At 60.2% G+C, this 56,887-nt stretch carries 53 protein-coding genes (1 of these 53 cut by a window edge); 23 read left to right on the plus strand and 30 right to left on the minus strand.

Annotated features, from left to right (window positions below):
- Positions 1 to 528 precede the first annotated feature (528 nt).
- The 19 genes from AC1RN6_RS05005 to infA form a co-directional block, all read right to left on the minus strand.
- Entirely contained in the window at positions 529 to 1,143 is a 615-nt protein-coding gene (locus AC1RN6_RS05005; protein ID WP_493003533.1) for a HupE/UreJ family protein, read from the minus strand.
- Positions 1,144 to 1,226: 83 nt separating this feature from the next.
- Positions 1,227 to 1,862 (minus strand): urease accessory protein UreG, encoded by a 636-nt coding sequence (gene ureG / locus AC1RN6_RS05010; RefSeq protein WP_493003535.1) that lies wholly within the window; start codon positions 1,860 to 1,862, stop codon positions 1,227 to 1,229.
- Between the two features lie 97 nt (positions 1,863 to 1,959).
- Positions 1,960 to 2,640 (minus strand): urease accessory protein UreF, encoded by a 681-nt coding sequence (locus AC1RN6_RS05015; RefSeq protein ID WP_493003537.1) that lies wholly within the window; start codon positions 2,638 to 2,640, stop codon positions 1,960 to 1,962.
- Positions 2,641 to 2,655: 15 nt separating this feature from the next.
- Entirely contained in the window at positions 2,656 to 3,168 is a 513-nt protein-coding gene (gene ureE, locus AC1RN6_RS05020; protein WP_493003538.1) for an urease accessory protein UreE, read from the minus strand.
- Positions 3,169 to 3,173: 5 nt separating this feature from the next.
- Positions 3,174 to 4,874, minus strand: coding sequence for an urease subunit alpha (gene ureC / locus AC1RN6_RS05025; RefSeq protein WP_493003539.1), 1,701 nt, complete (start codon positions 4,872 to 4,874; stop codon positions 3,174 to 3,176).
- Positions 4,874 to 5,197 (minus strand): urease subunit beta, encoded by a 324-nt coding sequence (locus AC1RN6_RS05030; protein ID WP_493003541.1) that lies wholly within the window; start codon positions 5,195 to 5,197, stop codon positions 4,874 to 4,876. Before AC1RN6_RS05030 ends, ureC begins: the two co-directional genes overlap by 1 nt.
- A gap of 11 nt (positions 5,198 to 5,208) precedes the next feature.
- Positions 5,209 to 5,511: an urease subunit gamma gene (locus AC1RN6_RS05035; protein WP_034298124.1), complete on the minus strand. Its 303-nt coding sequence runs from the start codon at positions 5,509 to 5,511 to the stop codon at positions 5,209 to 5,211.
- 14 nt (positions 5,512 to 5,525) lie between these two features.
- Entirely contained in the window at positions 5,526 to 6,437 is a 912-nt protein-coding gene (locus AC1RN6_RS05040) for an urease accessory protein UreD (protein WP_493003543.1), read from the minus strand.
- A gap of 134 nt (positions 6,438 to 6,571) precedes the next feature.
- Positions 6,572 to 7,270: an urea ABC transporter ATP-binding subunit UrtE gene (urtE, locus tag AC1RN6_RS05045; RefSeq protein WP_493003544.1), complete on the minus strand. Its 699-nt coding sequence runs from the start codon at positions 7,268 to 7,270 to the stop codon at positions 6,572 to 6,574.
- Positions 7,271 to 7,289: 19 nt separating this feature from the next.
- A complete protein-coding gene (gene urtD / locus AC1RN6_RS05050; RefSeq protein ID WP_493003545.1) occupies positions 7,290 to 8,144 on the minus strand; it encodes an urea ABC transporter ATP-binding protein UrtD in 855 nt (284 codons plus the stop codon).
- On the minus strand, positions 8,141 to 9,265 hold the full coding sequence (gene urtC / locus AC1RN6_RS05055) for an urea ABC transporter permease subunit UrtC (protein WP_493003547.1): 1,125 nt from the start codon (positions 9,263 to 9,265) through the stop codon (positions 8,141 to 8,143). The genes urtD and urtC overlap by 4 nt, the downstream gene beginning before the upstream one ends.
- Positions 9,262 to 10,878, minus strand: coding sequence for an urea ABC transporter permease subunit UrtB (urtB, locus tag AC1RN6_RS05060; RefSeq protein ID WP_493003549.1), 1,617 nt, complete (start codon positions 10,876 to 10,878; stop codon positions 9,262 to 9,264). The genes urtC and urtB overlap by 4 nt, the downstream gene beginning before the upstream one ends.
- A 221-nt stretch (positions 10,879 to 11,099) precedes the next feature.
- Positions 11,100 to 12,353, minus strand: a complete 1,254-nt coding sequence (gene urtA, locus AC1RN6_RS05065; protein WP_007881331.1) for an urea ABC transporter substrate-binding protein — start codon at positions 12,351 to 12,353, stop codon at positions 11,100 to 11,102.
- A gap of 233 nt (positions 12,354 to 12,586) precedes the next feature.
- On the minus strand, positions 12,587 to 13,426 hold the full coding sequence (locus AC1RN6_RS05070; protein WP_493003550.1) for a ferritin-like domain-containing protein: 840 nt from the start codon (positions 13,424 to 13,426) through the stop codon (positions 12,587 to 12,589).
- Between the two features lie 228 nt (positions 13,427 to 13,654).
- On the minus strand, positions 13,655 to 14,524 hold the full coding sequence (dapA, locus tag AC1RN6_RS05075; RefSeq protein ID WP_493003552.1) for a 4-hydroxy-tetrahydrodipicolinate synthase: 870 nt from the start codon (positions 14,522 to 14,524) through the stop codon (positions 13,655 to 13,657).
- A 318-nt stretch (positions 14,525 to 14,842) separates the two neighbouring features.
- On the minus strand, positions 14,843 to 15,496 hold the full coding sequence (locus AC1RN6_RS05080) for an HD domain-containing protein (RefSeq protein ID WP_493003553.1): 654 nt from the start codon (positions 15,494 to 15,496) through the stop codon (positions 14,843 to 14,845).
- Between the two features lie 247 nt (positions 15,497 to 15,743).
- Positions 15,744 to 15,956 carry a cold-shock protein gene (locus tag AC1RN6_RS05085; RefSeq protein ID WP_007881326.1) on the minus strand — a complete coding sequence of 71 codons (213 nt, stop codon included), beginning with the start codon at positions 15,954 to 15,956 and terminating at the stop codon, positions 15,744 to 15,746.
- Positions 15,957 to 16,202: 246 nt separating this feature from the next.
- Complete coding sequence (locus tag AC1RN6_RS05090; protein WP_493003555.1) at positions 16,203 to 16,511, minus strand: hypothetical protein; 309 nt, start codon at positions 16,509 to 16,511, stop codon at positions 16,203 to 16,205.
- A 39-nt stretch (positions 16,512 to 16,550) separates the two neighbouring features.
- Positions 16,551 to 16,814, minus strand: coding sequence for a translation initiation factor IF-1 (infA, locus tag AC1RN6_RS05095; RefSeq protein WP_007881321.1), 264 nt, complete (start codon positions 16,812 to 16,814; stop codon positions 16,551 to 16,553).
- 465 nt (positions 16,815 to 17,279) lie between these two features.
- Between infA and AC1RN6_RS05100 the strand changes: the two genes are divergently transcribed.
- Positions 17,280 to 17,534 carry a DUF1488 family protein gene (locus AC1RN6_RS05100; protein WP_493003557.1) on the plus strand — a complete coding sequence of 85 codons (255 nt, stop codon included), beginning with the start codon at positions 17,280 to 17,282 and terminating at the stop codon, positions 17,532 to 17,534.
- A 256-nt stretch (positions 17,535 to 17,790) separates the two neighbouring features.
- Positions 17,791 to 20,517: a DbpA RNA binding domain-containing protein gene (locus AC1RN6_RS05105; protein WP_493003559.1), complete on the plus strand. Its 2,727-nt coding sequence runs from the start codon at positions 17,791 to 17,793 to the stop codon at positions 20,515 to 20,517.
- Positions 20,518 to 20,737: 220 nt separating this feature from the next.
- Here AC1RN6_RS05105 and AC1RN6_RS05110 read toward each other — a convergent pair whose 3' ends face one another.
- The 3 genes from AC1RN6_RS05110 to AC1RN6_RS05120 form a co-directional block, all read right to left on the minus strand.
- The gene (locus AC1RN6_RS05110) at positions 20,738 to 22,054 is read right to left on the minus strand and encodes an LLM class flavin-dependent oxidoreductase (RefSeq protein WP_493003561.1); all 1,317 of its coding nucleotides are present in this window, start codon (positions 22,052 to 22,054) and stop codon (positions 20,738 to 20,740) included.
- A gap of 9 nt (positions 22,055 to 22,063) precedes the next feature.
- Positions 22,064 to 23,026, minus strand: coding sequence for a sulfonate ABC transporter substrate-binding protein (locus AC1RN6_RS05115; RefSeq protein ID WP_493003563.1), 963 nt, complete (start codon positions 23,024 to 23,026; stop codon positions 22,064 to 22,066).
- A 157-nt stretch (positions 23,027 to 23,183) separates the two neighbouring features.
- Positions 23,184 to 23,606: a hypothetical protein gene (locus AC1RN6_RS05120; RefSeq protein WP_493003564.1), complete on the minus strand. Its 423-nt coding sequence runs from the start codon at positions 23,604 to 23,606 to the stop codon at positions 23,184 to 23,186.
- A 160-nt stretch (positions 23,607 to 23,766) separates the two neighbouring features.
- Here AC1RN6_RS05120 and AC1RN6_RS05125 point away from each other — a divergent pair, with 160 nt between their 5' ends.
- The 4 genes from AC1RN6_RS05125 to AC1RN6_RS05140 all read left to right on the plus strand — a co-directional run bounded on the left by AC1RN6_RS05125 (position 23,767) and on the right by AC1RN6_RS05140 (position 27,564).
- Complete coding sequence (locus tag AC1RN6_RS05125; RefSeq protein WP_493003566.1) at positions 23,767 to 24,108, plus strand: zinc ribbon domain-containing protein YjdM; 342 nt, start codon at positions 23,767 to 23,769, stop codon at positions 24,106 to 24,108.
- A gap of 25 nt (positions 24,109 to 24,133) precedes the next feature.
- Positions 24,134 to 25,186 (plus strand): oxidoreductase, encoded by a 1,053-nt coding sequence (locus AC1RN6_RS05130; protein WP_493003568.1) that lies wholly within the window; start codon positions 24,134 to 24,136, stop codon positions 25,184 to 25,186.
- A gap of 89 nt (positions 25,187 to 25,275) precedes the next feature.
- Positions 25,276 to 25,833, plus strand: a complete 558-nt coding sequence (locus tag AC1RN6_RS05135; RefSeq protein ID WP_493003570.1) for a chlorite dismutase family protein — start codon at positions 25,276 to 25,278, stop codon at positions 25,831 to 25,833.
- Between the two features lie 177 nt (positions 25,834 to 26,010).
- Entirely contained in the window at positions 26,011 to 27,564 is a 1,554-nt protein-coding gene (locus AC1RN6_RS05140) for a methyl-accepting chemotaxis protein (protein WP_493003572.1), read from the plus strand.
- A gap of 103 nt (positions 27,565 to 27,667) precedes the next feature.
- Here AC1RN6_RS05140 and AC1RN6_RS05145 read toward each other — a convergent pair whose 3' ends face one another.
- From AC1RN6_RS05145 to AC1RN6_RS05155, 3 genes are all read right to left on the minus strand, one after another.
- Positions 27,668 to 29,401: a methyl-accepting chemotaxis protein gene (locus AC1RN6_RS05145; RefSeq protein ID WP_493003573.1), complete on the minus strand. Its 1,734-nt coding sequence runs from the start codon at positions 29,399 to 29,401 to the stop codon at positions 27,668 to 27,670.
- A 229-nt stretch (positions 29,402 to 29,630) separates the two neighbouring features.
- A complete protein-coding gene (locus AC1RN6_RS05150; RefSeq protein WP_493003574.1) occupies positions 29,631 to 31,361 on the minus strand; it encodes a sensor domain-containing diguanylate cyclase in 1,731 nt (576 codons plus the stop codon).
- A gap of 68 nt (positions 31,362 to 31,429) precedes the next feature.
- Positions 31,430 to 32,746 (minus strand): ABC transporter substrate-binding protein, encoded by a 1,317-nt coding sequence (locus tag AC1RN6_RS05155; protein ID WP_493003576.1) that lies wholly within the window; start codon positions 32,744 to 32,746, stop codon positions 31,430 to 31,432.
- Positions 32,747 to 33,112: 366 nt separating this feature from the next.
- On the opposite strand from AC1RN6_RS05155, the gene AC1RN6_RS05160 reads away from it, so the two are divergent.
- From AC1RN6_RS05160 to AC1RN6_RS05230, 15 genes are all read left to right on the plus strand, one after another.
- Entirely contained in the window at positions 33,113 to 34,339 is a 1,227-nt protein-coding gene (locus AC1RN6_RS05160; protein ID WP_493003577.1) for a Bcr/CflA family multidrug efflux MFS transporter, read from the plus strand.
- Between the two features lie 376 nt (positions 34,340 to 34,715).
- A complete protein-coding gene (locus AC1RN6_RS05165; RefSeq protein ID WP_493003579.1) occupies positions 34,716 to 35,399 on the plus strand; it encodes a FadR/GntR family transcriptional regulator in 684 nt (227 codons plus the stop codon).
- An 87-nt stretch (positions 35,400 to 35,486) separates the two neighbouring features.
- On the plus strand, positions 35,487 to 37,139 hold the full coding sequence (locus AC1RN6_RS05170; RefSeq protein ID WP_493003580.1) for an ABC transporter substrate-binding protein: 1,653 nt from the start codon (positions 35,487 to 35,489) through the stop codon (positions 37,137 to 37,139).
- Positions 37,140 to 37,226: 87 nt separating this feature from the next.
- On the plus strand, positions 37,227 to 38,180 hold the full coding sequence (locus AC1RN6_RS05175; protein ID WP_493003582.1) for an ABC transporter permease: 954 nt from the start codon (positions 37,227 to 37,229) through the stop codon (positions 38,178 to 38,180).
- A gap of 8 nt (positions 38,181 to 38,188) precedes the next feature.
- The gene (locus AC1RN6_RS05180) at positions 38,189 to 39,088 is read left to right on the plus strand and encodes an ABC transporter permease (RefSeq protein ID WP_493004720.1); all 900 of its coding nucleotides are present in this window, start codon (positions 38,189 to 38,191) and stop codon (positions 39,086 to 39,088) included.
- Complete coding sequence (locus AC1RN6_RS05185) at positions 39,085 to 40,125, plus strand: ABC transporter ATP-binding protein (RefSeq protein WP_493003584.1); 1,041 nt, start codon at positions 39,085 to 39,087, stop codon at positions 40,123 to 40,125. Before AC1RN6_RS05180 ends, AC1RN6_RS05185 begins: the two co-directional genes overlap by 4 nt.
- Positions 40,118 to 41,125 (plus strand): ABC transporter ATP-binding protein, encoded by a 1,008-nt coding sequence (locus AC1RN6_RS05190; protein WP_493003586.1) that lies wholly within the window; start codon positions 40,118 to 40,120, stop codon positions 41,123 to 41,125. Before AC1RN6_RS05185 ends, AC1RN6_RS05190 begins: the two co-directional genes overlap by 8 nt.
- A 72-nt stretch (positions 41,126 to 41,197) precedes the next feature.
- On the plus strand, positions 41,198 to 42,400 hold the full coding sequence (locus AC1RN6_RS05195) for an amidase (RefSeq protein ID WP_493003587.1): 1,203 nt from the start codon (positions 41,198 to 41,200) through the stop codon (positions 42,398 to 42,400).
- Positions 42,387 to 42,920 carry an ureidoglycolate lyase gene (locus tag AC1RN6_RS05200; protein ID WP_493003589.1) on the plus strand — a complete coding sequence of 178 codons (534 nt, stop codon included), beginning with the start codon at positions 42,387 to 42,389 and terminating at the stop codon, positions 42,918 to 42,920. The genes AC1RN6_RS05195 and AC1RN6_RS05200 overlap by 14 nt, the downstream gene beginning before the upstream one ends.
- Positions 42,921 to 43,059: 139 nt before the next feature.
- Entirely contained in the window at positions 43,060 to 43,938 is an 879-nt protein-coding gene (rarD, locus tag AC1RN6_RS05205; protein ID WP_493003591.1) for an EamA family transporter RarD, read from the plus strand.
- Between the two features lie 70 nt (positions 43,939 to 44,008).
- On the plus strand, positions 44,009 to 45,676 hold the full coding sequence (ettA, locus tag AC1RN6_RS05210) for an energy-dependent translational throttle protein EttA (protein WP_493003593.1): 1,668 nt from the start codon (positions 44,009 to 44,011) through the stop codon (positions 45,674 to 45,676).
- 254 nt (positions 45,677 to 45,930) lie between these two features.
- Entirely contained in the window at positions 45,931 to 47,037 is a 1,107-nt protein-coding gene (locus tag AC1RN6_RS05215) for a branched-chain amino acid ABC transporter substrate-binding protein (RefSeq protein ID WP_493003595.1), read from the plus strand.
- Positions 47,038 to 47,164: 127 nt separating this feature from the next.
- Positions 47,165 to 47,443: a hypothetical protein gene (locus tag AC1RN6_RS05220; protein ID WP_493003597.1), complete on the plus strand. Its 279-nt coding sequence runs from the start codon at positions 47,165 to 47,167 to the stop codon at positions 47,441 to 47,443.
- Positions 47,444 to 47,799: 356 nt separating this feature from the next.
- Complete coding sequence (gene panS / locus AC1RN6_RS05225; protein ID WP_493003599.1) at positions 47,800 to 48,720, plus strand: ketopantoate/pantoate/pantothenate transporter PanS; 921 nt, start codon at positions 47,800 to 47,802, stop codon at positions 48,718 to 48,720.
- Between the two features lie 118 nt (positions 48,721 to 48,838).
- Positions 48,839 to 49,429 carry a putative pterin-binding protein gene (locus AC1RN6_RS05230; protein ID WP_493003601.1) on the plus strand — a complete coding sequence of 197 codons (591 nt, stop codon included), beginning with the start codon at positions 48,839 to 48,841 and terminating at the stop codon, positions 49,427 to 49,429.
- 37 nt (positions 49,430 to 49,466) lie between these two features.
- Here AC1RN6_RS05230 and AC1RN6_RS05235 read toward each other — a convergent pair whose 3' ends face one another.
- On the minus strand, positions 49,467 to 50,045 hold the full coding sequence (locus AC1RN6_RS05235) for a DUF4337 domain-containing protein (protein ID WP_493003602.1): 579 nt from the start codon (positions 50,043 to 50,045) through the stop codon (positions 49,467 to 49,469).
- 223 nt (positions 50,046 to 50,268) lie between these two features.
- Between AC1RN6_RS05235 and hisC the strand changes: the two genes are divergently transcribed.
- Positions 50,269 to 51,336: a histidinol-phosphate transaminase gene (hisC, locus tag AC1RN6_RS05240; protein ID WP_493003604.1), complete on the plus strand. Its 1,068-nt coding sequence runs from the start codon at positions 50,269 to 50,271 to the stop codon at positions 51,334 to 51,336.
- 51 nt (positions 51,337 to 51,387) lie between these two features.
- Here the strand turns inward: hisC and AC1RN6_RS05245 are convergent, their stop codons facing one another.
- The 3 genes from AC1RN6_RS05245 to AC1RN6_RS05255 all read right to left on the minus strand — a co-directional run bounded on the left by AC1RN6_RS05245 (position 51,388) and on the right by AC1RN6_RS05255 (position 55,125).
- On the minus strand, positions 51,388 to 53,424 hold the full coding sequence (locus AC1RN6_RS05245; RefSeq protein WP_493004722.1) for a 2Fe-2S iron-sulfur cluster-binding protein: 2,037 nt from the start codon (positions 53,422 to 53,424) through the stop codon (positions 51,388 to 51,390).
- A 56-nt stretch (positions 53,425 to 53,480) separates the two neighbouring features.
- Positions 53,481 to 54,092, minus strand: a complete 612-nt coding sequence (locus AC1RN6_RS05250; RefSeq protein WP_493003606.1) for a glutathione S-transferase family protein — start codon at positions 54,090 to 54,092, stop codon at positions 53,481 to 53,483.
- A 130-nt stretch (positions 54,093 to 54,222) separates the two neighbouring features.
- Entirely contained in the window at positions 54,223 to 55,125 is a 903-nt protein-coding gene (locus AC1RN6_RS05255; protein ID WP_493003608.1) for a LysR family transcriptional regulator, read from the minus strand.
- Positions 55,126 to 55,230: 105 nt separating this feature from the next.
- Between AC1RN6_RS05255 and AC1RN6_RS05260 the strand changes: the two genes are divergently transcribed.
- Positions 55,231 to 55,710: a carboxymuconolactone decarboxylase family protein gene (locus AC1RN6_RS05260; protein ID WP_493003610.1), complete on the plus strand. Its 480-nt coding sequence runs from the start codon at positions 55,231 to 55,233 to the stop codon at positions 55,708 to 55,710.
- On the opposite strand, the gene AC1RN6_RS05265 is transcribed toward AC1RN6_RS05260, so the two are convergent.
- A protein-coding gene (locus tag AC1RN6_RS05265) for a YbfB/YjiJ family MFS transporter (protein WP_493003612.1) crosses the window boundary here: on the minus strand, positions 55,707 to 56,887 show its 3' portion. The gene runs 67 nt beyond the window's last position; 1,181 of the gene's 1,248 nt are visible here — the last part of the coding sequence; the start codon falls outside the window, past its right edge; it ends in the stop codon at positions 55,707 to 55,709. The two genes, AC1RN6_RS05260 and AC1RN6_RS05265, sit on opposite strands and share 4 nt — an antisense overlap.

A 56,887-nucleotide genomic window follows, 5' to 3' on the forward strand; every position in this document is an offset into this window, starting at 1 on the left:
CAGTGTGAAAGTAGGTCATCGTCAGGCTATTAATTAAGCTTAAGCCCCAGATCTCAAGGTCTGGGGCTTTTTGCTGTCCAACGCACCCCTCCATCCCTCCTCATCACCCTCCAGCATTCCCTCCCACATCACCCCGCATTCCCCCGCACTCATCAACGCACTCTTCCTCTTCGCCGCTCTTCTTCGCTTCAAAACAGCCCCACCTCAACGTCAGCCAGAGACACACCCGACTATTCGCCTCAATCCTGCCAGCAGGCGTGAACTTCACATCTGTAGAATGGGAGTACGGCAATGATCGCGCCAGAAGCCGTACTCTCATCAAACACCGATCCGAATCCAGTTCTGAACAACCAATGGCAATCGCAGCATCACTACGCCATGCACTTCCACCGCCGCCATCAATAGCCAACCAGTGTCAGGCGCGACAGACGAACCACACTTCGTTCAGGCAATAAAAAAGCCGCGTCGAAACGCGGCTTTTGATTCAACTTTATCACCGACGCTCATCGGTGACCCAGCTTCAATACATCACACTCCTGCAAGCAAATACGCGCCCACGGCGGCAATACCGATACCACCAATACGCACAACCTTATCTGCCATCTGTTTGCCGGCGAACAAGCCGATACCCAAACCGGCGGCATGCAACAGCGCAGTCGCCAGTACAAAGCCAAGGCCGTACATCGCGGCCGACGAGCCATGCGGCAATTCGCTGCCGTGTGCATAGCCGTGGAATAGCGCGAACAGCGATACCACCACTGTGCTTGCCCACAACGGCATCTTCACGGCGAAGGCGATCAACAGGCCGAGAACCGCGACCGAGGCGGCAATACCGGTTTCCGCCGCAGGAAATTCAAGTCCTGCAAATGCCAGCAACGCGCCGACCACCATCATCAGCGGAAACGCCAGCGGCAACACCCACATTGCGGAACGCTTGTTCTGCGCGGCCCACAGGCCAACTGCCAGCATCGCCAGCAAATGGTCGATCCCAGAGAATGGGTGAGCGAAGCCGGCGCTGAAGCTGCCCGATGCCGTCATCAACGAACCGGGATGGCCTGGATGCGCGAAGGCGCTGCCTGCTGCCAGCGCTGTGATGGTCAATGCGGTAGTGCGCATTGCGGTCTTGGTGGAAAGTCGGAACATGTTTTTTCTCCTTCGTATTAATCTTCGTGGATGCGCACGCGCGCCAAGCTAATCTGAATAACGTAAATCTCAAACAGGCTTCTTCAAGCCCGCTTCTTTTCGTCCAGCAAACCTTGCTTGCGGATATATTCAATCACCGTCTCGACCCCGTCGCCGCTGCGCAGGTTGGTAAACACAAACGGACGTTCGCCGCGCATGCGTTTTGCATCTTGCGCCATGATGTCGAGATTGGCGCCGACATAAGGCGCCAGATCGGTCTTGTTGATGATCAGCAGATCTGAACGCGTAATGCCAGGGCCGCCTTTGCGTGGAATCTTCTCGCCGCCGGCAACGTCGATCACGTAAATCGTCAGATCCGACAATTCCGGGCTGAACGTCGCCGCCAGATTGTCGCCGCCGGATTCTACCAGTATCAGGTCCAGATCCGGGAAATCCGCGCTCATGCGGGCGATCGCTTCCAGGTTGATTGAAGCATCTTCACGGATCGCCGTGTGCGGACAGCCACCGGTCTCGACACCCATCAGGCGCTCTGCCGGCAAGGCATCGGCGCGCAGCAGGATCTCCATGTCCTCCTTGGTGTAGATGTCATTGGTGATGACGGCCATATCGTAATGATCACGCATGCGTTTGCACAGCATTTCGCACAGCGCCGTCTTGCCGGAACCGACCGGGCCGCCGATGCCGACGCGCAAGGGATTTGGGGAGGATGGATTGCTCATGTTTATCTCGGCTTTATATCTGGGTTATATCTGTCAAAAACGAATTCTGTAAAATTCAAATGGTCATGCGATCGCGGACTGCCTCAGTATCGATACATCATGAACGATACAAGCGACTGTACTGCACTTCATGCTGCATCGACAGCAGCGACAAGCCCGGCGACCAGTTCGACAGTTCATCATCTGCCAACTCCTGTGCCGTCTTTGCTGCCGCCTCCAGCTCCGGTTGCAACGACAACAATAAACGTTGACCTGAAACCTGGCCTAACGGCACCGATTTCACGCAGACCAGCACCTGATTCTCCGCCCACGCGAACAGCATGCCCAGCAAGGCTGCGTCATGCGGCACGTTCAGCGCCACAGCCGCACAAGCCAATGCCGTCGGCAGCGGTACTTCGCCTTGTGCCTGCATCAGATCGAGCAAGGATTTATCGCCGATCTTCAGATCGATCGCCAGCTTGCTCAGCGAATAACCCATCTGTATCGTCTCGGCGCGGAACTCGGCGGTATCGCGCGCAGCAATAAAGCGTTCGTTCCACAATGCCACTGCATCCGCATCGCGTCCGGCAAAAGCCTGCAGCAGACGCCACAAAATCGGTGCTTCGAAACGAGCGACCACTTCATGCAGCGAGTCGATGATCCATGCACGCGCACCGGCTTCGTTCTTGACGCTGCCGTTTTCAATGGCGGCTTCCAGCCCCTGCGAATAGCTGTATGCGCCGATCGGCAACGACGGGCTGGTCAGCTGGAGCAGATGGAGCAGGGCTTGTGCTTGCATGGCGTGTTCTGCCAATTAAGCCGATTTATCGCCGGGGCGATGAATCTTCTGACGCACGGGGATCGGCGCCAGCGGATGATGATGGTCGTCACCGTGGTGATGGTGACCGCCGCCATAAGCGCCGGATTCCGGTTCGAAGGCGGCCTCCTCTTCCACCACCAGCGCGCCGAGGCCTTCCAGCATTTCCTTCAGTACCGGATCCTTGCGAATACGCAGGAAGCCTTCGCCGACCTGCGCCTGCGTGTGGCGGTTGCCGAGGTGGAAGGCGCAACGCAGCAACTGATGCGGTGAATTCGCTTCGACACGGTAAGTCGCTTCCTTGGCGGCATTGATCTTCACCACGCGGCCATCGTCGCCGCGCAGCAGATCGCCGTTGCGCAGTACCGTGCCGCGCACAGTGAATACGGCGACTTCCTCGCCGGACGTCATGGTGGCGCGCAAGCGGCTCTTTTCGCGTTGGTCGTAAGGCAGCAGCAATTCGCCGTCGATCTTCTCGGCGTGTTCGATCTTGGTATTCAGAGTCAGCATAATTTTCAGAACAAGAAATAACGTTGCGCCAGCGGCAGGACCTTGGCCGGTTCACACACCAGCAATTCGCCATCGGCCCGCACTTCATAGGTTTCGGAATCGACTTCCATCTTTGGCGTCGCGCCGTTGTGGATCATGTCGCGCTTGCGCAGATTGCGCATGCCCTTTACGGGTACGACCGGTTTATTGAGCTTGAGCATCTCGCCGATGCCGGCATCGAACGCCGACTGCGATACGAAAGTCATCGACGTCTTCAAGCCACCACCGTACGCGCCGAACATCATGCGGTAATGCACCGGTTGCGGTGTCGGGATGGAGGCGTTCGGGTCGCCCATCTGCGCCGCGGCGATCATGCCGCTCTTCAGGATCATCGACGGCTTGACGCCGAAGAAGGCCGGTTTCCACAGCACGATGTCGGCGACCTTGCCGACTTCCAGCGAACCAACCACATGTGAAATGCCATGCGTGATCGCCGGGTTGATGGTGTACTTGGCGATATAGCGCTTGACGCGGAAATTATCGTGACGCGATGGATCCTGCGCCAGCGAACCGCGCTGCGTTTTCATCTTGTGCGCGGTCTGCCAGGTGCGCATGATCACTTCGCCGACGCGGCCCATGGCTTGCGAGTCGGACGACATCATCGAGATCGCGCCGATGTCGTGCAGGATGTCTTCCGCGGCAATCGTCTCGCGACGGATGCGCGACTCCGCGAAGGCGATGTCTTCGGCAATCGCCGGATCCAGGTGATGGCAAACCATCAGCATGTCCAGATGCTCGTCCAGCGTATTGACGGTGTAGGGACGCGTTGGATTCGTCGATGACGGCAGCACATTGCTTTCGCCGACCGCCGCGATGATGTCCGGTGCATGCCCGCCGCCTGCGCCTTCGGTGTGGAAGGTATGGATGGTGCGATCCTTGAAGGCTGCCAGCGTGTGCTCGAGGAAGCCGCCTTCATTGAGTGTATCGCTGTGGATCGCCACCTGGACGTCAAGGCGATCCGCCACCGACAGGCAGTTGTCGATGGCAGCAGGCGTCGAACCCCAGTCCTCGTGCAATTTCAAACCGATGGCGCCGGCATGGATCTGTTCTTCCAATGGCGTCGGCAGACTGACGTTGCCCTTGCCCAGGAAACCCAGATTCATCGGGAAGGCATCCGCCGCCGACAGCATCGAGTGGATATGCCATGGACCGGGCGTGCAGGTGGTCGCTGCGGTGCCGACCGCCGGGCCGGTGCCGCCGCCGATCATGGTGGTGACGCCGCTCATCAGCGCTTCTTCGATCTGCTGCGGGCAGATGAAATGGATGTGTGTGTCGACGCCGCCGGCCGTGACAATCATGCCTTCGCCGGCGATGATTTCGGTCGCGCCGCCGATGGCCATGGTGACATCTGGCTGGATGTCGGGATTGCCGGCTTTGCCGATGCCGGCGATCTTGCCGCCCTTGATGCCGATGTCGGCCTTGACGATGCCCCAGTGATCGACGATCACCGCGTTGGTGATCACGGTGTCCATCACGTCTTTATAGTTGCGCTGCGACTGGCCCATGCCGTCGCGGATCACTTTGCCGCCGCCGAACTTGACCTCTTCGCCGTAGGTCGTGAAATCCTTTTCAACTTCGATGAACAGTTCGGTGTCAGCCAGACGCAAGCGGTCACCGACGGTGGGGCCGAACATTTCGGCATAAGCCTGACGTGAAATCTTGGCCATTATTTGTTTCCCTTCTTGTCGAGTGCGCCCATCACTTTGGCGTTGAAACCATAGACCTTGCGCTCGCCGGCCAGCGCCACCAGTTCCACCGTGCGTTCCTGGCCCGGCTCGAAGCGGACCGCGGTGCCGGCGGCGATGTTGAGGCGCATGCCGTAACTGGTCTGGCGGTCGAATTTCAGCGCCGGATTGGTTTCGAAAAAGTGAAAATGCGATCCGACCTGGATCGGACGGTCGCCGCTATTGGCCACCGTGACAGTCGCTGTAGCACGGCCGACGTTGAGTTCGATGTCGCCCGGCTCAACCAGCATTTCTCCTGGAATCATCTCGACGCTCCTTAAGGAATAGGGTGATGAACCGTGACCAGCTTGCTGCCGTCCGGGAAAGTCGCTTCGACCTGAATATCGGGGATCATCTCCGCCACGCCGTCCATCACATCGGCGCGGGTCAGGATCCTGGTGCCTTCCGACATCAGCTCGGCCACGGTGCGGCCGTCGCGCGCGCCTTCCATGATGGCCGCCGTGATCAGCGCCACCGCTTCCGGATAGTTCAGCTTCAGGCCGCGCGCCTTGCGCCGTTCAGCCACCAGCGCTGCCGTAAAAATCAGCAGCTTGTCTTTTTCCCGTGGGGTCAGTTCCATGTGTTCTCCTTAATCTATGTATTCCAGATGCGCGGGACGATCGCCTCACGCTGCATCAATTCCGGACGGATGCGCTGCCATGCATGCGTCAGCCACTGCCGCGCAATCTGGCTGGAGTTGCCGAGATAACGCAACACCAATACCTGTTTCATCTGCGTCGCACCGCTGCGGCCATTTCCATTTTGCGCCAGCGCGCTGGTCTGCTCGCGCAACTCGCCGAGAAAGGCGGTGTTGAGCGGCAAGCCGACCGCGATCAGGGTCGCGCTTACGGTATAACCGGCCAAGGCCAGCGGACTCGTCATGGACGACGTCCCCGCACGCAAGGCGCCTTGTTCGAACCACACCAGTTTGCCATCGCGGCGGATGCTGGTGCGCTGGCTGACGCGGCCGTTGACGAAGGATTCGCCCGACGCGGTGCGGCCGAAGCACAGGATCTCGCCGCCGATATATGTGGCGTCGGCGACCAGCTCGACCTGATGCTCCATGCGCACGTCGGCGTCGTTGAAGAAGATAGTTTCCTGCGGCAGCCATTCCAGCGCGGCGCCGGCGGTCGCGGTCAGCGATACCTGCTGCTGCGAGACGAAGCCGTTGGCGCGGTACCATTTGCCGGCGCCCGGCGTGGTTAGCAGCGCATGCGCGTTGTCGCCGACATGAGCGTTGATGTTCAGCACGTCGCCGCCCAGGATGCCGCCTGGCGGATGCACGATGACGGCGTGGCAGACGGCAGGATGTTCGGGATAGAGTGGCTTTTGCACGCGCAGCGGGCCGAAATGGCTGCGCTCGATCATGCGCGTGGTGCCCGCATCGTCGGCGAAGCCCAGCGTCAGCCGCGCCTGCTCATGGCGTGGGGATGCCATGGAGGTGGTGACGGCGGCGGCTTGGCCCGACGCCGTGACGGCAGTGGCAGGATCGATGATGCGTTTCATGCAATGTTTGAAAGAGGTCAGGACGGCAACGATGTGCTTTTATAGCAGACCTGATGCTAAAAAGCATCCCGCGCACGCGGCCGGGGTGAACATCCATGTCGGCGGCGGCGGGCTGCGCTTGGGCGTTTGTATTCCTATACCGCCAGATGTTTCTTGACGTCTTCGTTATCCATCTCGGCCTGTACGCCTGAGGCGACCACTTCACCGCGCGACATCACGACAAAGGTGTCGGCCAGTTCGCGCGCAAAATCGAAGTACTGTTCGCACAGCAGAATGCCGATGTCGCCGCGCTGACGCAGCAGGCTGATCACGCGGCCGATGTCCTTGATGATCGATGGCTGGATGCCTTCGGTCGGTTCGTCGAGGATGATCAGCTTCGGCTCGGCCAGCAGTGCGCGGGCAATCGCCAGTTGCTGCTGCTGCCCGCCCGACAGATCGCCGCCGCGACGGTGCAGCATTTCTTTCAGCACCGGGAACAGTTCGTACACCTCGCCCTTGATCGTCGACGCCTTGCGGCCGGACTTGGTCGCCATGCCCATCAGCAGGTTTTCTTCCACGGTCAGGCGTGCAAAGATCTCACGGCCCTGCGGCACATACGCGATGCCGAGCGCTGCGCGTTGATGCGGTTTGAGTCTGGTGATGTCACGGCCTTCCAGGGTGACGTTGCCGGCAGCGACGGGCAGCACGCCCATCAGGCATTTCAGCAGCGTCGTCTTGCCCACGCCGTTGCGGCCGAGCAGCGACAGGCACTTGCCCTTTTCGACATTGATCGACACGCCGCGCAAGGTATGTGCAGCACCGTAGTATTGGTTCAGTTGATTGACTTGCAGCATATTCTTCTCGTCCCTGGCTTCAACGGCCTAAGTACACTTCAATCACGCGATCGTCCGATTGCACCTGCTGCATCGTGCCTTCCGCCAGCACCGAGCCTTCGTGCAGCACGGTCACCTTGCCGCCTTGCGCGATCTCTTCGACGAAGCCCATGTCGTGCTCGACCACCATGATCGAATGCTTACCGCGCAGCTCATTGAGCAATTCAGCAGTGCGTACGGTTTCGGCATCCGACATGCCGGCCACCGGTTCGTCCAGCAGCAATAATTGCGGCTCCTGCATCAGCAGCATGCCGATTTCCAGCCACTGCTTCTGACCGTGCGAGAGCAGGCCGGCGACGCGGTTTTCCTGACCGTTGAGGCGAATCAGTCTGAGGATCTCTTCGATCTTGCCGATCTGTTCCGAGTTCAGGCGCGCGAACAAGGTCGTCTTCACGCGCTTGTCCATCTTCATCGCCATTTCCAGATTTTCAAAGACCGAGTGTTGCTCGAACACCGTCGGCCGCTGGAACTTGCGGCCGATGCCGGCGTGGGCGATCTCGTATTCGGTCATCTTGGTCAGGTCGATGCTCTGGCCGAAGAACGCCGTACCTGCCGTCGGCCGCGTCTTGCCCGTGATGACATCCATCATCGTGGTCTTGCCGGCGCCGTTGGGGCCGATGATGCAGCGCAGTTCACCAACCGAGATATCGAGATTCAGGTTGTTGATCGCCTTGAAACCGTCGAACGAGACCGTGATGTTTTCCAGATACAGGATGGCGCCGTGCGTGGTGTCGACGCCTTCCGGTTTGATGCGGGCGTAGGATGTGCCGTGGTCGGCGTGCTGGCCGTTATCGACGCTGTCTTGCGGCGCGGCGCGATTGTACATTTCGCTCATGCGGCCTCCTTGGATGGATCTGATTTTTCTTGCTTCTTCAGTTTCTTGATCAGTCCCAGAATGCCTTGCGGCAGGAACAGCGTTACGAGGATAAAGATCAGACCCAGCGCATACAGCCACAGATCCGGGAAGGCGGCAGTGAACCAGCTCTTGAGGCCGTTGACGGTGAACGCGCCGATGATCGGGCCGAGCAGCGAACCGCGTCCGCCGACGGCCGCCCAGATCACCATTTCAATCGAGTTGGCCGGCGACATTTCCGACGGGTTGATGATGCCGACCTGCGGTACATACAGCGCACCGGCAATCCCGCACAACACCGCCGACAAAGTCCATACGAACAGCTTGAACCACAGCGGGTTGTAGCCGATGAACATCAGCCGCGATTCGGAATCGCGCACGCCCTGCAGCACGCGGCCCAGTTTAGAGGTCACGATGGCGCGGCACAGCAGCAGCGAGCCGAGCAGGAAGGCCAGCGTCACCAGATACAGCACCGCCTTGGTCGACGGCGCCGTGATGGTGAAGCCGAGGATACGCTTGAAGTCGGTGAAGCCGTTGTTGCCGCCGAAACCGGTATCGTTGCGGAAGAACAGCAGCATGAAGGCGAAGGTCATCGCCTGCGTGATGATCGAGAAGTACACGCCCTTGATGCGCGAACGGAAAGCAAAGTAACCGAACACGAAGGCCAGCACGCCCGGCACCAGCACCACCAGCAGCATGGCGAACCAGAAATGCTCTGTCATCCACCAGTACCAGGGATAAGCCTTCCAGTTGAGGAACACCATGAAGTCCGGCAAGTCGCTTTGATACACGCCATCGTGGCCGATGGCGCGCATCAGGTACATGCCATGCGCATAGCCGCCCAGCGCGAAGAATACGCCGTGGCCGAGCGACAGGATACCGGTGTAGCCCCACACCAGATCCAGCGCCAGCGCCGCCATCGCGTAGCACATGAACTTGCCGATCAGCGCGATGGTATAGCTGGAGATGGACAGCGGATGGCCAGCCGGAAAGATCAGGTTGAGAATCGGCAGCAGACCCAGGATCACGGTAAAGACCACGATGGCAATCCATGCCGGACGCGAAAACAGCGAAGGTTTCAAAGGTAGATTCAGGGTACTCATTCCACGCTCCTGCCTTTCAGTGCAAACAGGCCTTGCGGGCGCTTTTGGATAAACACGATGATGAACACGAGGATGGCGATCTTGGCCAGCACGGCGCCGGCGACCGGTTCCAGGAACTTGTTCACTTCGCCCAGGCCGAACGCGGCGATCACGGTGCCCGCCAGTTGGCCGACGCCGCCCAGCACCACCACCATGAAGGAGTCGACGATATAACCCTGGCCCAGATCGGGGCCGACATTGCCGAGCTGCGACAAGGCCACGCCGCCGAGACCCGCGATGCCGCAGCCGAGGCCGAAGGTCATCATGTCGATCTTGCCGGTCGAGACGCCCACACAATCGGCCATGCGACGGTTCTGTGTCACGGCGCGTACGAACAGGCCCAGACGTGTTTTATTCAGGATCAGCCACACTGCAAACACCACAAACAGCGCGAAGAAAATAATCACGATCCGGTTGTACGACAGCACCAGCGAACCCAGCACCGTGATGCCGCCCGACATCCAGCTCGGGTTGGCGACTTCGACATTCTGCGCGCCGAAGATCGAGCGCACGCCCTGCATCAGCATCAGGCTGATGCCCCAGGTGCACAGCAGGGTTTCCAGCGGACGACCGTAGAGCCAGCGGATCACCAGGCGTTCGAGCGCGATGCCCACTGCCGCAGCAACGATGAAGGCAGCCGGCAGCGCAACAACAAGATAAGCGTCGATCGCACCGGGGAAGAATTTGCGGAACACCAGTTGGCACACGTAAGTCGTGTAGGCGCCGATCATCAGCAGTTCGCCGTGCGCCATGTTGATGATGCCCATCAGGCCGAAGGTGATCGCCAGGCCCAGCGCTGCCAGCAACAGTACGCTGCCCAGCGAGACGCCGTAGAACAGTTTGCCGACGAATTCGGTGATGGACAGGTGGCGGTCCAGCGCCGACAGCGTGCGGACCGCTTCAATGCGCACGCCCTCGTCGGTTTCGACATAGCTGCCGTCAGGATTTTTGGCCAGCATTTGTTCCAGCACCGGTTTCAGATTGGCGTTGGTGGTCTCGGCCAGCGCTTTGACGGCGGCCTTGCGTGCCACCGCGTCAGGCGCATGCAGGTTGGCGGTGGCGACCACTTGCTTCAACACTTCCTGAATCTGCGGATCTTTTTCCGCGGCCAGTGCTTTGCTGATCAGTGGTGTCTGTGCGGCGTCGGCGGTCTTCAGCAGTTCTGTCGCTGCGGTCAAACGTGCGGCGCGGTCCGGCGAGAACAGCTTGAGGCCGGACAGGGCGCCTTCGACCACACCGCGCAGACGGTTGTTGACGGTAATGCCTTCGGCGTCGTCGGGCGCAGGTCCGGTCTTGTCGGTGGCGGGATTAAATGCCTCGGTGTCTTCAATGATCAGCACGTCGCCGGCAGGCGTGGCGTACAGCGCATCGCTGTTGATGGCGTTGAGGATTTTCTGGGCGTCGGCATTGGCCAGCGCAGCAATCTGGGTGACGGCGGCAATCCGCGCGTCAGGGTCGTCGCCGGCCAGCGGCTTGAGCAGCGCCGGATCGATCGCGGCATGCGCGCTGATCGCCTGGGTGCACAGCCAGCCTGTGAGCAAGGCGGACGCAATGATCTTGGGGAGAAGTCTCATGGTTCTTTTCGGTGGCACTGCAAGACGGAAAGAAAGTCGGTCTTACGACGCTTATCTGAGATTCATGCACGCACTTCCAGGAGAAATTTCACTGAGAAATTTCAAGTAAAGAATGCGGCCTTGATTGCACCGGACGGGATGTCGGACGTCCGGTGCAAGGACTTGCAAACCGCTGCATGGAACATGCAGCGGGGACTACTCAAACGTTGCAAGCTGCTGCATTACATCTTTTGCTTGCTTTCGTTGCCCGGGATGTATGGGCTCCATGGCTGTGCACGGATCGTAGTCTTGGTCTTGTTGACCACGTTGAACTGACCGTCGGCCTTGATTTCGCCGATCATCACTGGTTTGTGCAGGTGATGGTTGGTCTTGTCCATTTCCAGCGTGTAGCCGGACGGCGCCTTGAAGGTCTGGCCGCCCATCGCTGCGATCACCTTGTCGGTGTCGGTGGTCTTGGCTTTTTCAACTGCTTGCTTCCACATGTAGATACCGACGTAAGTCGCTTCCATCGGATCGTTGGTCACGACTGTGTCGGCGTTCGGCAGACCCTTGGCCTTGGCGTAAGCTTTCCACTTCTTGATGAAGGCGGTGTTGACCGGATTCTTCACGGATTCGAAGTAGTTCCAGGCAGCCAGGTGGCCGACCAGCGGCTTGGTGTCGACGCCGCGCAATTCTTCTTCACCCACCGAGAACGCCACGACAGGCACGTCGGTCGCCTTCAGGCCGGCATTGCCGAGTTCTTTGTAGAACGGCACGTTGGAGTCGCCGTTGATGGTCGAGATCACCGCTGTCTTGCCGCCTGCTGCAAACTTCTTGATGTTGGCGACGATGGTTTGATAATCGGAGTGGCCGAACGGTGTATAGACTTCGTCGATGTCGGAATCCTTCACGCCCTTGCTATGCAGGAAGGCGCGCAGAATCTTGTTGGTGGTGCGTGGGTACACATAGTCGGTGCCCAGCAGGACGAAACGCTTGGCGCCGCCGCCTTCTTTCGACATCAGGTATTCAGTCGCAGGGATCGCTTGCTGGTTAGGTGCTGCGCCGGTGTAGAACACATTCTTTTCCAGCTCTTCGCCTTCATACTGAACCGGGTAGAACAGCAGGCTGTTCAATTCCTTGAAGACCGGCAGAACCGATTTGCGCGAGACCGAAGTCCAGCAGCCGAACACGACGGAAACCTTGTCTTGCGAGATCAGCTGGCGCGCTTTTTCAGCGAACAGTGGCCAGTTGGATGCAGGGTCAACGATCACAGGCTCAAGCTTCTTGCCCATGACGCCGCCATTGGCGTTGATTTCATCGATTGTCATCAGCGCTACATCTTTGAGCGATGTTTCGGAGATGGCCATGGTGCCCGAGAGCGAGTGCAGGATGCCGACCTTGATGGTGTCCGCGGCGAACGCGGCTGGGAGCCAGGAGGATGCTGCAAGTGCGAACGCGCCGAGTGCTGTTGCTTTTAGGATAGTGCGACGTGACATGAAGTGCTCCTACAGTTAGAAGAATCAATGAGAGTTTGTTGACTGCCTTTCTGCTTTAGCAGATTGCGTGCCAATGACAATTCGTCAATCTCTCTCGATTTTTCCGGCTTTGCAGAAGCGAGCGCGCGCTATCGCACCATTTTAGTGATGGTAAAAATGGTGGCGGTGCGGCGAATCCCGATTTGCCCCAAACAGGAGCAATTTGGTGCAAATCAGTGAAGGGGTGATTGTTTTTAGCGCAAAAATACGTGCTGCATCAGTTGCTGGATCGGATATTGCACCCAGCTCTGCACCCGCGGCGACAGCTCCAGCGGACGCATGATCATCTTCAGCGTCATCTCCGGCGTCAAATTGGTGCGCACGGTAGCGCTCATGCGCGCGCTCAGTTCCTTTAAATAGGCAACGTCGCCGGCCCGCGCCGGATCGTGGAATTTCAGTACATGGCGGATCGCGCAGTCGGCATCTTCATTGCGCATTTCCAGCGTGCGTCGGCTCAGGGTGCCGAGCACGCGCGAGCGGCCGATGCCTTCGCGTTTGCGATATTCGCGGAAATAGCGGTAAAAATGCTTGTAGTGATTGACCTCGTCGTTCGAGATTCGCGAGGCCAGATCGCGTAGCACCGGTTCCTTTACGCTGCGCGACAGTGCCCGGTAATACGTCGCGGTGCCGGTCTCGACCACGCAGCGCGCCGCCATTTCCAGCGCCTTGGTCGGTTCCAGCAGTTCGACCTTGCAGTAGGTCGCGTACTCCTTGAGGAAACTGTCGTAAGCGCGTTGCCAGGGAAATTCAGGCCAGACATGCTCGACATACGCCCGCAGCGCCCGGCCATGCTGCAGCTCTTCCACCTCCCACTGTTCGCGCAGCCAGGCCGCGACTTCGGCGTTGTCGCTGAAGAAATCCAGCAGGTTATCGGTATACAGATCGGAGCCGCTTTCGACGAAGGAGGCGCAGGCCACCAGATAGAACGTGTTTTCGTCGCTACGTACACGCCGCAGATCGATGCGGGAAAAATCCAGGTCGGCGATGCTCCAGTGCGGCTGGTGCCGATCTTGTTGCTGTTCCTGACTTGCCACGATACCTCCTCGACAATGCTGACATGGAAATAAGACGAGGAGAAAACTGCTTGGTTCGCAAAGAAACATTAGCCTTTTGTAACAAAGGCGGATTTATCGTGCGTCATATTTCCAATCAGGCAATACCGACAGTAGGTCGGAACGCGAGCGATGACGGCTGCCTCGTTTTCAGCAAGCCGCCGTTTCGCCCGCTCCCTGTCTGCGGTTTTTCAGTTTGTCGCCCGGCGCTTACAGGCAACCAAGCCGCAGCAATTCGCGTTGCAGTTTTTCTTGCAACGCCGTAGAACCGGGCTGCATCGGCGCGCGCAATTCGTCGCGCACCATGCCCATCAATGCGAGCGCGGTCTTGATCGGCGCAGGATTGGGTTCGGCAAACAGCAGACGAATCAGCGGCAGCAAATCGTAGAAGACGGCACGAGCCTCCTCGATGCGTTGCGCGCGCACCAGCTGCGCCACGCGTACAAACAGGTCCGGACGCAGATGTGCCGCCGCCGTGATGGCGCCGCTGCCGCCCAGGCAGAGCGTGGTGAAGATCTGCTCATCTTCGCCGGCCAAGATGCGCAAGCCGCCATGCGCGATCAGGTCCATCGTCGCACCCAGGCTGCCGCCGCAATCCTTGACGGCGACAATGCGCTCATGCGCGGCGAGCGCAAGTATCGTGGCGCTGTCGATGTTGATGCCGGTGCGATAAGGGATGTTGTAGACGATCACGGGCACGGTGGCGGCGTCCGCCATGGCGAGATAGAAAGCGCGCAGGCCTTCCTGCGAGGGACGAATGTAATACGGCGCCGGGATCAGCAGACCGGCAATCCGGCGCTGCTGGATTTTCTGCATCTTTTCCAGCATGCCCGCCTGGCGGTTGCCGGCCAGCCCCATTACTACCGGGCAGTCGGGCACGGCGGCGATGATGGCGTCCAGTACCGCCAGTTGTTCATCGTCGTCCAGCGCGGCGGCTTCGGCCGTCGAGCCGCAGGCCACCAGTCCGGACACCCCGGCGTCAACCATGCTGCGAGCCAGCGCCTGCAAGGCAGGAAAATCGATGCGACCGTCGTGAAACGGCGTGATCAGAGGGATCCAGATTCCGTCGAAAGAAGTCATTGCTGCTCTCCATTGAAGTACTGCATTACAGACCGTCGAATGTCTGTCGGCAGGTGCAAGGAAGAGGTAGCGAGGGGAACGTGTCCGGTCTGCGTTTGCCATCCTGTCAGCCCACCTGACAGGACAGCGCGCCCCGGTCAGATGAGCGACTGTTTTTTTTGTTTACCGGCGGCCGTACGCACGCGCGTCTGCGCAGCCGCGACATACAGGCTGAGCGACAACAGGCAGGACAGAGTGACCAGGGCAGCGGTAAACATGAAGATCAATACGTGATGTAAAACGATGGATCGATTCTAGCAGCATTCCGGCGAAACGTTTTCAGACCGCGGCACCTTGCCATTCCGCGATAAAGGTTGTGCGGAAATCGCGCAGCCATTGCATGCGCTCTTCGCCGAGGCGGCGACCAGCCAGTGTTTGCATGGAAGCCGGCAGCGTCTCCAGTTTGCAGGCGATGTGGTCTAGTGCATAGCGTTTGTCGTCGAGTGTGCGTTGCGATCCTTGCACATCGTCGGGATGGGCGAGCTGGCTGCCCATGCGGCCGGCGGTATAGAACAAGCGCGCCAGGCCGACTGCGCCGAGCGCATCCAGCCGGTCGGCGTCCTGCACGATCTTCGCCTCGATCGTCTCCGGTGGAATACCGGCGGAAAAGCTGTGCGCTTCGATGGCGTGCGTGACGCCTGCCAGTTTATCCGCAGGGAAATGCATCGCCTCCAGATGGCGGCAGGCCAGTTGTGCCGCCTGCTTTGACGCCGTGTGTCGTTGCGGATCGTTCTTCGGCAGATTCACCAGATCGTGTAAATAGCATGCGGCTTGCACGATCAGCGCATCAGCTTCGGGATGTGTGCGCAGCAAGGTCTGGGCTGTGTGCCACACGCGATGCAAATGATTGATGTCGTGTGCGCCATCGTTGCCGGCAAGTTTGCCGGCCAAAGCGACAAATTGCGCTTGCCAGCCATGCAGAGGGAGATTCATGAACAAGGATTTCGGAATGGCGGAGGAAAAACAGGATGATAGCGGAAGCGCAGCGGCCGGACAGTAGCCGGGAAGAAATGCCGGATGAAAAAAAGCCCGCCGTAGCGAGCTTTCTTTATCTGCGGTTTCCCGCAGGGTGCCGGATCCGATCGGCAATGACCCATGCTATCTGCGTGGTGTCACCGGCGACATATTGAATCCGGACTTGCATGCGCGAAGACCGTAGTCTGCGCGTCAGAACATTCGATTAGATAGGACGAATGTTGGTTGCTTTTTCGCCCTTGGGACCAGTGCCGCGCTCAAACGAAACGCGTTGGTTTTCAGCCAGGCTCTTGAAGCCGGTCGACTGAATGTCCTGGAAATGCGCGAACAGATCGTCGCCGCCTTGATCAGGCGTGATGAAGCCGAAGCCCTTGGAATCGTTGAACCATTTGACTGTACCGGTTTGTGATGTAGACATGTTTTACTTCCTTGAAAAAATGAGGGACGACGCCCGAAGCGCACCCGAGATCAAGCAAGATGTAACCGAAGAGAGTCAAACAGAGATGGCTTGTGAACAAGCGCAAGGGAGAGAGACCAACAATAACGACGACTTGATGTAAGTGCAGAATTCAATATACAGGTAAAACAGAGACTTACCTAAGCATATCGCGATAAATGGAGATTTATTTTCTGGAGGCCGGCTTGCAGGCTCAACCCGGCTGCCTCAGTTATAGCCGTAGGTCGGCGCCGGCGCGCGTTGCTGCAATTGCGCGATGGCGCGCTGCAGACGCTCATCGACGCGTTTGCTGCGCGAGGCATTGTCGGCAGTGGTCAATTCCAGTTCGCGAAAATACACGCGTACCGATTTTGCCTCCGTCACCAGCTCCAGCCGATGTGCATGTTCATGCGTCAGATCGGCGCCGATATCCCACACGCAGTCGGCGATCTGCACGTCGAGTGCCAGCGCAATGTCGAGCGCCCTGGCGGAAATCGCCGCAGCGCCTGCAGAACGTTCGATAATAGTGTCGGACATGGCGCGGTTCCGGTGTGGACGTCGGTTAGCTTGATGCGCTTAGTAGCGGCGACGTTGCTGCCCACCACCGACCGGTCCGCGTTTTTCCAGATGACGGAAAGTGATGCGGCCTTTGCTCAGGTCGTAAGGCGACAGTTCCAGCGTGACTTTATCGCCGGCCAGGATGCGGATATGGTTCTGGCGCATCTTGCCGGAGGTGTAGGCGATCAGTCGATGACCATTTTCCAGGTTGACGCGAAAGCGCGAGTCCGGCAGGACTTCTTCGACGAGGCCGTTCATTTCGAGTAATTCTTCTTTAGCCATGGTGGTTTCCAGGTAAGGCGCTCGACGGGCGAAACAGGCACGCAGCAAAACAAGCTGCACAGCATTCGCCAGAGAACGCAGAAAAAAGAGACCGGTTGCCGCGCGAGCGGACCAGTGCGATTTTGCTTTTCGTTCCGGTGTCCCAACAAGGACACACAAAAAGACTTTTGCGCCAGAAGTACAACGTTGCCGGCGCAGGACGGTTACTACGGGACGGGCCGACTGCTCGGGAACGACAGAAGCACGACCGGAAAGAGTGGAGACAGGCAATATTGCTGGCCGGTCCGGGAAAGGGTGTAACACCCAACTAAGCGCTATTATACCCTGTTGGCGCCGGACCGGTCGGATAAGCCTGTCCCGCGAGCTGAAAAAGGCCCCGGAAAGGCCGCCGTTTGCCGATTTTAATTGCTATTGGCGGCGCTTGCGCGCACTATAACTGGATTCCACGATTGAAAGTGAGCTGTCATGTCTCAAGCGTCAACCGCAGTGAAAATGACCAAAGCAGGTATCGGGTTTTCCGTCTGTGTCGAATTCGTCAATCGAGAGTGCTTCATCTCCAACGAAGCGCTGATCAAGCTGGCTTCGCAGATGTTTACCGCGATCGGCCCGATGCAAACTTTCCGTGAGCTGGAACCCAACATCACCGGCGTCGCGCGCCGCATGGTGCGGGCCGGCGTGCAGGGCACACCGCTGCAACTGACTCCCAATACCTTTCAATAACGTCAACTATTGCCAGCAATCACCGCCCGACGGTCGCCATGATCGTTGCGGCCTGATTGCCGTCCGGCATTATTTGTAGCGGACGGAGCCGTCCGCGGCAGCATTTTCACTCATAAAATCCCTGCCGGCGACGTGTCGGCGGAAGCAGCTTCCCTGTCGGTGTTGCAACTTAACTTCGCTGATTGCGTCACAAGCGAGTAAACTGCGTCACCATCCGGCCGCGCCCTGCGGCCTAAAAGAACCTGTGAGTCTCACCATGTCTGAAGCACCTCTCCCTCAGTTTTCCGATCTCAATCTCAGTGAACCGCTGTTGCGCGTCCTGAAAGAACTCGGTTACGAAACACCTTCGCCGATCCAGGCTGCCACCATCCCCACCTTGCTGAACAATCGCGACGTGCTGGGCCAGGCGCAGACCGGCACCGGCAAAACCGCGGCGTTCGCACTGCCGATTCTCTCGCGCATCGACATCCGCCAGACTGCGCCGCAAGCGCTGGTGCTGGCGCCGACGCGCGAACTGGCGATCCAGGTGGCCGAAGCGTTTCAGCGCTACGCTACGCATATTCCCGGCTTTCACGTCCTGCCGATTTACGGCGGCCAGAGCTACGGTCCGCAGCTGAGCGCCTTGCGCCGCGGCGTGCACGTCGTGGTCGGCACCCCCGGCCGCGTGATTGACCATCTGGACAAGGGTTCGCTCGATCTGTCGCAACTGAAGACCATGGTGCTCGACGAAGCCGACGAAATGCTGCGCATGGGTTTTATCGACGACGTCGAATCGATTCTGCAAAAGACACCGGCCACACGGCAGACCACGCTGTTCTCGGCGACCATGCCGGCTGTCATCAAGCGCATCGCCAAGACCTATCTGCGCGATCCGGCTGAAATCACTGTCGCCGCCAAGACCGGCACCGCCGAAAACATCCGCCAGCGCTACTGGCTGGTCAGCGGCATGCACAAGCTCGACGCGTTGACGCGCATCCTGGAAGTCGAGCCTTTCGACGGTCTCATCATTTTTTCGCGCACCAAGCTCGGCACCGAAGAACTTGCCGGCAAGTTGCAAGCAAGGGGTTTTGCCGCCGCCGCTATTAACGGCGATGTCCAGCAGCAGCAACGCGAACGCACCATCCAGCAATTGAAGGACGGACAGATCGACATTCTGATCGCCACCGACGTTGCCGCGCGCGGCCTCGACGTCGAACGCATCAGCCACGTCATCAACTACGACGTGCCTTACGATCCGGAAAGCTACACCCACCGTATCGGCCGCACCGGCCGTGCCGGACGCAGCGGCGAAGCGATCCTGTTCATCACCCCGCGTGAAAAGAATCTGCTCAAGAGCATCGAGCGCTCGACGCGCCAGCCGATTACGCAAATGACTCTGCCAAGTGTGCAGGCCGTCAATGACGTGCGCGTGGCGCGCTTCAAGGAACAGATCGGCGAAACGCTGGCCGACGGCGGCCTCGATATCTTCCGCTCGCTGATCGAAGACTACGAGCGCGAACAGAACGTCACCGCGGTCGACATCGCGGCAGCACTGGCCAAGATGGCGCGCGGCGACGTGCCGCTACTGCTCGACAAGAACCAGCGCGAACCCGAATTTGTCCGCAACGACGACCGCGCCCCGCGCGAACGTCCGGACCGTTCGCCGCGTGCGGAGCGTGGCGATCGTAATGACCGCAACGACCGCGCCGAGCGCCCAAGCTACGGCACCAAGGAGCGCATCGTCCGCGCCGCCGATCCCGGCATGCAGACCTTCCGCATCGAAGTCGGCCATCAGCACGGCGTCAAGCCCGGCAACATCGTCGGCGCCATCGCCAACGAAGCCGGCATGGATTCCAAGCACATCGGCCGCATTGAAATTTATGACGATTACAGCGTATTGGATCTGCCGGACGACATGCCTCCCGATCTGATCGATCATCTGAAATCGGTGCGCGTCGCCGGTCAGCAATTGCAGATCAGCCGTGACGACGGCAGCGTCGCTGCCGCGCCACGTGCCGCACGAAGCGAGCGTCCGGAACGTGCTGAGCGCACCGAACGCAGCGACCGTCCCGAGCGCGCTGAACGTGCCGAGCGCACAGAGCGTCCGCGTCCGACCAAGGCCGATTTCGCCGCCCACACGACACAGACTTACCGCATCGAAGTCGGTCATGACCATGGCGTCAAGCCAGGCAACATCGTCGGCGCCATCGCCAACGAAGCAGGCATGGACGCCAAGCATATCGGCCGCATCGAAATTTTCGACGACCACAGTGTGCTGGATCTGCCGGGCGACATGCCGGATGACCTGGTGCAGCATCTCAAGAAAGTCTGGGTCGCCGGTCAACAGCTGAAGATCAGCGTGACCGACGAACGCCCGCCGATGTTGCGTGCCGAACGTGGACCGCGCGGGGACCGGGATCAGCGCGACAGCCGTCCTGAACGTAGTGACGATCGCCCTGTGCGCGCAGATCGTGCAGAGCGTACAGATCGCAGCGAGCATGCTGAACGTTCCGAACGTCCCAACCAGGGTCCAGTCGAGGAACCGCGCAAAGGCAAGGGCAAGGAAAAGAGCAAGCCGGAATTCCAGATGCAGACCTTCCGCATCGAAATCGGCCGCGCGCATGCCGCTACGCCTGCCGGCATCGTCAACGCTATCGCCACCGAAGCCGGGCTCGAGGCCAAGCACATCGGTCGCATCGATATCCACGACGATCACAGCACCCTGGACTTGCCGGCCGGCATGCCCAAGCCGCTGCTGCATCAGCTGAAGGCGGTGGAAATTGACGGCCGCAAGATGAACATCAGCATCATCGGCACCGGCACCGAGCATCACGACAAGACCCCGGCGAAGAATTCCACGCCGCCGAAGGTCAACAGCAGTGCGCGCGCCGGCCGTCCGGGCGACAAGCGTTCGGACAAACGCGAAGGACGTGCTGAAACTCGTCCTGACACACGCGTTTCAGGCCACGCCAAACCGCATCGCAAGGGCGGCAAGCCTGAGTAAGCTGCAGTAATCTGTATGGTGAAATGAAAAACGGCGCGAGTGACTTCGCGCCGTTTTTTTATTGATGCGGCCATTCAATCAGCGCTTGCCGTTTATTGCCGTTTGTTGCAGTCGTCCCGGCGAACGCTGGGACCCAGTGTCGTCAAGACGTTCGATACGACGCTGGGTCCTGACTTTCGTCAGGACGACGGCTATCGTGGGTTTGCAAAGTGAGATGCCGTCAGCGCAAATGACTACGCAAGGTGTCGCCCTCGTAGTCCCAGCGGAATAGCCCGCGCCGCTGCAACTCGGGCACCGCCAGGTCGACGAAATCGTCGAAGCCTTCCGGCAGATGCGTCGGCGTGATCACAAAACCATCCGCGCCTTGATGCGCGACGATGTGCTCCATCCAGTCGGCAATATCGGCAGCCGTTCCTGCCACCTGCGGTACCAGCACGCCGCTGGCATAGAGGCGGCCGATGTCGGCCAGCGTCAGGCTGCCGTCACGCGACAATTCCTTCACCAGTTTGAACAGGCCTTGCATGCCCTCGACCTGAATGTCGTCGACCGGCGCATCCAGCGCGTATCTGGAAAAATCCACGTTCATGTGGCTCGACAGAGTCGACAGGCCGACCGCCGGATCAACCATGGCGTTGTGGCGCGCGCGCTGCTCTTCCGCTTGCGCTTTAGTGGCGGCGACAAACGGCATGACCGCGGTCAGCACCTTGATGTCCAGCGGTCGGCGGCCGAACTTTTCCGTACGGCTTTTCAGATCCAGATAGAAGCGCTGCATGCGTGCCAGGTCCGGCTGGATGCCGAACACCACCTCGGCCCAGCGCGCCGCAAAATCCTGCCCGCGATGCGATGAACCGGCCTGGATGATCACGGGGCCCCCCTGCGGCGATGCCGGAATGTTCAGCGGGCCGCGCACGTTGAAATGCGTGCCGTGATGATCGATGGGACTGACTTTGTCGGGATCGGCGTAGCGTCCGCTATCCGCTTCCAGCAGCAGCGCCTCCGGTTGCCAGCTGCGCCACAGCTTGTGTGTGACGTCGAGAAATTCGTCGGCGCGGTCATAGCGTTCGTCATGCCCAAGCGTTTCGCGCAGACCGAAATTGTCAGCTTCGCCCTGGTTGACCGAGGTCACCACGTTCCACGCTGCGCGTCCCGCCGACAGATGGTCGAGTGTGGAAAACTCCCGCGCCAGGCTATAGGGCTGCGAGTAGGTCGTCGAGCGCGTTGCCCCGAGGCCGATGCGCGAGGTAACCGCCGCAATCGCACCCAGCACCGGCAGCGGATCCATGCGCGTCGCATCCTGATCGCCGTAGGCGACGCCGTAGCGATGATCGCCGCCGAAGCGCGTCGACACCGCCAGCCGGTCGGCAAAGAACAGCAGATCGAACTTGCCGCGTTCCAGCGTCTGGGCAATGCGCTTGTAGTAATCGAGAGTGAGGAAGCCGCCTGGCCGGCTCTGCGGATGCCGCCACAGCACCTGGCTGTGAGCGGCGTTGCCGGCAATGAGAAAAGCGGCGAGATGGATCGGCTTCGAGATCGTCATGGCGCAGGCTTACAGCAGCGCTTCGCCGTAGACCTTGTCCTTGACCTGCACCGGATTCTTGATCAGATTCAGTTTGTAGAAGGCTTCGACGATTTGCTGTTGCTCCTGGATGATGCCGGCATCCATCGGCACCGTGGTGTAGTTGCGGCGTTCCGTCGCCAGGCGCAAGACCTTGGGATCGACACCCAGTTGCGGCGCCAGCAGGTCGGCGGTTTCCTGCGGATGCGCCTGGGTCCAGTTGTTGGTTTTCTTCAGTTCGGTGAACAGGATGCGGATGATGTTCTTGTTCTGGTCGACGAACTTCGGCGTGGCCAGATGGAAGGTGCGGTTGTTCGACAGGCCGGTGCCGTCGCGCAGGATGCGCGGCCGCGTCGCCAGTTCCTGACCGGCGAGGAAAGGATCCCACAAACCGGCCGCATCGACATTGCCCGATTGAAAAGCCGCGCGTACATCGGCCGCGTTGGAGACATACACCGGCACGATGTCGTTGTAGCTGAGGCCGGCTTCTTCCAGCGCGCGCACCAGCAGATATTGCACATTCCAGCCGCGGCCCAGCGCGACCTTCTTGCCCTTCAATTCCTTGATTGAGCGGATGGGCGAATCCTGCGCGACGAAGATGCCGATGCCTTTCGGATACGGCTGCTCGGCAGCCAGATAGACGGCGTTCACACCGGAGGCATTGGCGAATACCGAGGGCGTGTCGGCGGCGTGGCCGAAATCGATGGCGTCGGCGTTCAGGGCTTCCGTCAACTGCGGCCCGGCGGCGAATTCGAACCACTTCACTTTCCAGCCCAGCGGCGCCAGCGCTTTCTCCAGATTGCCGGTGCCTTTGAGGATGTTGAGCGTGTTGAATTTCTGATAGCCGATGCGCAGCGTGCGCTCTTCAGCTGCGCTGCTCCATGCGGCTGTCCCCGCCAGTGTCGCCGCAGCCGTGGCCTGCAAAAGCAGGCGGCGCTTGTTCGATGTTGTCATGTCCTGCCCCGTAGAATGTAGTGGGCGTCAAGACTAAACAAATCGATGAGGAATCCGAACGAATGCTTTCGATGATGCTTAGGCGATTTCTGCATATCCTCGAACGAGGACTGTCATCTGGAAATCAGACACGGGTCAGGTGCAGGTCAGACACAGGTCAGGCATCACCCAGCAGGTCGTGCGCATTGAGGATGGTGAAGGCGATTTCGGGATTGTTTTCCAGGCATTTGCGAATCGCCGCGGGGACGGCCTGACGCGTCTTCTTGCACAGGCCGGGGCGGTCTTCCAGCAGGATCATGAAGCCGCGCACCGTGCGCACTTCGCGCGGGCTGGGCGTAATGTGCAGCACCACGCCGAGTTGCTTATACAAGAGATTGCTGACGTGCTGTAAATCTTCGTAGCTATTGATGCGGTCGATGCGCTCGATCAGTCTGCGTTCCTGTTCCTGGGTCAGCGTCAGGATGCGCAGATCGGTGTCGACACCGGCGTGGGCATTGCTGAGCAGGCTTTCGCGATCGCACACGCACGCGCCGGGCGGGCACTCCTTGCGAATGGGGATACCGGAAATCGACTGCAGCATGCCAACTCCTGCCTGAATGTCAACGTTGCACCAAGAACCATCTTGCCGGCTCTAGTATAGCGGGGTTGTATACTGCGTACTTCGCATCCCGCCCGGCATTTTGCATTTCACATTTTGCACTCGGCCGCAGCGCGTTCGCTCCACCATCCAGAAAGCCATCATGAGTACCCTGCCAGCCTGTCCGCAATGCCAATCCGAATTCACCTACGAAGACGGTGCGCTCTACATCTGCCCCGAATGCGCGCATGAATGGTCGTCGCAAGCGTTAGAGGCTGCGGAAGAAACTGCCAAGGTATGGCGCGACGCCGCCGGCAATATTCTGCAGGACGGCGACACCGTTACCGTGATCAAGGATCTCAAGCTCAAGGGCGGCGGCGGTGTCGTCAAGATCGGCACCAAGGTCAAGAACATCCGCCTGGTCGAAGGCGATCACGACATCGATTGCAAGATCGATGGTTTCGGCCAGATGGGCCTGAAGACCGAGTTCGTCAAAAAAGTCTGAAGAATATATAACGAGGAGACCCTCCATGTCCGCAGTATTGAAGCTGGGTTTGATGGGCTACGGCTTTGCCGGTTCGACCTTTCATGCGCCGGTGATCGCGCATAGCGGCCGCACCGAGATTTCCGTGATCGCGACATCGCAGGCCGAACGCGCCCGCGCCGATTATCCCGATGCCGCCGGCGTCGACATTGTGCCGGATTTCGACGCCTTGCTGGCGCGTGCGGATATCAGCTGCATCGTCATCGCCACACCCAACGACACCCACTTCGATCTGGCCCGCCGCGCACTGAACGCCGGCAAGCATGTGGTGGTCGACAAGCCGGTGACCTTGTCCGGCGCCGATGCCAAAGCACTGGCAGCGTTGGCGACGCAGCGCGGCTTGCTGTTTGCGCCCTTCCACAACCGGCGCTGGGATGGCGACTTCATGACCCTGCGCGCCCTGATTGCCGACGGCAAATTGGGACGCGTCACGCATTACGAATCGCATTTCGACCGCTTCCGCCCCGTGATTCCAAAACGCTGGCGTGAAGAAGCGGCGCACGGCGGCGGTCTGCTGTTCGATCTGGGACCGCATCTGATCGATCAGGCGCTGGCCTTGTTCGGTGCGCCAGACGCCATCTCAGCGACGGTGAGGCAGCAACGCGACAACGCGCAGGTGCCGGACTACGTGCATCTGCAATTGCACTACGCCGACAAGGAAGTCATCCTGCACGCGAGTGCACTGACTGCTCTGCCGCCGCCGCGCTTTACCGTGCACGGCACGCGCGGCAGCTATGTCATCAACGGCCTTGACGTGCAGGAGGACCAGCTCAAGGCGGGGCTGCGTCCCGGCGATACGGGCTTCGGCAAGAATCCTGCAGGTCTGCTGCGCGAAGCCGACGGCGAGCACGACGTGCAATCGGCTTACGCCACGCAGGACGGCGACTATGCAGGCTTCTACCGCGCAGTGGCGGAGACGCTGCTCGACGGCAAGCCTTTCCCTGTCGCGGCGCAGGATGCGGTCAATGTCATGCACATCATCGACCTTGCCATCCGCAGCGATGCCGAGGGCCGGCGCTTGTCCTTTGTCTCTGATTGAAATAAGGCGCTGTCCTTGCCTGACTGATGTAAGAAGCGCCGTGATGAGGCGACTAACAACAATTAAAAACATCATCAGCGAGGGTAGGCATGAACGAACGGCTTTGGAGTTTTTCCGGCGGTGATCAAGGGCAGTGGCGGGTGATGGATGTCATCGCTATCGCCGGTGAACCGTTGGCCATGACAACGCAACTCGACATCGCCAATGGCGTGCCAAACCGGCCGGCGGTCTGGACGCTGCAAGGCGTCACGAGCAATGAGCGCTATGTGCAGCAGGTCGAGAAACAGAAGCTCGTTGCCGTTCAGCAAGGTCTGGGTCGTCCGGCATCCACCCACGCGGCGCTGATTCCCATCCGCAAGAGCGCGGCATGGTGGGCGCTAGCACAGGACGAGCGGCGCGACGTCCTCGAAACGCAATCACGCCACATAGAAATCGGCTTGCGCTACCTGCCGCCGATTGCCCGCCGGCTGCATCATTGTCGCGATCTTGCCACTGCACAAGCCTACGATTTTCTGACCTGGTTCGAGTTTGCTCCCGAACATGCCAGCGCCTTTGACGACCTTCTCGCTGCCTTGCGCCGCACGCCCGAGTGGGCTTATGTCGAGCGCGAAACCGAGGTGCGCTTGCAGCGTAATGACGGAAACTGATTTCAGCACAAATCGCAGTGCAAATCATTGACGCTTTATGTTGCGCAGCAACAGTGTAACTTTACCGACAATATATATTCTCCGTATGTTTAAAACGCGGTAATCTGCATTCAAGTCCGGGAGAAAAGGGCGAGGGGAACTACATCAAAACGACAGCAAGCGGGGACGATCGCCATCATGAAACAACTTTCCAACATGCGGATTTCCAGCCGCCTGATTTTCGGTTTTGCCATCGTTCTGATCCTGGCAATCATCTCCACTTCGATGGGGCTGATCAATGCCAGGCGCAACGCAGAATCCACCCGTGCCATGATGGAGCTGCCGCTGGCCAAAGAGCGGTTGGTTGCCGACTGGTTCGTGCTCACCTATTCGGCGATTGTGCGCACCTCCATGATTGCGCGCAGCTCCGATGCCAATCTGTCGGAGACCTTCAAGGAAGCCATTGCCGCCAGCGTCGTCTCGGGCAGCGGTATCATCAAGCAGATCGAGCCGCGCCTGAGTTCGGAAGATGAAAAGGCGCTGTTCAAGGAAATCATCGCCGCGCGCAACAAGTACCAGGCCGCCAAGGAACTGGTCATGAATACACGCAAGACCGGCGACGGTCCTGCGGCCGAGAAAGCCTACAAGGACGTATTCGAGCCGGCGTCCAAGGCCTACTCGGACAAGGTCAACGCCCTCCTGGCGATGCAGCGCAAGGCGATCGACCAGATGGCCGTCGACATCGACCGCACCAATACGCGCGGCATGCAGCTGATGATGGTGCTGGGTGTCTTGCTGGTGATTATCAGCGTGGTGGCGGTGCTGATCATTTCGCGCAGCATCACGACGCCGTTGAAGCGCGCGCTGCAGGTGGCCAAGATGGTGGCGGCGGGCGATCTGACCGCCAGCATCGAGAAGCAGGGCAAGGATGAAATCGCCGAGCTGATGCAAGCACTCGATGAAATGAATGAAGCGCTGCGCAAGATCGTGTCGGAAGTGCAGACCGGCACCGAATCGATTTCTACAGCAGCTAATGAAATCGCTTCCGGCAATTTCGACTTGTCGTCGCGCACCGAGCAGCAGGCGGGTTCGCTTGAAGAAACCGCCGCGTCGATCGAGCAGCTCACGTCCACCGTCAAGCAGAATGCCGAGAACGCACGCCAGGCCAACCAGTTGGCGCAGAACGCCTCCGACGTGGCCGTCAAAGGCAGCGGCGTGGTCTCGCAAGTGGTCGACACCATGGGCGCCATCAACGAATCTTCGAAAAAAATCGTCGACATCATCAGCGTGATTGACGGCATCGCCTTCCAGACCAACATCCTGGCCTTGAACGCTGCAGTAGAGGCGGCCCGTGCCGGCGAACAAGGCCGCGGCTTTGCGGTGGTGGCATCGGAAGTGCGCAGCCTGGCGCAACGCAGCGCGGCCGCAGCCAAGGAAATCAAGACCCTCATCGGCGACTCGGTGGAAAAAGTCGGTTCCGGCAGCCGGTTGGTGGAGCAAGCCGGCGTCACCATGAGCGAGATGGTGGAAAGCGTCAAACGCGTTACGCTCATCATGGGCGAGATCGCCACGGCCAGCCATGAACAAAGCGCCGGTATCGAACAGATCAACCAGGCCGTCACCGAGATGGACAACACCACGCAGCAGAACGCCGCGTTGGTGGAGCAGGCCACCGCCACCTCGGAACTGTTGCAGGCGCAGGCCGGCAAGCTGGCCGAAGCCGGGCGGCAATTCAAGCTCGGGCATGTCTGAGCCGAGCAGGCTTAAATCGGATAATTTAAAAAAACGGGCGCCTTTTTACAGGCGCCCGTTTTTTATTTCAACGGCTGGTTCACATGCAAGATGCAGTTTGCGATCAGAAGGTTTCCCAATCTTCCGAACCGTCGTTGACCGGCTTTCTCACAGGTTGCGGCGCCGGGATCAGACGTGTTGCAGGTTTGTCCGCAGCGCGAGCAATTGCAGCAGGACGCTGTGGCGTGATATTCCTGAGCGGCGTTGCCGCCCCCGGTGCACGTGGCAATGTGTCGGATGTCGCGACGGCAACGCCGTTGGCATCCAGTTTGAATACGCTGACAACCTGCGCCAGACGCGCGGCCTGATCCTGCAAGGAGCCGGCCGCGGCTGCAGCTTGTTCCACCAGCGCTGCATTCTGTTGCGTCACCTGATCCATCTGCGTGATGGCGTGATTGACTTCGCCGATGCCGGTGCTCTGTTCCTGCGTCGCGGCGCTGATCTCGGCCACGATGTCGCTCACGCGCTTGACGCTGCTGACGACGTCGGCCATGGTCTTGCCGGCCTGTTCCACCAGACGCGTACCTGAACCGACCTTGTCGACCGAGTCGCCGATGAGCGTCTTGATTTCCTTGGCGGCGGATGCCGAGCGTTGCGCCAGGCTGCGTACTTCCGAGGCCACTACCGCAAAGCCGCGGCCTTGTTCGCCGGCGCGGGCAGCTTCCACTGCAGCGTTCAGGGCGAGGATGTTGGTCTGGAAGGCGATGCCGTCGATCACGCTGATGATGTCGACGATACGGCGCGAGGATTCGTTGATGGCTTCCATGGTGTCGACCACTTGCCCAACCACGGCGCCGCCTTCGACCGCGACTTTGGAGGCCGACAAGGCCAGCGCATTGGCTTCGCGCGCGTTGTCGGCGTTCTGTTTAACGGTGGAAGTCAGTTGCTCGACAGCGGAGGCGGTTTCTTCCAGCGAACCGGCCTGCTGTTCGGTGCGCGACGACAGGTCGAGGTTGCCGGTAGCGATCTCCGACGAGGCAGTGGCGATGGTGTCGGCGCCCGAGCGCACTTCGCGCACAGTCTTGAGCAGGTTTTGCGTCATGTCATGCAGGCCTTGCAGCAATTGGCCGATTTCATCTTTGCGATCCACGACAACGTGGTTGCTGAGGTCGCCTGCCGCAACGGCGGCAGTCGCTTGTACGGCGCGGTGCAGCGGACGCGTGATGCCTTCGGCCAGACGCCACGAGGTCAGAATGCCCAGCAGCAGCGCCACCACGCCGACGGCGATCAGAATCACTCGACCGGAGCGGTACTGATCGTCAACGATTGCAGCGTTGCGATTGATCACCTCTTTCTGGTGCGCGGCGACCGCGTTGACGCGCGCCGTGTATTCCTTCATCGCCGGAATCAGCTTGCTGTCGAGTTCAGCCAAGGCGCCGGCTTCATCGCCGGTTTCCTTCATCTTGAAGACCTTGTTGCGCAGATCGTTGTAGACCTTGCGTTGCTCCAGCAATGAACTGAACAATTTGCGTCCCTCGTCGGACTTGATCATTTCATCGAGCTGCTTCTGGACCGCGCTGGTGCGGTCCACGGTGCCGGCTACCTGATCCTTGAAGAACTTCTGATGGTCGGGGTTGCTGCTCTTGATCAGCGCCACCGTGCGCACGCCGTTGGCGTCGATGTTGGCGGCCCATTCGGACGCCAGGCGTTCTTTCGTCAGATCCTGGCTGATCATGCTGGCGGTGCGGCTGCCGATGTCCTGCAGGCGCCATACGCCGATCACGGTCATCAACACCAGCAGGGATAACACCAGAGCAAATCCAAGCCCCAGCCGCGAACCAATGCGGATATTTTTCATATTCGTCTCGTCCAGATATTGTTTTGTCGTTCCCGCGCGGGGGATGCGCGGGGCAATCTGCATACTAGTCCAGCATGCCGCATCGCAATCCGGTGAAAAGGCCGGTAAAGCGGGGCTTTATGGCCGATGAATACGACTACATCGCGGGAATGTAGCGTTTTGTTATTGAAAAATTAATGCCTGTGAGAGGCAAGCCTTGCCGAGAGAAACGCCATACCGGGTAGGTGAATCAATCCGCCGCCGGTCCGCCGGCGATGCCGTTGCGGTCGTTGAGCACGACGCGGTTGCGTCCCTGCGATTTGGCCAGGTACATTGCCACGTCGGCCATGCGCAGCAGCGTATCGGTGCTCATGCCCTCGTCGACCAGCACCGCCGTCACACCGATGCTGCAGGTGACGTAGCCGAACGGCGAATCCTCATGCGGGATGCGCAGGTTCTCGATGGCGGCTCGGATGTTTTCTCCCAGCTGCATCGCATGGTCGCTGTCGCTTTCGGCCACGATGATGGAAAACTCTTCGCCGCCGTAGCGTGCCGCCAGATCGGTGGCGCGGCGCGAGCTGGTGCGCAGGATCTGCGCCACGGTACGCAGGCAGGCATCGCCGGCCAGATGGCCGTAGCGATCGTTGTAATTCTTGAAGAAATCCACATCCAGCATCAGCAGCGCCAGCGGCTTTTGCGAGCGCACCGCGCGCCGCAATTCGGTGGCCAGCGCCTCGTCGAAGCGACGGCGGTTGGCGATGCCGGTGAGACTGTCGGTGGCGCTCAGGGCTTCCAGTTTTTGATTGACCAGTTCCAGCTCGCGGGTACGCGCGGCGACCTGTTCTTCCAGATGTTCGTTGTGCTGATAAACCTTGCTGGCCATTTCATTGAAGCGCTGCGACAGCACGGTGATTTCGTCCTTGCCTTCGTAATCCATGCGGATCAGATAGTTGCCGGTCTTGGTTTCCTTCATCACGCCGACCAGTTGCTTGAGGGGCAGCGAAATGCTGCGCGCGATGATGAAGGACAGCGCGAACGAAACGATGAAACACAGCACGCCGATGAAGATGATCTTGTTGCGGATTGAGCGCACCTCGGCGTTGAGCGCATTGAGCGGCGTGGTGCTGACCACCATCCAGTCGGTATGCGGAATCGGTGCAAAAGCGGCGAGGTGTTTTTTCTTGTTGCTGTCCTGGTAAGACGTGAAGTCCTTGCCGCCGCCGGCGACCGTCTGGGCAATGGCGCCGACCAGGCCGGCTTCCACGGCGTCGCTGTTGTCCTGGTTGCCGACAACGATGCGGCCGTCGCGGCTGTCGACCACGAACAGGCGCGAGCCGTAGCCGAGATCCACCGAATCGAAGATGCGCGAAAAATGCGAGGGCTTGAGTCCGATGAACAAGGTGCCCGCCAGCCGGTTGTTACCCTTGAAGAGAATGTCGCGCAGCATCACCACGCTCTTCTGGCCGGCGGCGGTACTGTAGGTGCTCCAGTAGGGTTTGCCCTTCATGTCGGGCGCTTCGTCGACGAAGTGGGCGACGCCGTCGCCGAGTTGGGCAAACACTTGCGAGTCCATGATCCGGTGCTTGCGGTCGAGCACGTACTTCTGATTGACGTACTCAAAGGAGCCGTAGTTCTCCAGCATCAGCCGCGTCATCTCGGCATGCGCGGCGACGCGCTCGGATTCGTTACGGCTGTAATAGGCCGTCAGTGCGCCTTGCATGCGCTCGGAAATCACCAGTTCTTCACTGGAAGACTCGATCTTCTCGATCTGCTGCAGCATGTTCTGGGCGACCTGCTTGACCACTTCGCCGGCGAAGATGCGGATCTTTTCCTGCGAAGCGTTGCTCGATTCGCGATAGGCGACGATGCCGGCAATCAGCAGTGGCACCAGTGACACCAGCATGAAGGAATTGATCAGCCGATAGCGGATCTCGATCTTGCGCAGCAGTTTCAGCGACAGGAAATCCAGCAGCTTTCTCATCGCGGCAGCTTTCCGCACGCGCTATCGCGTGTCGCCGGTGCTGTTGGGGCGGGCAGAAAAAGCATCGCTTATTTGTTCTCCGTTCTGGCTTCATGCCGGATCGATTTCTCCAGCGCCTGGGCGGCCTGGCGCGGCGTCTTTTTACCGAACAGCACATCTTGCAGCAGCGGATGCAGCATGTCGATGGTGTTGGTCGGCAGATAAGAATAATACGGTCCCGCCGTCAGCGGCGCCTGTGTGGCATGCTGCACATAGTCGACGATTTGCTGGTCGGTGACGGTCTTGCCGCCGACGTATTTCAGCGGCGAGACATTTTGCCGCTTGTTTTGCATGATGGGATAACCCCTGTCGTAGATGAATTCGAGGAACTTCATCGTGGCTTTCTTGTTGCGTGTTTCAGCCACGGCAAAACCTGTTTCGCTGCCGACCACCGGCACCACGGCTTTTCCCGGCGCATTCCATGGCGGCACAAATGTCCCGGTTTCAAAATGATTGCCATGCATCAACTGGCCCGATGACCACGTACCCTGGAACGCCATGGCCGCCTTGCCCTCTGCGAACAGACGGTTGCCTTCGTCATAGCTGGTGCTCATGTAGCCGCGCTGGACGTAGCCCTTGTCGGCAATCAGCTTGATCTTGGAAAAAATGTCGACCGCGGCGTCGTTGTTCAGATCCAGGCTGCCATCGGCGATGCGGGCTTTCCAGTCCTTCGGATAACGCGCCACTACATTATTGGCAAAACCGAAACTGAACGGCCCGTTGGCCAGCATGTTGGGAAACGCGCCGCTCCAGACGATGGGCGTGAAACCGGCCTTGCGCAATGCCGCGCAGGTGGAAAGAAATTCGTTGAAATTTCCCGGCAGGCTTTTGATGCCGGCTTTGCGGAACATGTCCTTGTTGTAATAGATCAGCGTCGCCGCGACTCCGCCCGAAATGCCGAAGCGCTTGCCGTACAACGTGGTCCAGTCCGGCTTGAGCGAGTCCAGCATATTGTCCCAGGCGGCGCTGCTGCCGACGTCGGCAAGAATGCCCTGCGTCGCCAGCTCGGCGGCATAAGCATTCGCATTGATCGAGATCAGGTCGGGCAGGTTGTTGGTGGCGACTTTGGGTTTGAGGTTTTCTTCGACCGAATTGCCGATCATGAACTGCACGTCGACGGTGATGTCAGGATTTTCGCGGTGGAAAGCATCGGCGATCTTGTGCATTTCATCCGGCCAGTCAGGAGCCCATACCAGCGCCGTCAGACGTGTACGCGTCGCAGGCGCGGAAGAAGTGCTGTCGGCAGATTGATCGCAGCCCGACAACAGACTGCAACAACAGAGAACGGCAGTGGCGGCAAACGTGGTGAGAACACCCGAGGCTCTTTTTCTTCTTGCGTGACCCATGAATCTTTCCTGAAACCTTCCCCAATCTGGCTACCGATAAAAACATTCCGCGTAGTACGGAGAAGTATTCGTCCAGCTTTTTTATTCCATCTTTATTTAATATTCAGTGTGCCATCTTTTACGTATTCTGCAGACGAATGTTGAGGGTTCTGTGGAAAAATTTACGTCTTCGTTGTCGCCGCGCCATCTTTGCGTGTATCCGGCTCACGCGGGTTTGCCCGGCTACAGCGCCTGCCGGAAGCTTTATCTCTCAGACGGTATAATGACGGGCGTCGCATGCCATTCTGCGACGATCAATTTGCGCAAATCATTCCCTCTCTTCTGGTTCGACCGTCTTTTGCATCAGGCGGTATTTGTCATTTTTTCATGCATACAGACTCTTCGCCTTTTCAGGGCAAACGCCTTCCCGGCTGGCTGATATTGATGGCCGCGCTGACGGCGATGGGCGCCTTGTCGATCGACATGTACCTGCCCAGTTTTTCCTTCATCGCCAAAGATCTCGGCGTGGGCAGCAACACGATTCAGCTGACGCTGTCGACTTTCCTGATTGGCCTGGCGCTTGGGCAAATGTTCTATGGTCCCATCAGCGACCGCTTCGGCCGCAAGCCCCCGCTGTATTTCGGCATCTGCCTGTACGTGGTGTCGTCGATCGGCTGTACCTTCGCACCGAATATCGAAACGCTGCTGGTGCTGCGTTTTTTTCAGGGACTCGGCGGCAGCTCCGGCATGGTGATCCCGCGCGCCGTGGTGCGCGACAAGATGGGCGCGGAAGGCGCCGCCCGCGCGTTCTCGATGCTGATGCTGGTGTTCGGCCTGGCGCCAATCCTCGCGCCGTTCATCGGCGGCTTGTTGCTAACCTTCTCGACCTGGCGCGCCATCTTCGCAACGCTGACCGTGTTCGGCGCCATCTGTCTGATCTGCACCCACCGCGTGATGGAAGAAACCCGCGACCAGGCCCACGTGGTGCCGCTGCATCTGGGCCGCGTGCTGCGCCAATATCTGGATCTGTTGCGGCATCGCCAGTTCATGGCCTACGTCTTGTGCGGCGGTCTGATTCAGGCCGGCTTGTTCGCTTATATTTCAGGCGGCCCGTTTGTGATCATTGAACTGCACGGCATCAAGCCGCAGAATTTCGGTTTCGTCTTCGGCGCCAACGCCATCGGCCTGATTGCCTGTTCACAGATCAATGCACGTCTGGTGATCAAACGCAGCGCCGACCGCGTACTGGGCAAGATCATCTGGATTCCGGCCATCCTGACCACCACGGTGGCGGTATTGGTCGTCTGCGGCTACGAGAGTCTGCCGCTGCTGCTGATCGGTTTCTTCGGCTTCCTGTCCTGTCACGGTTTCGTCGGTCCCAACGCCTCGGCCATCGCGCTGGCGCAGCAAGGAAAACAAGCAGGCACGGCGGCGGCGCTGATGGGTACGCTGCAATTCGGCATCGGCATGCTGTCCGGCGTCGTGATGGGTTTGTGGCACGACGGCACGGCCTTGCCTCTGGTGACGGTGATGGCGGTGTGCGGGGTTGCTGCGCTGCTGTTGTATCGCTACGTCGCGCGTCACACCATGCCGGCGGTGATGCCTCAGGCCTGATTGCATCAGCGCTGCTGAAGCAAATTTCTCGCCGATACCTTCTTATCCTTCGCCGTCGTCCCGGCTTTCGTCAGGACGACGGGAGGTGATGATCACGCGCTGGGCGGAAAAATCTTCGCCCACTTGCGTGTCGCCTCTCTTCATTTTTCATCTCCATTTTTCGTGCACGCTTTCGCGCACACGCTTGCATGAAATTCGTGCGGCGGTTTTTTTCGGAGCGTTTTTTCATCGCTTATCGCCACCTCTTGCGCTCGCATTCGTCAACGCGGCAAGCCCGTTTCTGTCTATGTAATCGCCATTTTTCGAGGTAGGTGGCATATCAATTGCTATATCGGTTCTTGCGGTCTGACCAGTCAGACCAAAAAAGGGAAAACCGATGAGCATGCCCAATATCGCTGCGCAAACTTTGCAACGCCAGATCCTGTCCGGGACCTATAAAACCGGCCAGATGCTGCCCGGCCAGCGCGACCTAGCCGAGTCGCTGGGCATCAGCCGCGCCTCCTTGCGCGAAGCCTTGTCGATGCTTGAAGCGCTGGGTTTCATCCGCTCCATGCCGGGCAAGGGCACGCTCGTCACCTCCGGCCGCAGCCATCCAGCTGCGAAGGAAAAGGCGACCTCGGCGGCACCTTCCTCGGCAGAGCTGCAATCGACCTTTCAATTGCGCTATGTGGTTGAGCCTGACGCCGCTGCACTGGCTGCGCGCGTCACCAACATGCACACCACACCGCGCCTGTGGAGCGTGCAGACGCGCTTCGAAGATGCCCTCAAGACAGTGGACCTGGTCAGCGCCTCGCAGGCCGATCTGGCCTTCCATCAGCTGATCGCCGAGTTGTCCGGCAACTCCGGCCTGCTGCAGATTTCCCGCGATTTTGAAACCCGCATCAGTCACAGCCTGCGCCTGCCGTTCGCCGATCATTCGCGCATCTGGGAGCCGGCCGAAGAACATCGCGCCATCGCGGCGGCGATTTCGGCGGGCGATGCCGACGGCGCCCGCGCGGCAATGCAGGCGCATTTGCTGCATACCGCTGCGCGCGCCGGGATTTCATTCTTGCAGCCGTGACCGTTTTGTTTCACCTCTGATTCAACTTTGCTTCACCGTAAAAAACCAAGTCCTCCATCACGTCGTTCTCGTAAAGGAAGCATCAACATGAAACTGACCAAACCAAGCGCACTCACCTTGGCCTGTACTTTGGCTTTCGGCTTGCTCATTAGCGCCGGCGCGCACGCTGAAAAAGTCTTGCGCATCGCCATGACCGCAGGCGACATCCCGCGCACGCTGGGCCAGCCTGACCAGGGTTTTGAAGGCAACCGCTTCACCGGTATCCCGATGTACGACAGCCTGACGCAATGGGATCTGTCCAAAGCCGACAAGCCCAGCGAAGTGATTCCCGATCTGGCCGTGTCGTGGGCGGTCGACGCCAAGGACAAGACCAAGTGGATCTTCAAGCTGCGTCCGGGCGTCAAGTTCCATGACGGCTCCGCCTTCAACGCCGACGCCGTGGTGTGGAACGTCAACAAGGTGCTCGACAAGGATGCGCCCAACTTCGACCCGAGCCAGGTCGGCGTGACCGCATCGCGCATGCCGACGCTGCGTTCGGCCAAGAAGATCGACGACCTTACCGTCGAGCTGACCACGTCCGAGCCGGATTCCTTCCTGCCGATCAATCTGACCAACCTGTTCATGGCTTCGCCGCTGCAATGGGCCAAGAAGCTGGCCGCCGTTCCGGGTTCCGTGAGCGACAAGGCCGAGCGTGCCAAGCAAGCATGGGCCGCGTTCGCCGCCGACGCCTCCGGCACCGGTCCGTTCAAGATGACCAAGTTCGTGCCGCGCGAGCGTCTGGAACTGGCGAAAAATCCGGAATACTGGGATGCCAAACGCCGTCCGCAAATCGACAAGGTGGTGATGCTGCCGCTGCCGGAAGCCAATTCGCGCACCGCCGCTCTGTTGTCCGGCCAGGTCGACTGGATCGAAGCACCTGCGCCTGACGCGCTCGACACCATCAAGGCGCGCGGCTTCAAGATTTATTCCAATCCGCAACCGCACGTGTGGCCGTGGCAGTTGTCCTTTGTGCCCGGCTCGCCATGGCTGGACAAGCGCGTGCGCTACGCCGCCAACCTGTGCGTGAACCGTCCCGCGATGAAGCAATTGCTGGGCGGCCTGATGGGCGAAGCCACCGGCACGGTCGAGCCGGGCCATCCATGGCGCGGCAATCCGAGCTTCCATATCAAGTACGACCCGGACGGCGCACGCAAGCTGATGGCCGAGGCCGGTTACTCGGCCGCCAAGCCGCTCAAGGTCAAGGTGCAGATTTCGGCCTCCGGTTCCGGCCAGATGCAGCCGCTGCCGATGAATGAGTTCATGCAGCAAAACCTGAAGGCCTGCTTCTTCGATGTGCAGTTCGACGTGATCGAATGGAACACGCTGTACACCAACTGGCGCATCGGCGCCAAAGATCCGAGCGCCCACGGTTCGGATGCGGTGAACATCAGTTTCGCCTCGATGGATCCGTTCTTCGCGATGGTGCGTTTCGTCAGCTCCAAGGCCGCGCCGCCGGTGTCGAACAACTGGGGCTTCTACAGCAACCCGGAAGTCGACGCCATCATCGCCAAGGCCCGCACCACGTTTGACGCCAAGCCGCGCGACGCTCTGCTGGCGCAGCTGCATGCCAAGATCGTCGATGAAGCGCCGTTCGTCTGGGTGGCGCATGACACCGGTCCGCGCGCCATCTCGGCCAAGGTCAAGGGCGTGGTGCAGCCGCAAAGCTGGTTCATCGATATCGCCACCATGTCGATGGATTAAGTGCAGATTTGAACTGACGTTGTAAACATTGCTGCCGGCGTTGCGAGGGTAATGCCGGCGGCAAGAATGACTTACTGAAGACTCCCCATGATTTCCTATCTGATCCGCCGCGTGCTGTATGCCTTGCCCATCATGCTGGGTGTGGCATTCCTGTGCTTCATGCTGGTTCATATTGCACCGGGCGATCCGCTGGTGTCGATTCTGCCGCCGGATGCGTCCGTCGATTTGCAGAAGCAGCTGATGGAACTCTACGGTTTCAATCGCAGCTATCCCGAACAGTTTTTCAGCTGGGTCTGGCGTGCCGTGCACGGCGACCTCGGCAGTTCCATCGCCACCGGACGTCCGGTGGCGCAAGAAGTCTTCAAGGCCGTCGGCAATACCTTCATGCTTGCCGCGCTGGCGACACTGATCGGCTTTTTCTTCGGCTCGCTGTTCGGTTTTGTCGCCGGCTATTTCCGTAATTCCTGGGTCGACAAGATCGCTTCCTTCATCTCCGTGATCGGCGTCAGCGTGCCGCACTACTGGCTCGGCATGGTGCTGGTCATCATCTTTTCTTCGCAACTGATGTGGCTGCCCGCGACCGGAGCCGGGCCTGACGGTTCGGCTGCCTGGGTATGGGATTTCGAACACGTCAAATATTTGATCATGCCGGCGGTGACCATGTCCTTCATCCCCATGGGCATCATTGCGCGCACAGTGCGGGCGCTGGTGGCCGACATCCTGTCGCAGGAATTCGTGATCGGCCTGAGAGCGCGCGGTCTCAGCGAGTTCGGCGTGTTCTGCCATGTGGTCAAGAACTGCGCCCCGACTTCCATGGCTGTCATGGGCTTGCAGCTCGGCTATCTGTTGGGCGGCTCGATTCTGATCGAGACCGTGTTCTCCTGGCCCGGTACCGGCTTCCTGCTGAACCAGGCGATCTTCCAGCGCGACCTGCCGCTGCTGCAAGGCACGATCCTGGTGCTGGCGCTGTTCTTCGTGTCGCTGAACCTGCTGGTCGACATCCTGCAAACCGTGTTCGATCCTCGCATAGAAAGGGCCTGACAATGACTATGCAAGCCATACCGGCGACTGCTGCTGTTTCTTCTGACGTGGTAGCACCCTACAAACGCTCGCGCGGCCATTGGGCCAATGTCGCCGCGCGCATCGTCCGTAACCCGCTGGCGATGATCGCCGCCGTCATCCTGCTGGCGCTGATCGGCATTGCGATCTTCGCGCCATGGATCATGCCGGCCGATCCCTTCGCCACCTCGATGTTCACGCGCCTGAAACCGATCGGCACGCCGGATCACTTCTTCGGCACCGACGAACTCGGCCGCGATCTGCTGTCGCGCCTGATGCTGGGCGGCCGTCTGTCGCTGTTCATGGGCATCACGCCGGTGCTGATGGCCTTCGTCATCGGCAGCGGCATCGGCATCCTGGCCGGTTATGCCGGCGGTTTCATCAACACCGCGATCATGCGCACCATCGATGTGCTGTACGCCTTTCCGTCGGTGCTGCTGGCGATTGCCTTGTCGGGCGCGCTTGGCGCAGGTATCGTCAATGCGCTGACTTCGCTGACCATTGTCTTCATTCCACAGATTGCGCGCATTGCCGAGAGCGTCACCACGCAGGTGCGTCGCAGCGATTACGTGGACGCGGCGCGTGCCTCGGGAGCGAGCGCCTTCACCATCGTGCGCGCCCATGTGCTGGGCAACGTGCTCGGGCCGATCTTCGTGTATTCGACAAGCCTGATTTCGGTGTCGATGATCCTGGCCTCGGGTTTGTCCTTCCTCGGCCTCGGCGTCAAACCGCCTGAGCCGGAGTGGGGCCTGATGCTCAACACGCTGCGCACGGCGATCTACACACAACCGTGGGTGGCGGCATTGCCGGGCGCCTTCATTTTCATCACATCGATTTCGTTCAACATGCTGTCCGACGGCTTGCGTTCGGCAATGGAGGTCAAGCAATGACAGACGAACGCGATATCGGCGGACCGCGCCAGCCTTTGCTGCAGGTGCGCAATCTGCTCAAGCATTTTCCGCTGAAGGGCAAGGGCCTGCCCTTTGCTTCGCCACGCAGCGCGGTGCGTGCAGTGGATGGCGTCAACTTCGACATCCTCAAGGGCGAGACCTTGGGCGTGGTCGGCGAATCCGGCTGCGGCAAGTCGACCACGGCGCGCGTGCTGATGCAGCTGATCAATCAGGACAGCGGCGAGCTGGTGTTCGACGGCGAAACGGTCGGCTCGCGCGCCTTGCCGCTGCGCCAGTTTCGCCGCCAGACGCAGATGGTGTTTCAGGACAGCTACTCCTCGCTCAATCCGCGCATGACGATCGAAGACTCGATCGCCTTCGCGCCGACAGTGCATGGCGTGCCGTCGCGCGAAGCGATCACTCGCGCACGCGATCTGCTGGCGCGCGTCGGCTTGCAGCCGGAGCGTTTTGCCGGCCGCTATCCGCATGAGTTGTCCGGCGGCCAGCGTCAGCGCGTCAACATTGCGCGCGCCCTGGCGCTGGAGCCGCGTCTGGTGATTCTCGATGAAGCCGTATCGGCGCTCGACAAATCAGTCGAAGCGCAGGTGCTCAATCTGCTGCTCGACCTCAAGCAGGAATTCGGATTGACGTATCTGTTCATCAGCCACGATCTCAATGTCGTGCGCTTCATCTCCGACCGCGTGCTGGTGATGTATCTGGGTCAGGTGGTGGAGATCGGTTCGTCGGATCAGGTGTTCGACCAGCCCAAGCATCCCTACACGCGCGCGCTGCTCAAATCGATGCCCAGCATGGATCCGCTGCAACGCACGATGGAAGCGCCGCTGGCGGGCGATCCGCCCAATCCGATCAATCCGCCGGGCGGCTGCCGCTTCCATACGCGCTGCGCATTTGCCCAGCCGGTATGCAGCCAGCGCGCGCCGGTGTTTGCCGATGACGATAGCGGCCACGGCGTCGCCTGTCTGCGTTACGAAGCCGACACCGCCTCTTTGTTTGCCAGCGAGGCCAGCTATGCATGACATGATTTCATTGCGCGATCTGCAAGTGCAATTCTTCGCGCCGAAAAAACTGATCCGCGCCGTCAACGGCGTCAACCTCACCGTCGGCCAGGGCGAAGTGGTAGCGCTGATCGGGGAGTCGGGCTCGGGTAAAAGCGTCACGCTGCGCTCCATCATGCGCCTGCATTCGGAACGCTCGACCCGCATCAGCGGCGGGCTGGAAGTCGACGGCAAGGACGTGCTGAAGATGTCGCAGCGTGAACTGGCAGCCTTGCGCGGCGACACCGTGGCGATGATCTTTCAGGAGCCTTTGCTCGCGCTGGATCCCGTCTACACCGTCGGTGCGCAGATCATCGAAGCGATTCGCCGCCACAAGAAAGTATCGAAGAGCGAAGCGCACAAGCAGGCGCTGAGCCTGTTCGAGAAAGTCCGCATTCCGAGTCCGGAACGCCGTCTCGACGCTTATCCGCACGAGATGTCCGGCGGCATGCGCCAGCGCGCGATGATTGCACTGGCCTTGTCGTGCTCGCCCAAAGTGTTGCTGGCCGACGAACCGACCACCGCGCTCGACGCCACCGTGCAGATTCAGATCCTGCTCTTGCTGCGCGATCTGCAAAAGGAACTCGGCCTGTCCATCGTCTTCGTCACGCACGACATCGGCGCCGCCGCCGAAGTCGCGGACCGCATCGCCGTTATGTACGCCGGCAAGATCATCGAGCAAGGTCCGGCGGCAGAGCTGCTGACGCGGCCGCGCCATCCTTACACCTTGTCGCTGCTCAAGAGCCGCAGCCACGGCGCCATGCAAAAAGGCCAGCGCCTGGAAACCATCGGCGGCGTACCGCCGGACCTGAGCAACCTGCCGCCCGGCTGCGCCTTTGCCGAGCGCTGCAAATACGCCGTCGCCGAATGCCGCAGCGTGCAGCCGCGCGAAGAGACGCTCTCGCCCGGCCACGTCGTGAGCTGCCTGCGCGTGCATCAGATTGCGGCAGGCGCGCCGGCTGCCGGTGCAACCGCAAGTTGAACCTGTCGTGAGCAATCCGATCCATTTCTTATCCTTGTTGCTTCATCCTTCTTACGTCCGAAAGAATCATCCATGTCCGCCGACGCTCAAGCCGCACGTTGTTTCGTTCCCTATCCCGCACCCGCTTCGACAGCAATCTCGGCAGGCCCGCTGTCGGGCTTGCGTCTGGCGGTGAAAGACATTTTCGACGTCGCCGGTTTTCCCACCGGCTGCGGCAATCCGCACATGCTGGCCATGTCGGGCGTGAAGACGTCGTCGGCGCCGGCGGTCGTGGCACTGGCGCAGGCGGGCGCCAAGTTCGTCGGCAAGACCTATACCGACGAGCTGGCGTTTTCCATGAACGGCAAGAACGCCCATTTCGGCACGCCGCGCAACGGCGGCGCGCCTGACCGGATTCCAGGCGGCTCCAGTTCGGGGTCGGCCTCTGCAGTGTCCAACGGGCTGGCGGACGTTGCACTCGGGACCGATACCGGCGGTTCCGTACGTGCTCCCGCCAGCCACTGCGGGCTGATCGGCCTGCGTCCGACGCATGCCCGTGTGAGCCTCAAAGGCTGCATGGATCTGGCGCCGTCGTTCGACACTTGCGGCTGGTTTGCGCGCGACATCGACAGCTTCTCGCGCGTGGGCGAAGTGCTGCTGCGTGAAGACACCTGCCTGCTGCCCGATGGCGCGCCGTCGATGCCGCAGGTGCTGGTCGCGGCCGACGTGCTGGCGCTGCTGGAACCGCGCGTGCAGACGGTGTTCATGCAGACGCTGGAACGTCTCGGCGGCGTGATCGGCACGCCGCTGCCGGTCAAGACCGCCACGCCGTCGTTCGAAGCCTTGTACTGGTCGTTCCGTTATATCCAGGGTTACGAAGCCTGGCAAAGCCATGGTGAAACCATCGTCCGCCACGACCTGCAACTCGGCCCCGGCGTGGCCGAACGTTTCGCCTGGTCGAGTCAGATCACGCCGCAGCAGATGGAAGAACACAGCAACGTGCGCGACCGTTTCCGCGAAGATTTCCTGCGCCTGCTCGGCAGCGATCGCGTGATCGTCCTGCCGACCATGCCCGACATCGCGCCGCTGCTGAGCGAATCGGAACAGGTGCTGGAGAACTACCGCAACCAGGCTGTGCGCATGCTGTGCCTGGCCGGCCTGTCGGGTTGCCCGCAAATTTCGCTGCCGCTGATGACGCTCGACGGCGCGCCGTTCGGCTTCTCCATCATTGGACCGCTGGGCAGCGACCAGGCCTTGATCCGCTTGTCGAGAAAGCTCATCGATGAACTCGCCTGAGTCGTCTGCCGGCAAAGTCATCGTGGCGCAGGCGCTGACGCCGGCGGCGTTCGCGCCGTTCGGCGATGTCATCGCGCCAGCCGGAGTGCAGTCCGGCAGTACACCCATCAATGAAGGCACCGCGCAACGTTTCGACGATCTGACACAGCTGGACGTGAGCGAGCAGGGCGGCGAAGTCTGCGTCGCCATTTTTCGCACGCAGGACGGCACGCATGTCGCGCCGTATGCGCTGACCATGTTCGAGCGGCATCTGCTGGGCAGCCAGAGCTTCGTGCCGATGGGGCAGGGACGTGTGCTGGTGGTGGTGACGCAAGGCAGCGATACGCTGGATACACCGGATGAAGACGCCATCCAGGCCTTCATCGTCGAACCCGGCCAGGGCGTCACGCTCCGGCGCGGCGTCTGGCATCACCCGATGATCACCATCGGCGGCGCCGACGTGTTCGTGATCGAGCGCCGCGCAGCACAAGTGGATTGCGAGATCCAACGCATCAAGGGGCGCTTTATTGTTGCGCTTTGATCCAATCCGTTGATGCGCCCGGGTTCTGCCAGCCGGAAAAGAGGAATCCTGAGATAATGGCGTTGCTGCCGCGAAACTTTCATGAGTTTTCGCGGCGCTTTCATTTTTGTCATTCCACTTTTCCTATTTCCAGGTCGCCATGTTTTACGCGATAAGCTGTTTCCTCCTGTGGGGGCTGTTCCCGCTTTATTTCAAACTGCTGCAGGATGTGGGCTCCTTCGACATCGTGCTCCAGCGCATTTTCTGGTCGCTGCTGTTTCTTATTGTCGTGCTGAGCTGGAAACGCCAGTGGGCCTGGCTTGGCGAAGTCGCGCGCAAACCGCGCGTGTTGCTGGGGTTCCTGATCAGCGCCCTGCTCTTGTCGGGCAACTGGGTGCTGTATGTATGGGCGGTCAACAGCGGCCGCATCGTCGACGCCAGCCTCGGCTACTTCATGAGCCCATTGGTCAGTGTGCTGCTGGGCTATGTCATCCTCAAGGAAAAGTTGCGTCCCTTGCAATGGCTGGCGGTGTTCATGGCGCTGGGTGCGGTGCTGTGGCTGACGTGGATGAACGGCGCCTTGCCGTGGATCGGCCTGACCATCGCCGCCACCTTCGGCATTTACGGCCTGCTGCGCAAGATCGCGCATCTCGGCGCGCTGGAAGGACTGGCGCTGGAGACCATCCTGCTTTCGCCGCTGGTGCTGGTGGTGCTTGTCGTCTCCGCGCTGCACGGCAGCAACGGCTTCCTCCAGGCATCGCTGTCGTCGCAAATCCTGCTGGCGCTGTCGGGACCGGTGACGGCGATTCCGCTGCTGCTGTTCGCCCGCGCCGCACGCCGGATTCCCTTGTCGCTGCTGGGTTTGCTGCAATACATTTCCCCCACGATGCAGCTGCTGACCGGGGTTTTCATCTATGACGAACCCTTCGACGGACCGCGCCTGACCGGATTCATGGTGATTTGGAGCGCGCTGGCTGTATACTCTCTGGAAGGACTGTGGCGGCTGTGGTCAGCCAAGGCCCGTCCGGCCGGCGCTTAGCAGTTCCAACCGTCCGGAAAACGCCGCCGCATCACAAGTATTCTCTTATCTCATTACCTGGCATCCAAACATGGCTCAATACGTATTCACTATGAACCGCGTCGGCAAGATCGTGCCGCCGAAGCGTCAGATCCTGAAAGACATCTCGCTGTCCTTCTTCCCCGGCGCCAAGATCGGCGTGCTCGGCCTGAACGGTTCGGGCAAATCGACGCTGCTCAAGATCATGGCCGGCATCGACAAGGAAATCGAAGGCGAAGCAACACCGGCGCCGAACCTGAATATCGGCTACCTGCCGCAGGAGCCGCAGCTCGATCCGGAAAAAAACGTGCGTCAGGAAGTCGAAAGCGCTCTCGGCGAAGTGTTTGAAGCGCAAGCCAAGCTCGACGCGGTGTATGCGGCCTATGCCGAAGAAGACGCCGACTTCGACGCGCTCGCCACCGAGCAGGCGCGCCTGGAAGCGATCATCTCCGCCTCCGACGGCAACAGCCTCAACCAGCAGCTGGAAATGGCCGCCGACGCGTTGCGCCTGCCGCCATGGGACGCCAAGATCGGCGTGCTGTCCGGCGGTGAAAAGCGCCGCGTCGCGCTATGCAAGCTGCTGCTCTCCAAGCCCGACATGCTGCTGCTCGACGAACCGACCAACCATCTGGACGCCGAATCGGTCGACTGGCTGGAACAGTTTCTGCTGCGCTTCCCGGGCACCGTCGTCGCCATCACCCATGATCGCTACTTCCTCGACAACGCCGCCGAATGGATTCTGGAACTGGACCGCGGCCACGGTATTCCATGGAAGGGCAATTACTCGTCCTGGCTGGAACAGAAAGAAGCCCGCCTGAAGCAGGAAGAAGCGACCGAATCGGCGCGTCAGAAGACTATCGCCAAGGAACTGGAATGGGTGCGCCAGAATCCCAAGGGCCGTCAGGCCAAGAGCAAGGCGCGTCTGTCGCGCTTCAATGAGCTGAGCGAACATGAATACCAGAAGCGCAACGAGACCTCGGAAATTTTCATTCCCGTGGCCGAGCGCCTGGGCAATGAAGTCATCGAATTCAAGAACGTCAGCAAGGGTTACGGCGATCGTCTGCTGATCGACAACCTCAACTTCAAGATTCCGGCAGGCGCCATCGTCGGCATCATCGGCCCCAACGGCGCCGGTAAGTCGACCCTGTTCCGCATGCTGGCTGGCCGCGAACAGCCGGACAGCGGCGAACTGGTGCTCGGACCTACGGTGAAGATTTCGCTGGTCGATCAGTCGCGTGAAGATCTGGAAAACAAGAAGACCGTGTTCGAAGACGTCGCCGGCGGCGCCGACATCCTGACGGTCGGCCGTTTCGAAATGCCGTCGCGCGCTTACCTCGGCCGCTTCAACTTCAAGGGCGGCGACCAGCAAAAGATCGTCGGCAACTTGTCCGGTGGTGAACGCGGCCGTCTGCATCTGGCCAAGACCCTGCTGCAAGGCGGCAATGTCCTGCTGCTGGATGAACCGTCCAATGACCTCGACGTCGAAACCCTGCGCGCGCTGGAAGATGCGCTGCTGGAATTCGCCGGCACCGTGCTGGTGATCAGCCATGATCGGTGGTTCCTGGATCGTATCGCCACCCACATCATTTCGTTCGAAGGCGATTCGCAGGTGTCCTTCTTCGACGGCAACTATCAGGAATACGAAGCCGACAAGAAGAAGCGCCTCGGCGAAGAAGGCGCCAAGCCGAAGCGTATCCGCTACAAGCCGGTCACACGCTGAGCGGATGCGCATCGTCATGTAGCAACACGCAATACGTCATACGCTGATTGTTAACAACGCCCCGCTTGCGGGGCGTTGTTGCTTTCGGGAATTGATTCTGTGACAGTTTGTAATGATGCTCGGATTTCGTATTTTTTTGATCGTGGCGGCGGTTCTCGTGAGGTATAAGAGATGTCATTTTGATCACGAAAAAATCATGCGGAGGTGAGATGCTATTTTTAAGCCGCTTTTACAGGGCAGGGATATTGGTTGCATTGTTTTCCGTCTCTACGCATACGTGTGCGGACGATTTTCAGACGGTGTTGATCGGCTTCTCCGGTTCGCTGAGCGGCATCTCCGAAACCTTTGGCAAGAGCATGGCGAATGCAGCGGAACTGGCCATCGCCGAAGCCAATCGCAATCCTTATAAGATCGACGGCAAGCGGATCCTGTTCCGACTTGTACGCATGGATGACCGGGGCGATCCCGGGCGCGCGCAACATGTTGCCAATGTCTTGGTGCATGCCGGCGTAATCGGCGTGATCGGCGGCGCCAACAGCGCAACGAGCATCGCCGGCGCAAAGATTTATGCGACTGCCGGGATTCCGCAGATATCGCCTGCGGCGACGGCGCGCAAATTTACAGAGATGGGTTACCGCACGACCTTTCGGACCGTTGGTGCGGATGACGAATCGGCGCCTTATCTGGCCGAGTTCATCGTCAAAGATCTGCATGCCGGCCGTATTGCCGTCATCGACACCGGCACGCTTTTCAGCGTCGGCATCACGACCCGCTTCGCCGATATCGCCAGGGAAAATGGCGCTCTCATTGCCGTGCGAGAGACCATCAGTCCCGTGATTTCAGACTTTGAAGAGCTACTGCGGCGCATCAAGGCGCAAGACGTGGACGTCATCTATTTCGGCGGCTATTCGGCGCAGACCAGCATGTTTGCGCAGAGCATGCAGCGCATGGAGGTGAAGGCCAGGCTCGTCACTTCCATGATCGGGATTGTCGGACCTTCCTTCTTCATCTCCACGGGGACCGCCGCCACCGGCGTCATCTCTCAGGAGAGCGGGATTCCCTTCGACAGGATGGCCGGGTGGAAGAAGTTTGAAGCGGAATATACGCGGCGCTTCGATTTCAACGTCTACGGCATGACGCCCTTTTCTTACGATGCAGCCCAGGTGCTGATCGCAGCAATACGGCAAGCCAATTCGCTGGAAACGAAGAAAGTGGTGGATGTGCTGCATCAGATCAGTCATCGGGGACTGACCGGCGTCATCTCGTTTGATGCATCAGGAAATCTGCGCAATCCCTCCTTCACGATCTATGAGGCGCAGAATCAGCGATGGATTCCCTTGAAAAGCCAGGTCGGACGCTGATCCTCCTGGCGCTTCGGTGCACGGACGCATCTTGTAAAGGCAATGTAACGGCACTCTTTACATTCAGGCGTGGTGGCGATTTGTAGGCTAGCCTTGCGTCTTCATCGCAATGCCAGTCGGGGAAAACGTGAAGCTGCATCGCCTGTGTACGGGACTCTTCCTTTCGCTGCTGTCGGCCTGCTCGTCCGGCGGCGCCGTTCAACAGCTCGATCGCGACACCTATATGGTGGCCGGGCAGTCGCGCCTGAACGGCAACGACGGCGCCGCCGCCAGCGCAGCGCTCAGGGCCGATGCGTATTGCAGGGAGCGCGGCAAGCGGATGCAGCTGACCGGTGCTGAAACGTCTGACGGCGTTTTCGGCGTGTGGCCGTCAAAGAGCGTCGTGATGTTCAAATGCGTGGGTTGATATGCTGCACAATGTACCGGCTACATAGGCAACGGGCAGCTCGCAAAGCGCCTGCCAGCAAGGATTTCCGGGCGCGGTTAAAATAGCGCTCCCGAGGCATCCACAAGATGCATCGCCGGACCGGCATGACGGCATCCTATCCGCTGCTGCTGCCGCATCCTGTTTGTTTTCCTGATCATGTGTTCATCGGTTCATCAGCGTATCTGCATATCTGTTTATCTGCCGATGACTGAATTCCCGTATTGCATTCCACATTGCGCGCAACCGGCGGAGATGTCGAAAAACAAAAACATAATTTCTCGCTATTTCTCTTTTACTCCGCGCTTCTGTCCGAGCGTCTAAACGATCGATCTATCATGCTTGCTAGCCTTACCCGCCTGTTTCCACTGTGGGCGCTGTTGCTGTCCGCCGCCGCTTACTTCTCGCCATCCACCTTCACCCCGATCGGGCCGCACGTCACCAGCCTGCTGACGCTGATCATGCTGACCATGGGCGTCACGCTGACGCTGGATGATTTCAAACGCATCGTCAAGCGTCCGGCGCCGGTTGCCGCCGGCATCGTACTGCACTATCTGGTCATGCCCCTGGCGGCCTGGATCATCGCCAAGCTGCTGCGCATGCCGCCTGACCTGACCGCCGGCATGGTGCTGGTCGGCAGCGTCGCCAGCGGCACGGCGTCCAACGTCATGATCTATCTGTCGCGTGGCGACGTCGCCCTGTCGGTGACGATCTCGACCTTGTCGGCGCTGGTGAGCGTGTTCGCCACGCCGCTGCTGACCGAGTTGTATGTCGATGCATCGATTCACTTCGACGCCCACGCGATGCTGATGAGCATCGTGCAGATCGTAGTGGTGCCGATCGTGGTCGGCCTGGTGCTGAACCTGTTCGCCAGCAAACTGATCCGCCGTATCGAACCCTACCTGTCGCTGGTATCGATGGTTGCGATTCTGCTGATCATTTCCGCGGTGGTCGGCGGCAGCCAGGCCAGCATCGCTTCGGTCGGTCTGGTGGTGTTGATCGGCGTGATCCTGCATAACGCCCTGGGTTTGCTCGGCGGTTACTGGGGCGGTCGCCTGCTCGGTTTCGACGAAGCCATCTGCCGTACGCTGGCGATCGAAGTCGGCATGCAGAACTCCGGTCTGGCCGCTGCACTGGGCAAGCTGTACTTCACGCCGCTGGCGGCACTGCCGGGCGCGCTGTTTTCGGTCTGGCACAACCTGTCGGGTTCGATGCTGGCGGGTTACTGGCGTGGTCGTCCGCCGAAAGATCAGGCTTAAGCCTATTCTTGGCAGGAATGAAAAAGCGGACCGCGGTCCGCTTTTTTTATGTCCGAAATGGACATTTATCGGGCATCATGCGATGCATCGTTTGTGCAGAAAAAAGGAAAGACCGATCATGAAGAAACGACAATTTCTCGCCGCCGGTCTGCTCGGCATGAGCAGCCTCGCCATCGCAGCAAACAAGAAGCAAGCCGCCTGCGCCAGCAGCAAGGAAGCCGGCCCGGTGCTGCTGACCATTACCGGGGCTATCGGCGCAGGCAATCGCGGCGCGCTCGACCCGGCGCTGGATCAGATGATGGCCAAGCAGAAGCTGCAATTCAATCGCGCCCACACCTTCGACTTTGCATCCCTGAGCGCCTTACCGCAGACCACCATCAAGCCCACGCTGGAATACGACAACAAGCAGCACGTGCTGAGCGGCCCCCTGTTGAGCGACGTGGTCAACGCCGCCGGCGCGGCAGCGGCGAGCGATGTACTGCTGCGCGCCGTCGACGGTTATGCGGTGCAGGTGGCGATGGCAGACATTCGCAAGTATCGCTTCATCGTCGCCACGCATCTGGACGGCAAGGCGATTCCGCTGGGTGGACTGGGGCCCTTGTGGGCGGTGTATGACGCAGACAGCTTTCCGGACATCATGGAGAAGCCGATCAGCGCGCGTTTTGCTCTTTGTCCCTGGGGGACCTACCACATCGAAGCCAAAGCCTGAAGCCTGCCCTCGCAGCAGGAGCCAGAGCAGGTTTAACTCAGATATGCATCGCCGCCAGCGTGCCGAGGATGACGCTGGCGCCCGCGGCGGTGTAGGAAATACGCTTGAGCCAGTTCTTGCGCGTCAGCAGTGTGATGGCCGCCAGCGAGATCGCGATCTGAATCGCGGTCATGGCCTGTGCCCAGCGATGATGCTGGTGCAGTTTGACTTCGGACAGCTCGTCCCATTCCTTGGATTCTTCTTCCAGTTTTTCGGCGGCCTTGCGGATGTCCTCCTTCTCCGACTTGTAGCGTTCCGCCGCAGCCGTGTATTTCGCCGCATCGACGCCGGGAATGGTCGCCGCCAGTTCGGCCAGGTTCTGGCGGCTGGATTTGGCCTGGTAATAATTCCACTGGTTGGCCGCTTCGGTTTTCTTGATGGCGGCGTTGTTCTTGTTCATGGCGGCGGCGCTTTCCGTGGAGCCGGCCTGGTAGCTGAACAGTGCGCCGATGGTCGCCATGATCGCGGTCATGACGGCGATCTTGCCGGCAAAGTTGTCGCCGCTGCCGTGGGCATGTTCGGTAACGTGTTCCAGATGATGTTCGTGCGGACTTGGGACTTCGAATTCTTCAGCCATGCGAGTGCTCTTTATCAATTTATTGTGATGGAGTCGGCCGGCATTGCCGCCGGGAACCTGCGCAACCCTCCTTGCGCATGCCATTAATGCGCAAGGCATGGGCTTAGTTGACGCTGCCATGGGCTTTATCTGCAGCTTTATCTTCACTTCGCGCCGGCGCGGGGTTTGTTACCATAGGCGTTTTCCCGCAAACCTTACGTCGAACCTGCCGAAAACCATTCCCATGAGCAAATTCTGGAGCCCCATCGTCAGCCGCCTGACGCCTTACACCCCTGGCGAACAGCCCAAGATCAGCAATCTGGTCAAGCTCAACACCAACGAAAACCCTTACGGCCCATCGCCCAAGGCAGTTGCCGCGATGGCGCAGGAAGTCGGCGACAACCTGCGCCTGTACCCAAATCCCGATGCCGAGCCGCTGAAGCTGGCGATTGCCAGACGCCATGGCTTGTCGCCCGAGCAAGTGTTCGTCGGTAACGGTTCCGATGAAGTGCTGGCGCATGCTTTCCAGGCGCTGCTCAAGCACGGCGCGCCGATTCTGTTCCCGGACATCACCTACAGTTTTTATCCGACCTACGCCGGTCTGTATGAAGTGGCCTATCGCGCGGTGCCGCTGGCGGACGACTTCTCGATTCGCGTCGACGATTACCTCGGCCATGGCGATGCCATCGGCGGCATCATCTTCCCGAATCCGAACGCGCCGACCGGCTGCCTGCTCGCGCTGGATGCGATTGAGCGCATGCTGGCCGGTAATCCGGACCGCGTGGTGATTGTCGATGAGGCGTATATCGATTTCGGCGGCGACAGCGCCATCGATCTGGTCGCGCGCTATCCGAACCTGCTGGTGGTGCAGACGCTGTCGAAGTCGCGCTCGCTGGCCGGCTTGCGCGTCGGCTTTGCGGTCGGCCATGCCGATCTGATCAGCGCGCTGGAGCGGGTCAAGAACAGTTTCAATTCCTATCCGCTGGACCGCATAGCGATTGCCGGCGCGACGGCGGCGATGGAAGACGACGTACATTTCGACACCACCCGCAAGGCGGTTATCGCCAGCCGCGGCAAGATGGTGGCGGATCTGACGGCGCTGGGTTTTGAGGTGCTGCCGTCGGCGGCCAATTTCGTGTTCGCGCGCCATCCGCAACATGATGCGGCAGGACTGGCGGCATTGCTGCGCGGCGACGGCATCATCGTGCGCCACTTCACCAGCGCGCGCATCAATCAGTTTCTGCGCATCACGGTCGGTACCGACGACGCGTGCCAGACGCTGATCACTTCGTTACGCAAGCATCTGGCCTGACGCCGATGCATTGATGCATCGACGCTGCATCGACGCTGCATGGCGGGCTGACTACAGTTCCAGATGCAGCGTCGTGCAACCCTCCGCCGGCATGGCGCAGCAGATCAATGCTTCATCCGCTGCCACGGCGAAATCGGGTGTCTTCGCGTAAGTCACTTCACCTTGCAGCACCCGCGTACGGCAAGTGCCGCAGCGGCCGTCGCGGCAGCTGGATTCCGGATTCAGGCCGCGCTGTTCGGCAAGTTCCAGCAACGAACCGCTTTCGGACGTCCAGCGCGCTTCCTTGGCCGAGCGCATGAATAGCACCGGTATTGCGGTGGCCGCAGCGGATTTCAGCGGGACTTGCAGCGCCTGCTCGTCGACCTGGCGCTGCAGGCCGGAAGGACCGAAGGCTTCGGCATGAATGCGCGCGTCGGTCACGTTCATGGCGCGCAAGCCGTCATACATTTGCTGCATGAATGCCGCCGGTCCGCACAGATAAAAATCGTAGTCATCAAAAGGCAGCGTCTGCTTCAGCAAGGCGATGTCGATGCGTCCGGTGGCATCCATGCCCTCGTCGGCCTGACTCACCACGCGCACGTGGCGCGCACCGCCCTTGCCGGCGTTGATCAGCGCCGCGATCTCTTCGCTGAAGGCCAGCTCGGCCTTGCTGCGGGCCGACTGGAACAGCCACACCGGACGCTGGTAGCGCTTGCGTATGCCCTCATGGATGAGGTGCCGCAGCATCGCCAGCATCGGCGTCACGCCCACGCCTGCCGCCAGCAACACGGCGGGACGGCGCACTGAGGCGTCGATGGTGAAATTGCCCGCCGGTGCGCGCGCTTCGATGATGTCGCCGACCTTGAGCGTCGTGTGCAGATGATCGGAAAACAATCCCTGGCGCTTGACGCTGATGCGCAGGAACGCGTCCGACGGCGCGCTCGACAGGGTGTACTGACGGATCTGCGTATCGCCGCCGGGCATCGGCAGCCGTACCGAGACATGCTGTCCCGCGGCGACGCCCGGCATGCCGGCGCCGTCGTCCGGCAGCAGATGGAACGAACGGATGGCGGGGCTCTCATCGACGATTTTGCTGATGCGGAACGGCCGCCATTGCGTCGCCAGTTCAGCCGCTTTCAGGCGGGAGGCAGCATCTTCCCAGCTTCCCGTGATCAGGGCATTGGGGGACGCGCCGGCATCGACATCAATCCAGCGCAGCGGCAGCGCGGCAGGTCTGCGCACGACCTGTTGCGGGGTAAAACGCCACATGCGTTCCGCACCCATGAAGGCCGCCACTTCAGGTGCGTCAAGGATGACCTCGGCGCGTCCGCTCAGCTGCAGCAAGTCGCCATTGCGGAAGTCGACAAACACTAGGCCGGCGCGCGGATTCAGCAAGAAATTTCCCAGCGTGTTGAAGAACAGATTGCCGGAGAAATCCGGAATGGTCAGCACGCCGTCGTCGCCGATACGCACGAATCCCGGCTTGCCGCCGCGATGCGACGCGTCGACCTGCTTCTTGCCGTCGCGCATCACATACGAGGCGACATAGAACGAGTCGGCTGCACGGATCATGGCGGCAGCGTCGGCATCGAGTGCGGACAGTCTGCTCACCGGGCCGGCCGGCGTATCCGTGAATTCGTATTGGCGCAACTGAATGTATTGCGGACAGTTGCCATACGCCTGAGTCACATCAATGTGGAAACGATCGTCAGACTGCCGGCTCACCAGACCATTCATGCGATTGCGGCGGCGGGTATGCAACTCGATACCCAGCATGCCGATACCGTCGCCATCCTCCATGCCCGCGTCGGCCGGATCGAGAGGCTCGCGCGCCAGCTCGAGCGTGAGTTTCTCCGCTGCGTCGGCGTGCATGAAGCCGGGACGTCCGGCGCGCAAGGTGGCCCATACTTCGCCTTCGGCATCAACCGCACCCAGGATGACAAACGGCAGCTGGGCGTAAAACTCGCGATGCTGATCGGGCATCCAGGCCCGCGCCATCTGATTGCGGCCGGGACCGGCCATGCGTTCGACGGCGCCGACACTGCGCTGCAGCGTCAACTCGCCGTCGTGCCAGGGTGATCCGGGAGGCGCGACTGAGGTTGCAGACATGGCTGATGTTGCATGCATTGCTGGTGTCGGCTGTGTCGAAGTCATGATCGGTCTCTTTATGCGGCCAGGCCGACAGGAGTCTTCTGGAACGCCACAAAGCCGGGCAGCGCCTCAATCCGCGCCAGCCATTGACGGGTGTGCGGATAAGCGATCAGATCGACGTTGCCTTCGGGGGCGCTGGAAATATACGAGTAGAGCGCAATGTCGGCGATGGTGGCGTGTTCCGCAGCCAGCCACGGATGCGTCGACAGTTCCTGCTCCACCAGCGTCAGGATGGCATGGGCGCGGCGGATCGCGTCGTCGGCGTCGATCGGTGCGCCGAATACGGTAACCAGACGGGCGGCGGCAGGACCGCGTGCGATCTCGCCGGCAGCCACCGACAACCAGCGTTGCACTGCTGCAGCAGTAGCCGGATTTTCTGGCAGCCAGTCGGAACGGCCCAGCGACTTGGCCAGGTAAATCAGAATGGCGTTGGAATCGCTGACGACGGTATCGCCGTCTTGCAGTACGGGAACCTGGCCGAAGCGGTTGAGCTTCAGCAGTTCAGGGGATTTTTGTTCGCCCTTTTTCAGGTCGACCAGGACCAGTTCATGTTGCGCTCCCAGCAACGAGAGAAACAGGTGAGCACGGTGCGAATGGCCGGACAGAGGGTGGTAGTAGAGTTTCATGGCAGCTCCAGGTGGGTTGTAGGAGTCGCCAGTTTTACCGATAACGCAGATGAAGAGAATCGCCGCCAAGGACAATGGACTATTCCCGGTTCGAGAATAATCCTGCCCCGCGGGCCTCAGTGTCCTCAGTTTAATCCTCTGCGGGGCGCTCCCCACGCAGTTCGCCGACCGCCAGATCAAGAAAGGCACGCACCTTGCGCGCGGCGTGGCGGCCTTCGTGCTGCACAACGTGCACAGGCAGGGTCGGTGTTTCATGCTCGCGCAATACTTCGACCAGTCGTCCATCCGAGAGATGCGGCGCCACCATGTAGGACAGCACGCGCGTGATGCCGAAGCCGCCCAGCGCGGCGATGATGGCTTCATCGTTTGAGAGGACCGTCATGCGCGGCTGCACGCGCACGATGGTGGGGGTATCGCCCTTGGTGAAGCGCCAGTCCGGCGAGGTCGCGATGCCGTTCGACGACACAATCACATGCTGCCTGAGATCGTCCGGGACCAGCGGCGTGCCGTGCTTTTCGAGATAAGACGGAGAAGCGCACGTCACGCGCCGGACCGAGCCGACGCGGACGGCCTGGTAACTGGAATCCGGCAGATGGCCGATGCGGATCGCCACGTCGATGCCTTCATCCATCATGTTGATGATGCGGTCGGCGAAACGGCATTCAACTTCGGCCTCGGGATAGCGTCGCAAATACTCCATCACGATCGGCGTGACATACATGCGGCCGAACAGGGCCGGCGCCGTCACCACCAGGCGGCCGCGTACCGCACCATGGGCGCCGGCGGCCAGGTCTTCCATTTCGGTGATGTCGGCCAGCACCCGGCGACAGTCTTCGGCATAGCGCGCGCCGACGTCGGTAACGCGCACGATGCGCGTGGTGCGTGTCAGCAGGCGCACGCCGATGGCGGCTTCCAGATCGCTCACGGCGCGCGTGACGACAGGCGGCGAGATCTTCATTTTTCTCGCGGCGGCGGCAAATCCGCCTTCATCGACCACCGCAAGAAAAATCGCCATCGACTCGAGTCGGTCCATATTATTCCCGTTTTTGTAATGGCTAATTGTGATTTCAGGGTATTCGGATTATGCCCGAGATCAGGGACACTTCTTCTCTCCCTATTTTTCGTCAAGGCCGTATTCATGGCACGCATCAGACTCATCGACGGCGATAGCGGCAGCGTCAGCCAGGAACAGGCGGAACTGCTCACCGCCATTCAGGCCCGGTTCGGCACGGTGCCGGACTTCCTGAGAGTGCTCGCCAATTCCCCGGCCGCGCTGCGCGCTTTCCTCGGCTTGCGCGACATCGCCGATGACGGCGCGCTGGCGGCGCCGGTTCGCGCGCGCCTTGCCAGCATTACCTCAACGCGGGCAATCGGTATCCGCGAAGATCCGCGCATCGCTGCAGCCATGACGTTTGCGCGCGGCCTGCTTGAGAAAAAAGGAAAAATCGGTACGCTCGATCTGGTTGAAGTGCGCAGCGCCGGCTATAGCGATGCCGAGATTGTGGAAATCATCACGCACGTCGGCATGCATTTTCTGACGGACATCCTCGGCAAGGCGAGCCAGGTGGAGATTGTTCTCCTCGACGCTGGCCTTGCCGGCCTTAAACCGGTCGCTTAATTTTCCGGCAGATTCAGCGGACGCTGCCGCCATGCCAGCAAAGCGCCGATCAGCAAGGCCGCCGCAGAAAACATCAGTCCTTGCTGCAAACCGCCGCTGCGGTCGGCGATCCAGCCGACGATACTCGGCCCGACGATCTGTCCGGCCGCAAACACAATCGTGAAGGCGCTGATGCCGACCGACCAACTGGCCGGCGGCAGGTTATGCCGCACCAGCGCGGTCGTCGACGCGACTGCGGAGAGAAACACGCCGCCGAACATCAGACCGGAAATGAACACAGCCACCGGCGCCGCCGTCACCGCCGGCAATAGCGTGGCGACGCTCAGCAGGGCGTTGAGGATAGCCAGCGATTCGCCGCCCCTGAACTTGTCCAGCATGCCGGCCCACAGCCGCGACGACGCCACGACTGCCACACCCAGCAGCGTGTAAAACAGCGTGATCATGCCGGCCGGCATGCCTTGTTCTTTCAGTAGCGCGATGACGAAGGTCATGTAGCCGATGTAGCCAAGTCCGAACATGAAATATCCGGTCAGGCCGAAACCCAGGCTGCGATAACGAACGCGTCCCGCGCCGCGCGCCTGCTGCGGCAGATCGGGAATACGCAGCGCCGGCGGCGCCATGAAGGCGGTGGCGATCAGGCTCAGGATACCCATCGCCAGCCACGCCCATTGCCAGCTGTGCGCCACGCCATAGGCGCCGGCGGCGGCAATCGTCAGCGGCACCAGCCACGCTGAAATCACAATACCGATGCCGCTGCCGCCATAGAACACACCCAACAGAAATCCGGCGCGCTGCGGATGCAGGGCCGCCAGCCGCGTCACCAGAATGCCGCCGGTAATAAAGATGAATGCACTGACCGCACCGGTCACGATGCGCAGGAACAGCAGGGTTGCAGTGTCGATGAACAGCCCTGACAGGATGATGAAGAATGCCGTCGCCAGCGCACCGCCGATCAGCATCTTGTGCGTGCCGAAGCGGCGCGTCAGCGGCGGCGTGGCGAGTGCGCCGAGCAAGTAACCGAGAGCGTTGCCGGTGTTCATGCCGCCGGCGATCAGATAGGGCCAGCCGAGATCGGTGCGCATCGGCGACAGCAACAATGCATAAGAGAAGCGCGCCACGCCGAGTGCGATGGCAGTCCCCAGCGACAAGGCCAGCGCCGTCAGCAGCGGATGGCGCG

This window comes from Herbaspirillum sp. GW822-FHT03A08 (genome assembly GCF_058801885.1).

What these genes read in the sequence shown, in the direction of transcription:
- ureG (WP_493003535.1), bottom strand. Translation starts at nt 1,862, where the DNA reads ATGAGCAATCCATCCTCCCCAAATCCCTTGCGCGTCGGCATCGGCGGC.
- AC1RN6_RS05120 (WP_493003564.1), bottom strand. Translation starts at nt 23,606, where the DNA reads ATGCTGCAGTCGATTTCCGGTATCCCCATTCGCAAGGAGTGCCCGCCC.
- ureC (WP_493003539.1), bottom strand. Translation starts at nt 4,874, where the DNA reads ATGGCCAAGATTTCACGTCAGGCTTATGCCGAAATGTTCGGCCCCACC.
- AC1RN6_RS05145 (WP_493003573.1), bottom strand. Translation starts at nt 29,401, where the DNA reads ATGAAAAATATCCGCATTGGTTCGCGGCTGGGGCTTGGATTTGCTCTG.
- AC1RN6_RS05015 (WP_493003537.1), bottom strand. Translation starts at nt 2,640, where the DNA reads ATGCAAGCACAAGCCCTGCTCCATCTGCTCCAGCTGACCAGCCCGTCG.
- rarD (WP_493003591.1), top strand. Translation starts at nt 43,060, where the DNA reads ATGTTTTACGCGATAAGCTGTTTCCTCCTGTGGGGGCTGTTCCCGCTT.
- AC1RN6_RS05260 (WP_493003610.1), top strand. Translation starts at nt 55,231, where the DNA reads ATGGCACGCATCAGACTCATCGACGGCGATAGCGGCAGCGTCAGCCAG.
- urtB (WP_493003549.1), bottom strand. Translation starts at nt 10,878, where the DNA reads ATGAGACTTCTCCCCAAGATCATTGCGTCCGCCTTGCTCACAGGCTGG.
- hisC (WP_493003604.1), top strand. Translation starts at nt 50,269, where the DNA reads ATGAGCAAATTCTGGAGCCCCATCGTCAGCCGCCTGACGCCTTACACC.
- AC1RN6_RS05085 (WP_007881326.1), bottom strand. Translation starts at nt 15,956, where the DNA reads ATGTCTACATCACAAACCGGTACAGTCAAATGGTTCAACGATTCCAAG.
- AC1RN6_RS05100 (WP_493003557.1), top strand. Translation starts at nt 17,280, where the DNA reads ATGTCTCAAGCGTCAACCGCAGTGAAAATGACCAAAGCAGGTATCGGG.
- AC1RN6_RS05175 (WP_493003582.1), top strand. Translation starts at nt 37,227, where the DNA reads ATGATTTCCTATCTGATCCGCCGCGTGCTGTATGCCTTGCCCATCATG.
- urtA (WP_007881331.1), bottom strand. Translation starts at nt 12,353, where the DNA reads ATGTCACGTCGCACTATCCTAAAAGCAACAGCACTCGGCGCGTTCGCA.
- AC1RN6_RS05250 (WP_493003606.1), bottom strand. Translation starts at nt 54,092, where the DNA reads ATGAAACTCTACTACCACCCTCTGTCCGGCCATTCGCACCGTGCTCAC.
- AC1RN6_RS05135 (WP_493003570.1), top strand. Translation starts at nt 25,276, where the DNA reads ATGAACGAACGGCTTTGGAGTTTTTCCGGCGGTGATCAAGGGCAGTGG.
- ettA (WP_493003593.1), top strand. Translation starts at nt 44,009, where the DNA reads ATGGCTCAATACGTATTCACTATGAACCGCGTCGGCAAGATCGTGCCG.
- AC1RN6_RS05080 (WP_493003553.1), bottom strand. Translation starts at nt 15,496, where the DNA reads ATGAATCTCCCTCTGCATGGCTGGCAAGCGCAATTTGTCGCTTTGGCC.
- AC1RN6_RS05160 (WP_493003577.1), top strand. Translation starts at nt 33,113, where the DNA reads ATGCATACAGACTCTTCGCCTTTTCAGGGCAAACGCCTTCCCGGCTGG.
- AC1RN6_RS05235 (WP_493003602.1), bottom strand. Translation starts at nt 50,045, where the DNA reads ATGGCTGAAGAATTCGAAGTCCCAAGTCCGCACGAACATCATCTGGAA.
- ureE (WP_493003538.1), bottom strand. Translation starts at nt 3,168, where the DNA reads ATGCTGACTCTGAATACCAAGATCGAACACGCCGAGAAGATCGACGGC.
- dapA (WP_493003552.1), bottom strand. Translation starts at nt 14,524, where the DNA reads ATGACTTCTTTCGACGGAATCTGGATCCCTCTGATCACGCCGTTTCAC.
- urtC (WP_493003547.1), bottom strand. Translation starts at nt 9,265, where the DNA reads ATGAGTACCCTGAATCTACCTTTGAAACCTTCGCTGTTTTCGCGTCCG.
- urtE (WP_493003544.1), bottom strand. Translation starts at nt 7,270, where the DNA reads ATGCTGCAAGTCAATCAACTGAACCAATACTACGGTGCTGCACATACC.
- AC1RN6_RS05090 (WP_493003555.1), bottom strand. Translation starts at nt 16,511, where the DNA reads ATGTCCGACACTATTATCGAACGTTCTGCAGGCGCTGCGGCGATTTCC.
- AC1RN6_RS05230 (WP_493003601.1), top strand. Translation starts at nt 48,839, where the DNA reads ATGAAGAAACGACAATTTCTCGCCGCCGGTCTGCTCGGCATGAGCAGC.
- AC1RN6_RS05035 (WP_034298124.1), bottom strand. Translation starts at nt 5,511, where the DNA reads ATGGAACTGACCCCACGGGAAAAAGACAAGCTGCTGATTTTTACGGCA.
- AC1RN6_RS05030 (WP_493003541.1), bottom strand. Translation starts at nt 5,197, where the DNA reads ATGATTCCAGGAGAAATGCTGGTTGAGCCGGGCGACATCGAACTCAAC.
- AC1RN6_RS05245 (WP_493004722.1), bottom strand. Translation starts at nt 53,424, where the DNA reads ATGTCTGCAACCTCAGTCGCGCCTCCCGGATCACCCTGGCACGACGGC.
- AC1RN6_RS05150 (WP_493003574.1), bottom strand. Translation starts at nt 31,361, where the DNA reads ATGAGAAAGCTGCTGGATTTCCTGTCGCTGAAACTGCTGCGCAAGATC.
- AC1RN6_RS05110 (WP_493003561.1), bottom strand. Translation starts at nt 22,054, where the DNA reads ATGACGATCTCGAAGCCGATCCATCTCGCCGCTTTTCTCATTGCCGGC.
- urtD (WP_493003545.1), bottom strand. Translation starts at nt 8,144, where the DNA reads ATGAGCGAAATGTACAATCGCGCCGCGCCGCAAGACAGCGTCGATAAC.
- AC1RN6_RS05005 (WP_493003533.1), bottom strand. Translation starts at nt 1,143, where the DNA reads ATGTTCCGACTTTCCACCAAGACCGCAATGCGCACTACCGCATTGACC.
- AC1RN6_RS05195 (WP_493003587.1), top strand. Translation starts at nt 41,198, where the DNA reads ATGTCCGCCGACGCTCAAGCCGCACGTTGTTTCGTTCCCTATCCCGCA.
- AC1RN6_RS05180 (WP_493004720.1), top strand. Translation starts at nt 38,189, where the DNA reads ATGCAAGCCATACCGGCGACTGCTGCTGTTTCTTCTGACGTGGTAGCA.
- AC1RN6_RS05040 (WP_493003543.1), bottom strand. Translation starts at nt 6,437, where the DNA reads ATGAAACGCATCATCGATCCTGCCACTGCCGTCACGGCGTCGGGCCAA.
- AC1RN6_RS05115 (WP_493003563.1), bottom strand. Translation starts at nt 23,026, where the DNA reads ATGACAACATCGAACAAGCGCCGCCTGCTTTTGCAGGCCACGGCTGCG.
- AC1RN6_RS05185 (WP_493003584.1), top strand. Translation starts at nt 39,085, where the DNA reads ATGACAGACGAACGCGATATCGGCGGACCGCGCCAGCCTTTGCTGCAG.
- infA (WP_007881321.1), bottom strand. Translation starts at nt 16,814, where the DNA reads ATGGCTAAAGAAGAATTACTCGAAATGAACGGCCTCGTCGAAGAAGTC.
- AC1RN6_RS05105 (WP_493003559.1), top strand. Translation starts at nt 17,791, where the DNA reads ATGTCTGAAGCACCTCTCCCTCAGTTTTCCGATCTCAATCTCAGTGAA.
- AC1RN6_RS05155 (WP_493003576.1), bottom strand. Translation starts at nt 32,746, where the DNA reads ATGGGTCACGCAAGAAGAAAAAGAGCCTCGGGTGTTCTCACCACGTTT.
- AC1RN6_RS05165 (WP_493003579.1), top strand. Translation starts at nt 34,716, where the DNA reads ATGAGCATGCCCAATATCGCTGCGCAAACTTTGCAACGCCAGATCCTG.
- AC1RN6_RS05125 (WP_493003566.1), top strand. Translation starts at nt 23,767, where the DNA reads ATGAGTACCCTGCCAGCCTGTCCGCAATGCCAATCCGAATTCACCTAC.
- AC1RN6_RS05200 (WP_493003589.1), top strand. Translation starts at nt 42,387, where the DNA reads ATGAACTCGCCTGAGTCGTCTGCCGGCAAAGTCATCGTGGCGCAGGCG.
- AC1RN6_RS05255 (WP_493003608.1), bottom strand. Translation starts at nt 55,125, where the DNA reads ATGGACCGACTCGAGTCGATGGCGATTTTTCTTGCGGTGGTCGATGAA.
- AC1RN6_RS05170 (WP_493003580.1), top strand. Translation starts at nt 35,487, where the DNA reads ATGAAACTGACCAAACCAAGCGCACTCACCTTGGCCTGTACTTTGGCT.
- AC1RN6_RS05140 (WP_493003572.1), top strand. Translation starts at nt 26,011, where the DNA reads ATGAAACAACTTTCCAACATGCGGATTTCCAGCCGCCTGATTTTCGGT.
- AC1RN6_RS05130 (WP_493003568.1), top strand. Translation starts at nt 24,134, where the DNA reads ATGTCCGCAGTATTGAAGCTGGGTTTGATGGGCTACGGCTTTGCCGGT.
- panS (WP_493003599.1), top strand. Translation starts at nt 47,800, where the DNA reads ATGCTTGCTAGCCTTACCCGCCTGTTTCCACTGTGGGCGCTGTTGCTG.
- AC1RN6_RS05190 (WP_493003586.1), top strand. Translation starts at nt 40,118, where the DNA reads ATGCATGACATGATTTCATTGCGCGATCTGCAAGTGCAATTCTTCGCG.